We start from the raw sequence: 56,924 nt of genomic DNA, 5'->3' as shown, positions 1-56,924 counted from the left end.
TGCTTGCCAGTAACCGCACCGGTAAACTGAACAGTATGACCCTAGCTATCGTGATGACCCTTATCGCCGTCGTCCTCATTGCCATTGGCATCGTCGGTATCGTCTACCCCATCCTGCCCGGCTCCTTCGCCGTGATCGGCGGCGTGCTGCTCTGGGGGCTTACCCTGCGCGGGCCGGAAGGCTGGTGGCTCCTCGGCCTAGGCCTTCCCATCATGATTGCGGGCATGGCCGCCCAGGCCCTCCTCACCGGCAAGACCCTCAAACAGCGAGCCATTCCCAACCGCTCTATTCTCTGGGGCCTGCTCGGCGCGGTAATCGGCATGTTCGTAATTCCCGTCGTCGGCCTCTTCGTCGGCTTCGCGGTAGCCCTGCTGCTCAGCGAAACCGTGCGCAGCCAGGGCGATATCGCCACCTCCGCGGGAAGTACCCTGGCTGCCCTCAAATCGATGGGCATCGGCATTCTCATCGAACTAGCCGCCGCCCTGACCACCGGCACCATCTTCACGATCTGCGCCATCATCTACTTCATCACCGCCTAGGTACACCCCGGTGCCCGCATCTATTGAGTGAGAAGGTCGGTTATTTGCGCTAGGACCTCGGTTGGGGGAGCGCTCAGGTCGATACCGCGAACATGAATCCGTTTGCCCACCTCAGTCGTCAACACCTCGGGTTCTGCGTGTTCACCATAGATAAGGGTGACATCCTCCAGTTTCAGGGTGTCAGCGTAGGCGTTGAGCTGGTAGATATCGCTGAGTGTGGGATTAGCCCGCTTGTATTTCGTGTCCATCGCAAATCGGATCCTGTGGTGGTTCTTTACGATGATATCGGGGCGGATGTTTCGCCTTTCACCCGTGTCACTACTCACAAACGGAGTGGAAAGTTGACCTTGCACCATAAAATCTGAGGTCTGCTGTTGGAGAGCTTTGACCACGAAGCCTTCAAAGAGCTGAGGCATATTCAGAAGAAACCCTCGGGCAGGAATACTCCCTAGGGCGGTGTCGATACCTCGATGGCTAAGAAAGATACCGGCAAGATTAAGCGCTTTTTGATAAGACGCAGTGAGTCTTGCCCCCTGGTAAGCGGGCAGAGGCTGACCCGGGTGAAGAGGGGCTACCCCGATAAAGCGTGACAGGAGAGCACGAATTCGTGGCAGAAGCTGCACAGCCCCGTCATCATGAGGCACTAACATTTCTGCTTCAATGAGGGCAGAGAGCAGAATACGGTTCTCAGATATATTGTTGCTGTACTCGTCGAATGAGACCTCAAGAGGGTAAAGCATGCCATGATGGCGGCTGAACTGTTCTGCGGTTCTTATCCTGCCACGGAGATAGGGTAAGGACTCTTCGGCGTGCCAGTAGCCACTGATGAGCCCCTGACGAGTAGCGTCTTCAATGAGGGTGCATAAAAGGCTTATCATGGCTGAGGTCAATGTCTGCCCTTCAAGGGCTACCTCCTCGGGGCGCCAGTCAATACCGGTAGATGAGTAATCGAGCATCCAGAGCAGGGATCGTATGGGGAGCTTGGGCTCAATATGAATGACAAGGTTATCAACAGCCACGATTCCAGCTACATTCTCGACCTGTAAGTCGTAGGTTCCTGGAACATAGCTGGGCTGTACGGAGGCAATTTTCTGGTCGATGAGCCAGCGAGCCTGGGGCGTTGAGAGTTCAACAGCCCGGTGGGCTCCTGCTTCTTTGAGCTTGAGGGAACGCATAGGTTTTTTACTGAGCTAGTTCAGAGAGAATGGTGTTTAACGCAAAGCGTTCCCGGGTGCCGGTCTGCCCGTAGAAGTATTCGTCCAGAAGTGGCAGAATCTCTGAGTCCCAAATAAGTTTGAGTCCTTCTTCGGTAAAGGCCTCCTTACGCATGAAGTACGACGGACCAACTTTAAGATCTGGGTTGGGGATTCGCCGGTTGAGTTCTTTCCACGCATCAAGGACAGCACCTGAAAGGTTTTGCTTGCGAGCCCACAGCTCAAGGACGTTGGCTGTCGGCTCTTGTTCTGGGTGGAGATTGAAGAATGCAAATCGGCGGCGCATGGCTGAATCAACGAGAGCGATTGACCGGTCTGCGGTGTTCATCGTGCCAATGATGTAGAGATTAGCTGGTAGCGAGAACTGGTCTTGGGAGTACATGAGGTCTACGGCGTGGTCACGGTATTCCAAGAGAAAGTAGAGTTCACCGAAGATACGTGCTAAATTACCTCGATTGATTTCGTCGATAATAAGGAAGAAATTTTGGTCAGGTTGCTCAGCCGCGGCTTCGGCTAGTTGCCTTAAAGGTCCCTGCCGTAACTGTAGTGAAGTGGTGCCACTGACATGGTCGAGTACTGGGCGGAAGCCTTCAAAAAAGTCTTCATAGGTGTAGGCCGGGTGAAACTGAACGAGTTTGACTCGGTTTTCAGCCCCGGCGAGAATTCGTGCAAGACGACGCGCCAGATATGTTTTACCGGTACCCGGTGGGCCTTGCAAAATCACCTGATGGCGCTGGCCAAGTACACTGATAAAGCGATCAAGCCACTGCTGGGAGACGTTGAGGTTGTTCGCAGTTTTGTCGGGCAGCATGAGTTCTGGAGTTGGTTCTATGGCTTCACCACTCATATCGGTGGTGTCTGTAGCTGATACTTGCTGATCGCTGGTATCGCTGCTTGCCTCGCCAGCCCACTCTTCGCTATCGAGGTAGAAGTGCCAGTCCTCAGAGCGACGTTCTTCAGCGATTCGCTGACGAATAAGGGCAGCCTGTCGTTGCCATGAGAGGTCTTGCTCATCGTCTTCGAGCTGACCTACAAAGTGTGTAGTGATTTTTCTGAGATGGTCAGTTGAAATAATTGGCTCAAAAAATTGTGGTGCTAGAAGGTAGCAGAGGGCTTTTTGAAACCCCGCGTACCCCTTGCCTTCTACATCATCTACTAAGGAGTAGATAGTATTCTCAATTTCGTCTGGAGTTGAGAGCCGTCGTTGACGCTCCTCTAAGGAGAGGCGGCTAAAAGCTTGGCCGAACTGAATCGCAAAAACGAAGTGTCCCCACCGGTAGTTGTTGTATCCAAGACCTCCATTAAAAATGCCGGCTCGAAGTGTAGTTGTAATTTCTCGGGTTAAACCAACGGCAGGGTCGCAGCCGGCAAGTACAGAGTTAATATTCTCTAGCTTGCGCTCTTGACCAACGTTTCCAAGGGGGAGCATATCGAGAATATAAATTTCAGCAAATAGCTGCCGAGCTTGTGAAGTCACACCGCTGAGTTAAATGTTGATTTTACTTTCAAAAGATCCTCTGGTCTCATCCAAACTGAGAACATACGCATTGTAGAGCTCATCGAAATATTGAGGAATCCATATGCGCTCGCCGGTCAGAATCGACTGTTGACCGATGAGGGAAATATCTTTGAACTGTTGGGCAAGGGCTTCTACTGCCTCATAATTCCCGTATGCCATGGATATCCTTTCGTCAGTATTGATATAAAGCTACCCTTCTTGACGATGCAGAACTAGAACATCAAGTAATTTCTGGAAGAATTACTTCTCAAGATTCTGGAGAATATGTGAAAGCGCAGGTGGCGCTCAAACAGCCCACAGCCTCAGCGAAGCTACCCGGTAAACTATTGACCCGTGAAAACACTTCCTGCATCCCTACTCCTTGCCGCCACCGCCATCGTCCAGGCCCTCGGCATCTTCCGCTACACCGAAGACACCATGGCTCTTTCCGGCCAAATCTTCTTCCCCGTCCTCTTTGCGCTCATGGCCAGCTACATCACCTGGCGCAACACCGAGAACAACGGCGCCTTCCCCCTGGCCCACATCATCATTGCCGCCCTAGCCGTCGTTGCCCTGGGTGCCACCATCGCCGGATGGAGCGCCAGCCTCTACTACTTCTACCCCTCCTACTACGTCTTCTACGCAGCGCTGGCCCTGCTCGTGATTGAACTAGCCCTGCGCATCGCCGCCCTGCCCAAGAAGCCCGCCGCTGAATCCTCCCAGAAGGTCGACCGCCGCCTGCCCGGTCGCGCCAAGACTAAGCGCGGCACCAACCTGGTCGCCGTCCGCAAGACCGCAGATCGGGACGCCACCAGCCCCGCCCCTGCCCAGCAGACAGACACCGGCACGGCGGCGTCCGCCCCCACCGAAAAGTAGCCGCAGGTGCCCCTCTTTAGCCTCACCGATCGCCTACCCGCCCGGCACATCATCTGGCCGGCCCTCACCGGCATCTTTTTCATAGCGGTCATGCAGTGGCACATCCGCCACTCCATGATCCTCAACGGCCAAGACTTCGAGGTCTACCGCACCGGCGCAGGCGTAGTTTTCGGCGACCTCTACCCCGGTAAAACCCTCTACAACTACTACCTCGAAGACGGGCAGCCCATCACCCTGCCCTTCACCTACCCGCCCTTTGCGGTCATGGTATTCGCCCCCTTCGCCTTCCTACCCCTGTGGGCAGGCGCCGGGCTCATGACCCTGCTGGCCGTGCTTGCAGCCCTGTGGGTATCGGTGCTCATTCTCAACCACGCGCGCGCTCGCGGTATCACCGTTCCCGGGGAAGCCCTGCTGGGGAGCCGCTCACTGGTTGTGGTGCTGGCTACCTGCATCACCATGTTCAGCCCCTGGGACCGCGGCATTGGACTGGCTCAGATCAACGCCCTGATCCTGCTGCTGGTGCTCATTGACCTGCTGCGCCCGGCAACCCGTGTACCCCGCGGCGTGCTCATCGGCATTGCCGGTGGCATCAAGCTCACCCCGCTAGCCTTCGGCCTGATTCTGCTCATGCGCCGGGACATCAAGGGCGTGCTCACCCTGGGAGCCACCTTCGCAGCCACGGTTGCCGCCGGTTTCATCTTCATGCCAGCCACCGCCCGCGAGTTCTGGTTCTTCGCCATCTCAGACCCCTCCCGCGTAGGCAATATCGCTTATGTAGATAACATCTCCACCCTGGGCTGGCTCCTGCACCTTGGCCTGGTTGAGGGGCCGCTCCTATCGACCCTGCGCTACGGTCTTATCCTTGCCCTGCTGGTGGGTGTAGCCTACCTAATCCCGGTGCTGCACCGCCGCGGCATGGTGCTCTCCCAGATAGCCCTCAACGGGTTCTTGATGATGGCCATGTCGCCCATTTCCTGGTCCCACCACAACATCTGGCTACCCCTGCTCATTGCCGCCTTCTGGCTGGATGCCTTCCCCACCTTCTTCGCCGTAGCTCCTCGGGCTGTCCGCTGGGCGGCTGGTGTCCTAGTAGTTATTGGCTGCGTGGGTTTGATCTATGGGCCTATGCGCATCGGCATTCGCTTTGACCCTGCCACTCACAACCTGGACGAGCTCAGCAGAACTGCCCTGGCGGCGTCCTCTGCCCCCATCATCTGCCTCACCGCAGCGGTGCTGCTCTGGGTAGCGGTTGCGGTGCGCTACCGGCGGGCGCTGGCTGTCTAGCGCCTCGGACCGGTTTATGACGCGGACGCCCGCCCTCCCCTTGCACGGGGCAGGGCGGGTTTCGCTAGGGTAGAGACATGAGCACTCCCAACGACCCGTACATTCCCTGGCAAACACCTGCCCACCACCCAGCGCCGGGTGCGGCACCCGGTGCCGCACCGGCGTCCGCCCAGATACAGGGGCAGGTGCCCCACCCGCTTGCATCCCACCCCAACCCGGTACCCCTGCCACCGATCGGCTGGCGACCCGGCTATCGGCAGGAGAAGCAGAATCTGGGCTACCACCGGCTTTCCCACGCCGACCCTAAAGGTGCCTGGTGGAAGCCCCTGGTTGAAGCCGTCATCGGGGTGCCTCTCTACCTGGTGCTCTCCCTGCTGCTGGTTGTTGCCTTCTTCTTCGTGCTCCTGCTGGGCCTTGACCCCGCTCTGCCCGCTGACCCCAGCTACCTCATCCTCGCTGCGAGCCCGGGAATCCTTGAACAAGAGGCCCTGCGGAGCCCCGCCACGTTCGTCTTCCTCTTCGGGTCTGTAGCTCTCATGTTCCCTGCCCTCTGGCTTGCCCGCCTGATTCTGGGGCCTAAGCCCTGGGGCCTGATTCACTCGGTCACCGGGCGTATGCGCTGGGACTGGCTGGCTACCTGCTGCGGTCTAGCGGCTCTGCTCGTTGTGGTTCTGCCCCTGGCCTTCGATCTTGCTGTGGGAGCCCGCTATATTCCCAGCACCAGCCTACCTACCGGCGGTCTGATCGCCATGCTGGTGGCCATTATCCTGGTCGTTCCGGTGCAGGCCTACGCCGAAGAGCTGGTCTTCCGCGGCTATCTCATGCAGACCATCGGCCGCTGGCTGAAACACCCTGCCTGGGCCATTGTGATTCCGGCCCCGCTCTTTATGCTGGGGCACCTCTACGACCTGTGGGGCCAGCTTTCCGTGCTGGTCATGGGCCTGGCTGCCGGGTACATTACCTGGCGCACCGGTGGGCTCGAAGCGGCTATTGCTCTGCACGTGGTCAATAATCTGCTGGCTATGAGCTTTGGTGTGCTGGGCATGGCAGACCCCTTCCTGCAGCAGGGCTCTACCGTGGGCATGTTTATCTCGGCACTGGTATCGAACGGCCTGTTCGTGCTGGTAGTTATCTGGGTGGCCCGTAAGAAGGGCATAGAATGCACCCGTACCGCCCAGGTATGGGTCAAGGGTGGCCACCCTGAGGGCGCACAGCCTGTCCGGTAAAATGTGGTCTATGACTCTTTCACAGACTTTCGATGCCCGAGCCAATATTGATGATTTAGCTGCCTTTGTGACCGCCTCCCCCACCTCCTTCCACGCGGCGGCTGAGGCTGCCCGCCGCCTTACCGCCGCTGGCTTCACCGAGCTGAGCGAACAGGACGCCTGGGGCAGCTCAGCTGCGACCGGCAAGCACTTCGTGGTGCGTGATGGTGCCATCATCGCCTGGGCCGGTAGTGCTCAGCATGAGAGCTACCGGGTGCTGGGGGCCCACACTGATTCCCCCGGCTTCAAGGTCAAGCCTAAGTCCTCGGTGCGCACCCTGACCTGGAACCAGGTGGGGGTCGAAGTTTACGGTGGCCCTCTGCTCAACTCCTGGCTGGACCGCGAACTGCGCCTGGCCGGTCGCCTGACTGTGCTGGTGGACGGAGCGCTCGAAACCCGCTTGGTTGCCACCGGGCCGATTGCCCGCGTCCCCCAGCTCGCCATCCACCTGGATCGCGCCGCCAACGAGGGCCTCAAACTCGACAAGCAGGGCAACCTCTACCCCGTCTGGGGCTTCGGCGACTCCACCGGCGACGTGCTCGCCTACCTGGCCAAACATGCCGATGGCGGGCCCATCGATCCCGAAACCATCGTGGGCTACGACCTCATGTTCGCCGACTCCGCCGAACCCCGCGTCTTCGGTGAAAACGACGAGCTCTTTGCGTCGGGCCGCCTGGACAACCTCAGCTCCGTCCACGCCGGCCTCACCGCCCTCATCCGCTACGCCGAGGCCGGGGTAGAGTCGGCCCAGACCGCCGTGCTCGCCGCCTTTGATCACGAAGAAATCGGCTCAGAATCGCGTTCCGGGGCCGCTGGGCCCTTCCTTGAGGACGTCCTGGTTCGGCTCTCCGAAGCCCGCGGCGAGTCCGCTGAAGCCTACCGCCGCTCCATCTCTGAGTCGGTCTGCCTTTCCTCGGACGCTGGCCACCTGGTGCACCCCAACTACGCCGGGCACCACGACCCGACCGTCCGCCCCGTGCCCGGCGGCGGGCCCCTGCTCAAAATCAACGCCAACCAGCGCTATGCCACCGACGCCGTTGGTGCCGGAATCTTCGCCCAGGCCTGCGCCCTGGCCAAGGTGCCCTACCAGGAGTTTGTCTCCAACAACAACGTGCCTTGCGGCTCCACCATCGGCCCCATCACCGCCACCCGCTTAGGCATGCGCACCGTGGACGTCGGCGTCGGCCTGCTCTCCATGCACTCAGCCCGCGAACTTACCACCGTTGCTGACATGGCCTACCTGACCCGCGCTATTGAGGGGTTCTACCGGGTCTAACACGGAAAGAAGCGACGAAGGTTCACAGCGAAGCTGCTGGCTCGGGGCTGGCGTGAATCGCTTGTGAGCGAAGCGAACCAGCGAGAGGGTCGGCAGCGAGCGTGAACCTTCGTCGCTTCTACGTAAATGTTTAGGCTGAGTGAAGGCGTCTTAGCCACGCACTGCCTTCGCTAAAAAGCGCAGGTGGGCAGGTTCGGGCTTGCGGGTCTTGTCGGCGTAGTCGGGGTGCTTCTCCACCCAGCCCTTGATGTAGGGGCAGACAATGACCGGTTCGTACCCGGCCTCAATGGCCTGGTCGAGGGCGCTTTTGACGAGCTTGGATGCCAGCCCGTGCCCGCCGAATTCCTCCTTCACCACCGTGTGGGGGAAGATGCGCTGCTTGACCCCGCCTTCGGTGTAGGCGAAGAACTCGGTGAAGCCCGCCGGACTACCGGAACTGTCGGCAAAGATTTCGTAGGCGCCGCGTCCGCCTTCTTCGCGTTCGGTAATAACCGGGTTCTCAAGGGTGGCGTTCATGGGAAAGTCCTTTCATCGGGTCTACCTACCTCAACACTTTGCCTGGTCAGGTATTCCCGGGCGGGTGGTTAGGCCGGGTGCTGGGACATAATCGAAATACGGTTAGCTGCGTTCATTGAAATCGCCAGCCACTGCACGGCGCTGTACTGCTCATCGGTCAGCACGCCCCGGGCGTAGGTGCGGGCAAAATCGCGGTCCTCGGGGCAGGGAAGCTTGGTCACCGTCTCAGCCAAAAAGAGGGCAGCCTTTTCAGTCAGGCTATATTCACTGCTTTCCTCCCAGACGCCCACCAGGGCCCGGCGGTTCTCGCTCAGCCCGGCCTTAGTAGCGCGTTTGGTGTGCACCTTCAGGCAGTAGGCACAGCCATTGATCTGTGAAATGCGCAGGCAGACCAGCTCAATCAGCTGGTCATCAAGCCCCGCTGCGCGGGCTGAAGCACCAGCCTGCTTACTCAGGGCACCAAAAGCTGCCCAGGCTGCCGGATCGGACTTATCAAGATAAAACTCTTTGGGTATATCAGACATAGCACCAGCTTACTGGCCCGGCCCGGAACTGGGCAGAGAAGCCCAGCCTGGCCAACCGGTATCCTAGAGGGTGCTCCCGTCAAGAGAGGTACCCCGTGAACCACAGCCCCCAACAGCCCCGCCCAGGTGGGGTGCGCGTCCGTCCGCCCGCTGAACACAAGGACGCTCCCGCCCGCCTTCCTGCCCTCGGCGAGCTGGCGAGGCTCGGCCCCCACCTAGCCCGCACCGGCCTAGCGGGTCTACTGGTGTTTGTGGCCATGTGGCTGGTCAATGCCCAGGCCCTCACGAACCCTATCGACGATGCCATCTGGCAGGCATCGCTGACCTGGCGCACCGCTGCACTCGATACCTTCTTCTCGGCGCTCACCCAGGCTTTTAATACCCTGCCCATGACAATCTATGTGCTGGTAGCCTTGGGGATCTTCACCTGGCGCTACCGCTCTGCCTGGCCCCTGGCGACCCTGGGCGTAACCATGATCCTGGCCCCGCTCACCGTCACCGTCCTCAAAAATCTGATGGACCGCCCCCGCCCCTCCCTTACCCACCGCCTGGTGGAGGAACTAACTTTCTCTTTCCCCTCGGGGCATTCCACCAGCACCGCTGCCTTCTGCGCTGCCCTCTTCCTTACCGCCTACCCCGCCCTGACACAGAAAGGACGCCGAGCCCTGGGAGCAGGGCTCGGCGTCCTCGCGGTGACCATCGGGTTTTCCCGTATCTATGTGGGGGTGCACTGGGCTACCGACGTGGTCGGCGGCCTAGCCCTGGGCCTGGCAATCGCCTGCCTGGTGCACCTGGCCGTTTTTACTGCCTATACCAGGAATCAAAAATCGTGACCGGGGTGGTGCGTCTCAACGCGTGGATGCGCCCACAGCGCTGATATCGGAAGAACATGAAGCCAGGGCTCGGGGGAAAAAGCCAGTTCACCAGTATAAAGAACAGCTGCTGCTGCGACCCTGTCGCCTAACCGCTCCTTCATAGCCTGAAGATGCCCAGCTTGCCTTACACCAGCGACAGACCGGCTCTTCACCTCGAGGAGGATAAGACGACCATCGTTGAGTTCTAGGACCAGGTCAACCTCTTGGTTGCGTTCCCGGAAATGATGCACACGGAAGGCCGTATCGCTCCATTCTTGCTGCTTGAGCAGCTCATTGGTGACAAACTGTTCCAGTAAAGAGCCATAGTGTTCTCTTCCCCCAACGGTTGAAACTTTATCTAGGGTGAACCCGGTCAATGATGCTGCTAAACCGGTGTCTATTAACCCGACTTTAGGGCGTCGGATAACCCGAGAGCCATAGTTGAGACCCCAAGCGGGGGCCTCTTCTAGCAGATACATGCGTTGAAGCAACCCGATGTATTTGTTCACGGTAGTTTCACTGGTGCCTAGATGCTGAGCTATTCGGCGTTTGACGAGCTCATGGGCTCCGTGAGTTGCAAGATAGCTCATAAGGTTTCGGAGATGTGCTGAAAAATCTCCTTCTTCAATTTCTGCGGCATCATGAGTAGCTAATGCGTCAACATAGTTAGTGAACCACGACCGTTTAGTGCGTTCGCTGGTGCGGAGCAGAGGTACAGGATAACCGCCCCTCAGGACGAAGGGAGCGGGGTCCTGGGCGGTGAAGTCGCCTTGTGCTCCGGCAAGAACCCAGCTGACAAAATCTTCAGGGGGTAGTGAGAGCTGTTCACCGACACTCAGGGGGCGAAGCGTCACTGACTCTTGACGCCCTGCCAGTGAATCACCAGAACCCCGTGTTTTGAGAAGGTTAGCTGAGCCCGTAATGATAAAACGCCCCGGGCGCCGGTCCTGGTCAACGGCCGCTTTGAGTTGCAAGGTCAGTTCAGGAACACGCTGGAGCTCATCAATCACGAGGGTGTGCCCATTGGCCTGCTGTAGAAATCTAGCGGGATCAGCCTGGGCGAATTCTCGTTGACCGGCATCATCAAGTGTAACGACGGTTGATTTTTCTCCGGCGAGTTGTTGCGCCAAGGTAGATTTCCCCACCTGCCTGGCTCCTTGGATGACCATAATGGGGGCATCTGAAAGGAGCTCTTGGCAGATGGGGTAAAGATGGCGCGGGAAGGAGGCTGTCATACTCCTTATTTTAGAGAGTGCGTGGAGATTTGCCACTCTTAGCGTGGAGATTTACCACCCTCAGCGTGGAGATTTGCCAACTCTGAATGTTACTGCTTATACCAAGAATCAAAAATCGTGACAGGGGTAGTGCGCTTGTGGCGCGACCGCAGGAACCTGCCCTCGATGTTCTCAGCTGCTGCCGGATCGATATCCTTACCCTCGAGGTAGTCATCAATCTGGTCATAGGTAACGCCAAGCTCGTCCTCGTCGGTGCGGCCGGGCTTACCGTCGAGCAAATCGGCGGTGGGTACCTTCTCCCACAGGCGGGTATCAGCGCCCAGCACCTTGAGCAGGGCCCGGTTCTGGCGCTTATTCAGACCAAAGAGGGGCATGATATCCGCCCCGCCGTCACCGAACTTGGTGAAGAAACCGGTCACTGCCTCAGCGCCGTGGTCGGTGCCGACCACCAGCAGATTCTTCTCACCGGCCAGGGCATACTGAGCGATCATGCGGGCCCGGGCCTTGACGTTACCCTTATTGAAGTCAGCGATAGGGCGCCCGGTGGCGGTTGCAAAAGCTGATTCGAAGCCATCGACCGCCTCTGCGATATTGTAGGTGACGGTCTGCTGGGGCATGATGAAGCGCAGGGCTGCCTGGGCGTCGTCCTCATCGGCCTGCACCTTGTAAGGCAGGCGGACGGCAATGAACTCGGCCTCGACGCCCTCAAGCTCTAGCTGCTCCACGGCCAGCTGGCACAGACGTCCGGCCAGGGTGGAATCCAGCCCACCCGAAATGCCCAGCACAAAGCCGCGAGTGCCGGTGGCCTTGAGGTAATCCACCAGGAACTGGACGCGCTTGCGCACCTCCTCGGTGGGATTGATGGAGGGCTTCACGCCCAGTTCTTCAATGATGTGAGCCTGTAAATCGCGCATGACTCTATGCTACTGCCCGGTACCCATCAGGTTCACTGTCAGGGCGTAACGGATTGGTTAACTCTCCACCCAGAGAATGATTTCGCGGTGGAGAGTGAGCACGTTCCTCACCCTTACCTCTTCGGGCTGGCTATAGTGGAAAGCGAGAGAACCAGCCCCGAACGGAACACAGGTCGATATGAACGAGCAGAACCAGAACCCCTACAGTAACTACAATCAGCAGGGCCAGAATGGCCCTTCGCACCCGCAGCAAGGCCAGCCCTCCCAGCAGCAGCCCGGCATGCAGGGGCAGCCTCAGGGAGATCAGTACGGTTACTGGCAGCAGCCTGGCTTTGGCGCCCCTACCTACGATGCTTACGGCAACGTCATTCCTGCTGATGCTAAAAGCATGGCTATGTTTGCCCATCTCTCGGGACTGCTGGGCCTGGTGTTGACCGCATCTTTTGCCAGCTTTATCGGCCCCCTGATTTTCTGGGTTATCTATAAGGACAAGCCGGGCTACGGGTTTGTGCGCGTAGCTGCTGCAGGGGCTTTCAATTTCAACTTCACCCTCTGGCTGGTCAACATTGCCGCCTGGGTACTTACTATCGTTACCTTCGGGCTGGCAGGTCTCTTTACCTGGATTGTTTTCATAGCGGTGTGGGTGGCCCTCATCGTTGTGCATATTCTTGCTGCGGTCAAAGCCAATAACGGTGAAGTGTTCACTTATCCTATGGTTCTGAAGGTGCTCAAATAGCTAAGGCCAGTCAGAGAAGGGTTTGATTTTTGCTCAACAGCAAATGAATTCTTGCCCAACCTGTTTGGCAGATGAAGCGACTCTATAGCGGAAGTACGCAAAATAGTGTCCACCCAGCTGTCGGGTATGCCCAAAAACTCATTTATCAGCGGCGTTTAAAAGTGTTATGTTGATTCGTCTGAACTTTTAACACTCACAGTTGGAGATCCCCCGCTTGACTTCACACGACGCCTACCTCAACGCAGCCGTTGACCCCGAACTCAACCCCGTCTTCCCCCGCATCGACTTCCGCTACCTCTCAGAAGCCGACATGATTGCGGCGGGCGTAGAAGACGTCGCCGCCTGCACCGATGCCATGGAAGAAGCCCTGGCCCTGCACGCCCGCGGCGACTACCGCATGGCCGGCCACAACGGCGAATCCCACGGCGCTAAGGTACAGTTCCCCGTCAACCCCGCCCACGAAGGCATGCCCGCCGACGGCCCCGACCGCCGCTACGTCGCCATGCCCGCCTACCTGGGCGGCTCCTTCCGCACCATGGGCGTCAAAACCTACGCTTCTAACATCGACAACCGCGAGATTGGCCTACCCCGCTCCATTCTCATGCTCACCCTCAACGACGCGACCTCCGGCGCCCCCCTCGCCTACATGAGCGCCAACCTGCTCTCGGCCTACCGCACCGGCTGCGCCTCCGGCGTCGGCGCCCGCCGCTTCGCCCCCAAGAACGCCAAGGTGCTCGGCCTGCTGGGCCCCGGCGTCATCGCCAAAGCAACCGTCGCAGCCCTCATTGAAGCCCGCCCCACCGTCGACACCATCAAGGTGCTCGGTCGCTCCCAGAAGGGCATCGATACCTTCATCAGCTGGGCTGAAGAGACCTACCCCGGCATGAACGTCATTGCTGTTGAGGAACTCGAAGAGGTTGTGCGCGACTCTGACATCGTCACCTTCTGCACCTCGATTCACGTGGGCGACCCCGAAACCTACCCCACCGTCCGCCGCGAATGGGTCAAGCCCGGCGCCTTCTTCGCCATGCCCGCCGCCTGCAACCTCGACGAGGGTATGTTCGCCGATGACGTGCGTAAACTCGTCGACAACGCCGGTATGTACGACGCCTGGGCTGAAGAAACCGAACCCGGCAAGTCCCACAACTACGTATCCATCATCGGTTGCAAGTTCAACGACCGCATCCACAACGGCCTCATGGCCCCTGAAGAACTGCGCGACATGGGCGAAGCCCTCAACCACCCCTCCCCCGAGGACGACGAAGAAAAAATCACCGTCTACTCCGTCGGCGGCATGCCCATTGAGGACGTCGCCTGGGGCACCGTGGTCTACCGCAACGCCGTCCGCAAGGGCATCGGCACCGTGCTGAACCTCTGGGACGTCCCCGCAATGTCTTAGCGCTCGGGCACGCAAAAGGACGCCGGTGAGTAGTTCACCGGCGTCCTTTTAGTTAAGCGGGGGGGTGCAGGGGGGCTTTCCCCGGAAGGCGACTGGCATGGGTGCGGTGGCGGCCGTGCTGGAAGCCTGCTGGCGCGGGGCTGGCGTGAATCGCTGCGAGCCCTCCAGGGCGAGCTGCGAGAGGGTCAGCAGGCGGAAGCGCGGCCGTCACCGCACTTTGTGTAGCTTCTTCTACCAGATATGCACGCGCTCCTCCGGCGCCAGGTAGAGGGCGTTCTCGGGCTGCACATCGAAGGCGGTGTAGAACTCGTCGATGTTGCGGACTACGCCGTTGACGCGGAACTCCTCGGGGGAGTGCGGGTCGATCGCTAGGAACATTTCGGCGGTCTGCGGGCGGGTCTTCATGCGCCAGCCCTGGGCCCAGGAGATGAAGACGCGCTGAGTGGCGGTCAGGCCGTCGATGACGGGAGCGGTCTCGAGCGTGAGGCCCTGGCGTTCCAGGTAAATCTGGTAGGCCTTGAGCGCGATGGAAAGGCCGCCCAGGTCACCGATGTTTTCGCCCAGGGTCAGTTCGCCGTTGACGGTGAACTTTTCGGGGTCTAGGCCGGTGGGGGTGTAGCCGTTGTACTGTTCCACCAGGGCCTTGGTGCGGGCGGTGAATTCTTCGCGGTCGGCGTCCGTCCACCAGTTGTTGAGCGCGCCGGTGCCGTCGTACTTGGAGCCCTGGTCGTCGAAGCCGTGGCCGATCTCGTGGCCAATCACGCCGCCGATAGCGCCGTAGTTGACGGCGGCGTCCGCGTCCACGTCGAAGTAGGGGGCCTGCAGGATTGCGGCGGGGAAGACGATTTCGTTGGCCGGGGGCATGTAGTAGGCGTTGACGGTCTGCGGGGTCATGAGCCACTCGGTCTTGTCAACGGGCTCGTTGATGCGGGCAATCTGGAACTCGTGCTCAAAGACGCCCGAGCGGCGCAGGTTCTCGAAGAGGTCGTCAGTCAGTTCGAGGGCGGAGTAGTCGCGCCACTTGTCGGGGTAGCCGATCTTGGTGACGAACTTGCTGAGCTTCTCGAGGGCACGGGCGCGGGTCTCGTCGGTCATCCAGTCTAGGTCGGTGATGGAGCGGCGGTAGGCTTCGAGCAGGTCGTCTACCAGTTCCATCATTTTGGCCTTGTGGGTGGGCGGGAAGTGAATCGCCACGTATTCCTTGCCCAGTTCTTCACCCAGGGAGCCTTCGACCAGGCCGATGCCGCGCTTCCAGCGGTCACGCAGTTCTTCGGAGCCTGAGAGGGTGCGGCCGTAGAAATCAAAGTTTTCTTCAACGATGGCCTGGTTGAGGTAGGGGGCACGGGAGTGGGCCATGTGCCAGATGTACCAGAGCTTCCAGATAAAGAGGGGAGCGGTGGTCCACATCTGGGCGGCTGCCTCAAAGTAGGAGGGCTGGTTGACTACAACGGTGCCGGCCTTCTCTGTGGAAATACCCATGCCTGCCAGCCAGGTGGTGAAGGGGAAGCCGGGGAACTTCTCATCTAGCTCGGCGGCGTCGACCGGGTTGTAGCGGGCGTCGGCGTCGCGGGTGCGCACGTTATCCCAGTGATGAGAAGCGATTTCGGTTTCGTGGGCAAAGACGGCGCGGGCGGCGTCCGCCGGTTCAAGCCCGAAGTTTTCGGCCAGGCCGGTCAGCTCAAACATGCGCTCAATGTGGGCGACGTAGGCCTCACGCAGGTCGGCGTATTTTTCGTCGCGGTAGTAGGACTCATCGGGCAGACCCAGGCCGGTCTGCGCCAGGTAGAGCACGTACTTCTCGGGGTTCTTGGCGTCGATGCTGGTGTACCAGCCGAAGGGGCCGCCGTGGCCCTGACGGTCAAGTTCAGCCATCACACGCACGAAGTCGTCGGGGGTAGCTGCCTCCAGAACCGGCTGCACTTCGGCGTGCAGCGGGGCGGCGGCGTCCGCCTCAATTTTCTCGGTGTTCATGAAGGAGGAGTAGAGGGCACCGATGCGTGAGGACGGCTGCTCGGCGGCGAACTTCTCGACGATTTCGCGCACGTGTTCCTCGGCTGCATCGCGCAGGAAGTACATGCCGCCGTCGCGGGAGCGGTCGGCGGGGATTTCGTGGGAATCGTACCAGGTGCCGTTGACGTGGCGGAAGAAGTCGTCAGCGGGGTTGGTGGTAGGGTCAAGGAAGCTAGTGTCGATACCTGAGTTAGTCATATCACCTAGTTTAGGGGTGCGGACGCCACCCGTCAGGTGCCCTGCGCGGGTTCGGCTCAGAGCGTGAGGGAGAGGGGCTCTAGCTCACCCAGTTCACCACGCGTAGCGCCTCAACCCGTTCGAATTCCCGCTCGTTATTCGTGACCACCACCAGTCCACGGCTCCGTGCGTGGGCTGCGATGTGAAGATCGTTCTCGCCGATGATGCGACCTGTCTTTTGCAGCGTAGCCTTGATGTCACCAAACTGAGCTGCGGCGTCCATGTCGTAGGGCAGCACGGTGAGTCGTGATAAAAAATCCTCAACTACGCGCAAATTTTGCTCAGGCTTAGCGCTTTTTGCTGCGCCAAAAAACAGTTCGGCTGCTGTAATACTGCTGACGCACAAGCGGCTAGCGTTTTGGTTGAAAGTATCGAGAATTTCGGGTGGGCGCCGTTTCATCACATAGATCACGATATTGGTGTCGAGCATATAGGTCAGCATTAGAAGTCCTCGCGCTCAGGTTGGCTTCCGCCATCGCGGGAGCTCATAAAATCATCCGTTACGGCGGGGGCATCCGGGGCGAAGAAGCTGTCCCATACTGCTCCTTCCGGGGCTATGATGCGCTCCAGACCCACTTTGCGTACGTTGACTTTTTTGACGTTTTCGCTAAAACGCATATGTGCGGGCAGGCGAACTGCCTGGGTTCTATTGTTCATAAAAACTGTTGACTGAGTCATTAGAAACCTCCTGCTATATACATTAAATGTATACCTATATTGACGGGGTGAACAGGGCATGGGTGGGCGTAACCAAGCCGTGCCGCGCTTGGGGTGGCGCGTGACCGGGACTACGCTTAGACAGTAAGAACACTGATAAGTGGAAGGTGAACCATGGGCAAGAAACCAGAACTCAGCAAGGAACTTAAGCGCTCCAGCGACAAGGCACAGAAGCGCTACGTGAAGGCCTATGCCAAGGCCCTAGACAAGCACGGCGACGAGAAGAAAGCCCGCAAGAAGGCCCAGAAGAAGCTTGAGAAGAAGTACGAGCTGGTGGGTAAGAAATACGAAAAAATCGCCGCGAAGGTAAAGGCAGAGAAGAAGTCTGACAAGAAGGACTCGAAGAAGGTCGAGACTAAGAAGTCCCAGAAGGCTAAGAAAACTGAGCCCAAGAAGAGTGAGCCGAAGAAGGCAGAGAAGAAGGACTCAAAGAAGAAAACCAAGAAGGGTACTAAGAGCGCGGCCCAGCGGGAGGCTGAGCTGATTCTGGCTGAGACAGCTGAGAGCCCGGAGGAAGCTGCCGGCTACGAAGAGATCCTTGATGCTGAGAGCCTGGAGCCCGGCGACCTTGAAGCGTTTGAGGGCGGCCAGGAAGCCCCAGAACTGGATGTTCCCGATGCCGTAACCGAAGTTGGAGAAGACGAGGGGCTGGCCCCTGAAGAGGCTGATGAGCCCGAAGAGGCCGAGGAACTCTACGAGGAAACCTTCGCCAGCGCCGACCCTGCTGACTTCGACGAAGACCTGACCGCCGAACCTCTGGCCGAGGCGCCTGCCCAGGAGGATGCGGCGTCCGCCCCCGACCTGCAGGACGACGATAACCAGACCTTCCTGGTGGCAGAGGTGCGCCCCCTGGCGGAACTGACGCGTGCTGAGCTCTACGAGCTGGCGAAGCAGCTTGAGGTGCCGGGCCGCTCGTCCATGAACAAGGGTGATCTGCTGATTGCGGTGCGCGCCGCTCAGTAAAAAACCTCCAGAAACTACTAAAAGGGACCAGAATACTCTGGTCCCTTTTACTTAGGACCAGATTACTCTGCGAAGTCCGTGTACAGATTGAGGAATTTGGGAGGAATCTGGTCCCTACTCGCACCTGTATAACCACGCCCACCAATACCTGGTGTGACCCGGGTCTGTGAGCAAGACGCTATATACGCTCTCCACGGCGAAGAGTAGGCTTAAACGCCTATGTCTTCTACGCAAACACACTCTCACCCCGAAACCGGAGCGCACGCGGTCACCGAACCAGCTGCGCACACCGCATCAATGCCCGCTGCCCATAAACTAGAGCGCCAGGAGTTCTTGCTCCTGGCCATTATGGTCATCGCGGCCTTCGTGCTGATTCTGAATGAAACCCTGCTGGGCGTAGCCCTGCCCGACATCATGTCAGACCTGAACATCAGCGCCTCCACCGCCCAGTGGACCTCCACCGGCTTCATGCTGACCATGGCGGTCGTAACCCCGGCTTCTGGCTTCATCATCTCCCGCTATTCCATCCGCACGGTCTTCGTGGGCGCTATGGCCCTGTTCTCCCTGGGTACCCTGGTGGCTGCCATCGCCCCCGGCATTGCCCTGCTGCTGGTCGGACGCGTGCTCCAGGCAGGCGGTACCGGCGTGATGATTCCGCTGCTGATGACCACCATGATGCGCCTGGTTGCCCCCAGCAAAATCGGTCAGGCGATGGGCCTTATCGGTATGGTCATTTCGGCGGCGCCGGCTGCTGGCCCCACCGTCTCAGGTCTTATTCTGAACGCCGCTAGCTGGCGCTGGCTCTTCTGGCTGATCCTGCCTATCGGCATCATCGCCTTGGCGATTGGTCTGCGCCTGGCCCCGGCCGAGAAGCCCGAGGGTAGCTCGCAGAAGCTCGATGTCTTCTCTATCGTCCTTTCAACCCTGGGCTTTGGCGGCCTGGTGCTGGGCCTGTCGTCTATGGGCGGCGATTCCTCCCACGGCGGTGCCCACCTGCCGGTTAACCCCTGGGTTATCGTGGCTGTCTCGGTTGCCCTGCTGGCCGTATTCGTGCGTCGTCAGATTCAGCTGCAAGATCGCGGCCCCTTCATGGACCTGCGCATCTTCCGCGCCCGCCCCTTCACCCTCACCGTCATTATGACCTCTCTGGGTATGGGCGTCATGCTGGGAACTGCAATTCTGATTCCCCTCTACGCCGCAAACGTCCTGGGCATGAGCGCCCTTCAAACCGGCCTGATGCTGCTGCCCGGTGGCGTGCTCATGGCGGTGCTGAGCCCCGCCGTCGGCCGCCTGTCGGACCGCTTCGGTGCCCGCACCCTGGTCATCCCCGGTGCCCTGCTCTTTAGCGCCTCCATCTGGCTGATGAGTACCTTCAGTACCCAGACTCCCGTCTGGTACCTGGTGGCCACCTACATGCTCATGACTTTCGCCCTGCCGCTGGTTAACACCCCCATGATGTCCCTGGGGCTGGGCTCTCTTGATCACGAACTACACGCTTTCGGTTCCTCGGCTATGACCACCTTCCAGCAGGTATCCGGTGCCGCAGCAACCGCCCTTTTCGTGGCTCTGCTGGGTATCGGGTCGGCTGCCCACGGCGGCACCGGCGTAGAGGCCTACATGGCCGGTGTGCACCTGGCCTTCCTGGTAGCAGCCTTCATGTCGCTGGGCTCTATCGTGGTAGCCCTGCTTCTGCCCGCCGGCAAGCAGGCTGCCGGAAGCGCTCCCATGGCCCACTAGGGTCGCACCTGCGCTTCACGGATGCAAGGACGCCGCCACCCACTCTCCTGCCAGGCGGCAGGGAAGGCGGGGGCGGCGTCCTTTTGCTGACCCCTAGACCGCTACGGTGAGGCTGGCTCGTACAGCCTCGGTAGCGGCAACCAGAGACTCGATGGAAGCCTTGGTCTCCTTGTAGGCGCGGGTCTTCAGGCCGCAGTCGGGGTTGACCCAGAGCTGACGGGCGGGGATATGCTCCAGGGCAGTAGCCAGCAGCTTCTCGACCTCCTCGACCTGGGGCACACGCGGGGAGTGGATGTCCCACACGCCGGGGCCAATGCCGCGGTCGAAGCTCTCGGGCACGTCGGCCAGTAGCTCCAGGCGGGAGCGGGCTGCCTCAATCGAGGTGACATCGGCGTTCAGAGCATCGATTGCCCCAAAAATCTCGTTGAACTCCGAGTAGCACAGGTGGGTGTGGATCTGGGTGGAGTCGGCAACCTGCGAGGTCGCCAGGCGGAAGGCACCGACCGACCAGTCGAGGTAGGCAGCCTGATCCTCGGCGCGCAGGGGGAGCAGCTCGCGCAGGGCGGGCTCATCCACCTGAATGATGCGGGTGCCTGCGGCCTCAAGGTCAGCAATCTCATCGGCCAGGGCCAGCGCAACCTGGGTCGCGGTCGCCGCCAGAGGCTGGTCATCGCGCACAAACGACCAGGCCAGAATCGTCACCGGGCCGGTGAGCATACCCTTGACCGGCTTATCGGTCTGCTGCTGCGCGAAGCTAATCCACGGCACCGTAAAGGCATCACCGCGAGTACCCGCACCGCTACGCTTCACATCGCCCCACAGAATCGAGGGGCGGGTACAGCGCGACCCGTAGGACTGCACCCAGCCGTGCTCGGTCGGCGCAAACCCGTCGAAGTTCTCCGCAAAATACTGCACCATGTCGTTACGCTCAGCTTCACCGTGCACCAGCACATCCAGCCCCAGACGCTCCTGGAAGTCAATCACACAGCGAATCTCCTCCCGCAGATGGGCATCGAGCTCTTCCCTGGTCAGCGCACCCTTGCGGTAGTCCGCCCGCAGGGAGCGAATATGGCCGGTCTGCGGGAAAGACCCGATGGTGGTGGTCGGCAGCAGGGGCAGGTTCAGATCCTCCTGGGCCTGCTGACGCACCTGAGCGGACGCGCGCTCGTAGTTCTCGGGGGTAACGGAGAGGGTGCGCTCGCGGATGCAGGGGTCGTTGACTCCGCTGGACTGGGCGCGCGCTGCCAGCGCTGCCCTGGCCTGTTCAACCTCGGAGGCGATAGCCTCGGGTCCCTCAGTGAGACCCCGAGCGAGCAGGGCAACTTCGCTGACCTTCTGGTGGGCAAAGGCCAGCCAGCTGGTGAGCTTCTGGTCGAGCCCGGTTTCGAGGTCAAGATCGTAGGGCACGTGCTGCAGGGAGGTCGAGGTCGAGACGGATGCTGCTCCCACCGCCTGCAGGGTGTGGAGGGAGGCCGCCAGGTCGTTGCGCCAGATATTGCGGCCGTTTACCACACCTGCCACCAGCAGGGGAGCCGAATCGCCGCCGAAGAGGCGGGCGAGGGCGTCCTGATCATAGCCGGTAGATACCAGGTCAAGGTGCAGGGCCTCTACGCCCGAAGTGGCCAGGGGTTCTAGCAGGCCGGCCAGATTGCCGTAGGGGCTGGTGACCAGCAGGGAGGGGCGGTCAGAGAGCTGGGTGAGTTCCCCGTAGGTCTTCTCAATGAGCTGCGCCAGCTCGGCTTCACTCACAGCCTGGTCAGCACCCAAGGCGGGTTCGTTGAGCTGAACCCAGCGCACACCGCGGCCAGCCAGGTGGGCGAGCAGATCCCGGTAGAGGGGCAGCAGGTCTGCTAGACGGTCGAGGGGTGCGAAGTCGGCGGGGGCGCCGTCCTCGGCTTTTGCCAGGAGCAGGTAGGTGAGGGGCCCGGTGATGCTGGGGCGGGCGGACGTCCCCGCCGCCTTAGCGGCTGCCAGCAGGTCGTCGAGGGCTTCAGTGTTGAGGGTAAAGCCGGTGGTCGGGCCGATTTCTGGCACCAGGTAGTGGTAGTTAGTGTCGAACCACTTGGTCAGCTCCAGCGGGGGTAGCTGCTCGGTGCCGCGGGCCAGGGCGAAGTAGCCGTCCAGGTCAATCAGGCCACGGTCGTCGCGTACCGATTCGAAGCGGGCGGGCAGTGCGGTGAAGAGGCGGGTGGTATCGAGGACCTGGTCGTAGAAGGAAAAGTCAGCCGGAATGGCGTAGTCTTCGGTCAGGCCGCGCTCGGTCAGGGTGCGGTAGGCATGTTGCTGGATCTGATGGGCAACCTGCTTCAGCTCAGTCTGGTCAGTTTTACCCGCCCAGTAGGCTTCAACAGCGCGCTTGAGCTCGCGGCGGGCGCCGATGCGGGGGTAGCCGGTGATGGTTGCGGTGGGGAAAACGGTGGTCATGGTGGTGTCTTTCTATAAGGTCTTTGGGCCGATATTTTTAGGCGTAGGTCAGTTCGGCCAGGGGGTTTTCAAAGCGGGTGCTGTAGCGGGGTAGATCGACCCGCTCGAGAACATCCAGCACCGCTGCGTGTTCATTGAAGGTGTAGAAGTGGATGCCGGGGGCGCCGGCGTCCAGGGATTCTTGAAGCAGGCGGACGCCGAACTCCACTCCGATACGGTGCCGCTGGGTGTCCCCGCTCGCGGTTTCAAGGTCGTAGGCCAGCTTCTGGGGTACGGGTAGGCCAGCTAGTGAACAGAGCGTGGTGAGCCTGCGCAGGTTGGTCACCGGCATGATGCCCGGAATCAGGGGCAGGGTTACCCCCGCGGTTCGGGCCCGCTGTACCAGGGATTCGTAGCGGGGCGCCTCAAAGAAAACCTGGGTGATAGCGAAGTCAGCCCCCGCCCGCTCCTTGGAGAGCAGAATTTCAATATCCTGCAGCTCCGAGCTGGATTCCGGGTGCCGGGAGGGGTAGGCAGCCACCCCCACCGCCACGCGTCCTGCCGCTAGGTGGGCAAAATCCTGGGTCTCCACCCGGCGGATGAGATCCACCAGGGACCGGGCAAAGGGGATGTCGGGAGCCTGCGTGCTGCCCGGCGGCAGGTCGCCGCGCAGGGCTAAAAACCCGCGGACGCCGATTGCCAGTATGCGACGCACAGCGGCTTCCAGCTCCTCAGCGCTGTGCCCCACACAGGTGAGGTGGGCCAGGGGAGTAAGCCGGGTTTCGTGTACCAGGTGGTCGAGCAGGGCCAGGGTTTTCTGCTTACGAGCCCGATCACCGGAGTAGGTCACCGAGACGTAGTCGGGGTTAGTGGGAGCCAGCTGGTCGATAGTCGTCAGTAGACTCTCACAGCTGGCGGAACTTCGCGGTGGGAAGAGTTCATAAGAGAGCGCCGGTATATGGGTACTCATGGTTTCCTTACAGGTCGTTGGGTAGACCCGAAAGAATGCGGTGGCCGCTCCCAAAGGTGGCGGGAGGGCGCCACACAGGGCGGTGGGTGGACCGCTGGTGATGCACTCTATCGGTCCTAGCAGGAGCACCTTTCCCGTTAGGGTGGTTGCTGCGACGTCGTTGAGCTAGGTCTCTCAGTCGCTCTGGATAGATTTGATGGTTCTACACTAAAAGCGCAGGTAGGGCGCTGGCAAGAAACCGCCGCTCTATGTACCTTTTTGACTCTGTGTCGGGTGTGTTGAGACACATGACAGTAATATGACGGGTATGAGTATTGAGTATCGCCAACTAGGAAAAAGCGGGTTGACCGTCTCGAACGTGGGTCTGGGCTGCAACAACCTGGGCCGCGCCACAACCGCCACCGAAACGCAAAGCGGAACCAACGCCGTCCTCACCGCCGCCGTTGAAGCCGGAATCACCCTCTTTGATGTGGCCGATATTTACGGGTCTGCACCGGGGGTTTCTGAAACCATGTTTGGGAAGGCCCTGCGGGAGACCGGGATTGACCGCGACGAGATTGTGATTGTCTCTAAATTCGGCATGGACATGGGAGGGGCCAACGGCACCGACCACGGGGTGCGCGGCTCCCGCCGGTATATTATGCGGGCGGTTGAGGCCTCCCTGAGTCGCCTGGGCACGGACTACATCGACCTCTACTTCCACCACACCCCCGACCCGGCAACCCCCATCGAAGAAACTCTCTCAGCTCTGGGTACCCTGATTGAGCAGGGCAAGGTGCGCTACATCGGGTCGTCCAACCACACCGGCTGGCAAATCGCCCACGCCGAGCACCTGGGCCGGGCCCTGGGGCACCGCTACGTTGCGGCTGAAAACCACTACAACCTGCTTGACCGCCGCGCTGAACTCGAGGTTCTACCCGCCTCCCGCGAGTTCGGGTTGGGCGTGCTGCCCTACTTCCCCCTGGCTAACGGCTTGCTGACGGGTAAGTATTCCCGCTCTTTCGCTCCTGCTGACGGGCGCCTGACCCGCATCAAACCCGACATCTTGGACGGCGCTAACTGGGACCAACTCGAAGCCTTCTCAGCCTTTGCCGCCGAGCGCGGCCTGACCGAGGTTCAGGTTGCCTTCTCGTGGCTGGCTCAGCAGGAGCCGGTTGCCTCTGTGATCGCCGGGGCCACCACCGAAGACCAGGTACGTGCCAACGCGGCGGCTATCGTCCGCCGGTTCGACGCGGACGAGCTCGCCCTGCTCGACGAGATTTTCCCGGCACCGCCGAAGGTGGCGCTTTTCTAACCCCCATACAGCAAACGACGCCCCTTCCCTCTTTCCCGCAGCACTCCGGTGCGTGGAAAGAAAGATGGGGCGCCGTTGTATGCCGAACTAGGCAGTAAGCTCAGCCAGCAGGGAGCGGACGCGGGCGTCGATGTCGTCCCGGATCAGGTTCATGCGCTCAGCCCCCTCAATTCCCTCGTGGGAGGGCTCAACGGTGTTCCAGCGTTCGGTCTTAGCCAGGACCTCCTCGTCCGTCGTTTCAAGCTGGGCAGCCCCACCCAGAATGACGATCCGGTCAGCAGCAGCCAGGTCGTCGGCGCTCGCAAACTTGGGCCTACCCTTGCTCATATCCGCACCAATCTCAGCGAGCGAAGCGGCAGATTCAGCGTTGACCGCGCTGCCCACCGCAGCCTTGGTACCCGCGGATGTCGCCCGCACGCGTCCTTGCGCATGAAGATTCATCAGGGCCTCAGCCATCTGAGACTTGCCCTTATTGGACTGGCAGATAAAAAGAACGTGGGGGATAGAAGTCATAGCTCCATCATAGGGTTCATCAAGAACTTCTACCTACACAAAAGCCCCACTCACCCTACCGCAGGGCGGTAGAACGAGTGGGGCTTGCATCAGCGTAGAAACAACTAGACGAAGAACCTACTTATTGCTGTACAGGACGGCATCGTGATCGAAATCAGCAGAAACATCAAGGGTAACGCTCGCCGGATCAGCTACACCAAAGGCAACATCAAAGGTGACAGATTCACCGGGCAGAATACGGCCGCTAGGAGCTGAACCGATGTTCTGCTCAGAGTCAAAAATCTGATCAACAGCCTTACCCCCTGAATTACCTTCAGCATAGAAGAGGGGCTCAAAGGGCTCGCTGGTACCGTTCTCAATCGTCACGGTGAAAGCCACGTAATCCGTCAAAGACTCATCTAAACGTGAGGCGTACTCGCTGGGAACATAATCGGTGCGAGGCTCGGAGACAGTAAGGCGCAGACCGTCCTCAAACTCTGCCGTGTCGCCGAACTGCAAGACACCATCAATGGCAGTGGCTGAGCCAGGAGCTGCAGCAGAGTCTTCAGCGGCAGGTTCGGAAGAAGATACTCCGGGGCTAACAGATGCGACGGCAGAGGGAGTTGCTACAGCTGACTCAAGATCTTTTATTGCCTGCTCAAATTCAGGGTCGGTTGCCACAGCATTAGCCACAACAAAAATCAGGACGATAGTTGAAACAATCGACCCAACGATCGATAGGACTAGGGCAACAATAGATGAAACCTTCTCTTTACCCTTCTGGAATAGACCGACGATAGAGGTCACAAAAGCTGCAAACAGAAACAGCCAGCCAAGGAACATGATGCCGGGAATGCAAGCCAAAATAAAGCCAAGAACGCCCAGGCCCAGAGCCACCAGACCAACCACGTTCTTAGGCTTTTTGCCGTTAGGTTGCTGGGGCGCGGCGTAGGGGTCCTGATAGGGGTACTGGCCCGGTGCGGCATACGCCCCGGCAGACGATGCTGGCGCTTCGGGCTGATCGGGCTGAGAAGACGGAGTGTTGGGTGTGTATGGGTTTTCGCTCATACCTACCAGTTTAAAGACATTCTGAGTAAGCTCTGACTACAAGTCATATTATTTCTTAGTGCTTCATTGGTGACCTCTACCTAAGTCCTTTCAGCACACCTGCACATCTTCTAAAGTACCGCCCGGCGTCCGCCCACCCTCTACCGCTAGTAGCGCAAAACCTGGAACACCTGCCCAAACACAAACCACCCTTGCTATCCTTAAGAATGGTGTGCCCTGCGTCCGCGCCGTCTGCACAGGCCGCGCAGCCCCACCCCACCGCCGTGAAACCCGGCAGGTGACCACCCTATTCAGGAGTAAGACTTATGCCAGCAATTGTGATTGTAGGCGCCCAGTGGGGCGACGAAGGTAAGGGCAAAGCAACCGACCTGCTCGGCGGCCGCGTCGACTACGTCGTCAAGCCCAACGGCGGCAACAACGCAGGCCACACCGTCGTCGTCAACGGCCAGAAGTTCGAGCTCAAGCTCCTTCCCGCCGGTATCCTCTCAGAAAACGCTGTACCCGTCATTGGCAACGGCGTGGTCGTCAACCCCGAGGCCCTCTTCGAAGAAATCGACGGCCTTGAAGCCCGCGGGGCAGACACCTCCAAGCTCAAAATTTCAGCTAACGCCCACCTGGTAGCCCCCTACCACCAGACCATGGACAAGGTCACTGAACGCTTCCTGGGTAAGCGCGCCATCGGCACCACCGGCCGCGGCATCGGCCCCACCTACATGGACAAGGTAGGCCGCCTGGGCATTCGCGTGCAGGACATCCTCGACGAGTCCATCCTGCGCCAGAAGGTCGAAGGTGCCCTGCGCCAGAAGAATGAACTGCTGGTCAAGGTCTACAACCGCCGCCACGTCGAGGTCGAAGAAATCGTTGAGTACTTCATGAGCTTCGCCGACCGCCTGGCCCCCATGATCGTTGAGTCAACCCAGCTGCTGAACAAGGCCCTGGATGAAGGCAAGACCCTGCTGATGGAAGGCGGCCAGGCCACCTTCCTCGACGTAGACCACGGCACCTACCCCTTCGTCACTTCATCTAACCCCACCGCAGGTGGCGCCTCCGTTGGCTCCGGTGTCGGCCCCACCCGTATCTCCCGCGTCATCGGTATTCAGAAGGCCTACACCACCCGCGTAGGCGCTGGTCCCTTCCCCACCGAACTCTTCGACGACATGGGCGAATTCCTGCGCACCACCGGTGGCGAGTTCGGCGTGAACACCGGCCGCCCCCGCCGCTGCGGCTGGTACGACGCGGTTCTGGCCCGCCAGGCTGTGCGCATCAACGGCTTCACCGACCTCTTCATCACCAAGCTGGACGTGCTCACCGGGCTAGAGAAGATTCCTGTCTGCGTCGCCTACGACGTAGACGGTGTTCGCCACGACGAGATGCCCATGACCCAGTCAGACTTCCACCACGCCAAGCCCATCTACGAGTACTTCGACGGCTGGACCGAAGACATCACCGAGGCTAAAACCCTCGACGAGCTGCCCGAGAATGCCCGTAAGTACCTTGAGAAGCTGGAAGAAATCTCCGGCTGCCGTATCTCGGCGATTGGTGTTGGCCCCGGCCGCGAGCAGACCATCGTCGTGCGCGACCTGATCGAGGACGAGAAGTAGGGCGGACGTCCGCGCCCCTTCCCCTGCACCGGGTAGGTACCATCTAAATCAGAAAAACCCACCAACTAGGTGGGTTTTTCTGATTTAAATGGTCTTTTCTGTAGAAGGACTACGATAGACACCATGCCCTTACTCAACACACTCAACCACACCACCGGGGCCGTCACCGGCTACGACTCCCTCACCGACCTCGCCCAGGCCTTCACGCCCGGCACCGACTGCGCCTACATCGGCCTGATTGACCCCTCCCGCGACGACCTCACCACCCTCACCGGCCTCTTCGACCTGCACCCCCTCGCCGTTGAAGACTCCGAGCAGGGCCACCAGCGCTCCAAGCTCGATCGCTACGGCAGCACCTACTACCTGGTGCTCCGCCCGGCAATCTACCTCGATGACACCGAAGAGATCCGTTTCGGTGAAACCCACATGTTCGTGGGCGAGAACTTTGCGATTTGGCTTGTCAAAGACGCTCTGCGCTCTGTCGATACCACCCAGCGCAGCATGGACGCGGTCTTCTCGAGCGCGCTGGAGAGCCCCGCCATGCAGACCTACCCACTGGCCTTCCTGCACCGGGTGCTCGACATGCTCGTGGACGGCTACTTCCCCGTCATCGAGGGCCTAGAAAATGACGGCGATGAAATCGAGGACGCCCTCTTCGCCGACAACTCTGAAGCTAGCGAGATATCGCAGCGCATCTACAGCCTGCTGAACGAGGTCAGTGACTTCAAACGCGCGGTCAAGCCGGTGGGGCAGATGCTGGACCTACTCATGGGGCGTATTCGTATTCAGGCTGAGGCTGGCGATGAGCACCAGCTTGAGCTGCTCCGCCACTTCCGCGACGTGAAAGACCACGTCATCAGCGTGGTAGACCGGGTGGACGACCTGCGGTCTTCGCTAGAGAACGCCCTGGCGGTGAACTCAACGATTGTGGCGGAACGCCAGAATGACGACATGAAGCGTATCTCGGCCTGGGCTGCGATTCTGGTGGCCCCTACCGTCATTGGCTCGATTTACGGCATGAACTTCGACGTCATGCCCGAGCTACACTGGACCTTCGGCTACCCGGCCTCCCTGCTGCTCATGGTTGCGGTGTCCTTCGGGCTGTGGCTGGTGTTCAAGAAGAAGGAGTGGCTGTAGGTGCGAGATGAGCCCCAGGCCTGCCTGCGCCTGCCCCCGCTTCCCCTGGCCGGAAAAGACCATTTAACTCAGAAGAACCCACCTAGTTCGTGGGTTTTTCTGATTTAAATGGTACCTACTCGCAGGGGCCGGGCGGGCAGCTCTACATCTTTACCCCGCGCAGGGTGCGCACCACCATCACAGCGCAGAGAAGCATGAGCACCACACCGATAGCCGAGGTGTAGACCACGCCCGAGTCGAAGGCGTGCTGGGCTGAGGCCAGTAGGGCCGCGCCGGTCTCTCCGCCGATGTTCTCAGCCACCTCAGCTGCCCCACCCAGGGTCTCGCGGGCGGCGTCCGCGTCCGCAGCACTAACCCCCTCGGGTACCACCAGGTGGGCAACGTAGGCTGCATTCAGGATTGACCCCAGAATCGCGGTACCCATGACCGAGCCGGTCTCGTAGGCGGTCTCCGAGATAGCGGACGCCGCACCCGCCTTATGCGGGGGAACAGCGGCCAAGATGATGTCGTTGGTCAGGGTCTCAGCAAAACCAATGCCCACACCCAGCAGGGCAAAGGCCACCAGAATACCGGTATCAGAGCCTGAATCGGCGGTGAAGAAGACCAGGCCGAAGGCTGCCGCGTTCATCAGCAGGGCACCTGAAATGACGATCCAGGGTTTGAGGACCTTGACGATATAGACAACCACCAGGCCCGCAATAACGGTCAGTACCAGACCGGGCAGCAGCAGGAGGGCGGCGCTGAAGGGGGAATGGCCGCTGACCAACTGCAGGTGCTGGGAGACGAAGTAGAGGAAGCCAACCAGCGAGAAAATCGCCATGAGGTTGGTCAGTACCGCGCCGGTGAACTGCTTGTTGGTGAAGAGGCGGACGTCCAGCATGGGGTTGGTGCGGGCCAGCTGGCGGCGGGTGAAGACAATACCGCAGATGGTTGCAACCAGCAGCAGGGCGACGGTGAGCAGGTCGAAGCCGTCGTGGGCAAAGTGCTTGATGGCGTAGACGAAGGGGGTCATGGTCGCCATAATTAGGGCGATGCTGACGAAGTCGATGGCGCCGGGAGCCGGGTCCTTGGAGTTAGGAATCAGCCAGAAGCCCAGCAGGAGCATGGGCAGCAGGACGGGCACTGCCATGAGGAAGACCGAGCCCCAGTAGAAGTGCTCCAGCAGGAACCCACCGACGACAGGTCCCAGGGCTGCGCCACCTGCGAAACCTGAGGCCCAGATGGCAATAGCGGTGCGGCGTTCGGTGGCGTCGGCGAACATGTTGCGGATAATCGAGAGCGTTGCGGGCATGAGCATAGCCCCGAAGATACCCATGCCGGCGCGGGCGGCAATGAGCCAGGCGGCGGTGGGCGCGAAGGCAGCGGCTGCCGAGATGACGGTAAAGCCGAAGCCGCCCAACAGGAGCATGGTGCGGCGGCCAAAGCGGTCACCCATGCTACCTGCGGGGATGAGCAGGCCCGAAAGAATCAGCGGGTACACATCGTTAATCCAGAGTAGCTGGGTGCCGCTGGGCGAAAGCTGGGCTGAGATTTCGGGCAGGGCAAAGGCGAGCACGGTGTTGTCGACAGAGACCAGCAGTACCGGCAGCATGAGCACAGCCAGGGCTGCCCAGCGACGGGAATAGGGGGCGATTGAGGATTCTTCAGTGGTGACGGCTCTCATCTGGCCGGTTGCGGGGTGCATGTCTGCTCCTTCGTGAGGACGGCTACCTGGGGTTGGGTGCCCGCTGGGTGCGGGTGTTGCGTCGGTAGCTTTAGTTCAACACAGATTACTGTACCGTCTGGACGGTTTTGTTTTCAAGTGCCAGCCCGGTAGGGTGGAACACATGAGTTCTCGCGAAAAAATCCTCGACGCCTACGAAGCCCTGCTCATTGAAGAGGGGGAGCGGGCGGCGTCCATGAACGCTATTGCCGCCCGTGCTGGGGTGTCCAAGGGAGGGCTGCTCTATCACTTCCCCGATAAGAGTGCCCTGATCGACGGGCTGTTGGAACGGGCCTGGGCGCTTGCTGAGCGGGATTTCAAGGCCATGGCAGATGACCCTGCCGGGGCCTGCGCCTACTATGTGCGCACCTCCATGTACCAGGACACCCCGTTTGACCGGGTGTTTGTAGCCACGTCGCGTCTGTGTCAGGACGCCGCCGAGAAGGTCTCTGCGGTCTATGACAGGATCCAGGGGCGCTGGTTTGAGATGATTCGGGCCGAGACCCCCTCGGATGCTGCGGCCCGCGCTATCTTGCTGATGGGGGACGGGCTCTACTACAACGCGGCGGTCGCCAGCAGCGAGTCCCGCCCCAACCTAGCCCTCAGTGGCGATATGGACGCCCTGCTCGAGGTGGTAGAGCAGCTCAAGGGGCGCTAGCTAGCCAGTACAGCTACCGTCTCGTAGGGCCGCAAGACCAGCTCGCTGGTTCCCAGTCCAGGCTCATTCTTGTAATTACACAGAAGCACAGACCCCGCCGCGAACTCGGCAGGCAGCTGCACGGGGGCGTCCTTACCGTAGAAGTTGCAGAGCACCAGCAGGCGCTGACCCTCATACTCTCGTACAAACCCGTAGACGCTCTCGTGCTCGCGGGCAAAGGACTCGTAGGACCCCTCAGCAATCAGCGGCAACTCGTGGCGCAGGCGCACCAGCTCCCGGTAGAAGGGCAGAATGGTGCCCTCAGACTCTTCGCGCTCCACGTTAATGTCGGCCTGTGAGGTAGGCATGAGCCAGGGCTTTACCCGCGAGAAACCGGCGAATTTGGAAGAATCCCATTGCATGGGGGTGCGGGAGTTATCGCGGGACTTCTTGGTGACAATGCGGAAGGCCTCGGCTTCGCTCACGCCCCGCTCCTGCAGAATGGCAAAGGCATTGTGGGATTCAACGTCCACGTAGTCATCCATGGACGAATAGACCGGATCAACCATGCCGATCTCTTCGCCCTGGTAGATGTAGGGGGTGCCGCGGGTTAGGTGCACGGCGGCAGCCAGCATGGTGGCGGACTCTGCCCGGTAACGCTCCACATCACCAAAGCGGTTGATGGCGCGCGGCTGGTCGTGATTGTTCCAGAAGGACGCCTGCCAGCCGCCTCCCGCCTGGATACCTACCGCCCAGTCGGTCAGCAGACCCTTAAGAGCCATGAAATCAAAGGGAACATCAGACCATTTTTCGGCACCGTCATAGTCCACCTTGAGGTGGTGGAAGGAGAAGACCATGTCCAGCTCCTGGTTGGCCGGATTGGTGTAGCGCACGCTGCTATCAATGGTGGTTGATGACATCTCACCCACGGTCACGGTGCCCTCGGTGTCGCCAAAGGTGGCCCGGTGCAGTTCCTGCACCCAGGGGTGTACGCGGTCGGTATCGGTGTAGATGAGCTTGTCGTTCTCGCCGGGTGCGGCATCCCGCAGATCCTCAGCCTTGCCAATTACGTTGAGCACGTCAAAGCGGAAGCCGCGAACACCCTTGTCCTTCCAGAAATTGACCACCTTGAAGAGCTCTTCGCGCACCCTGGGGTTGTGCCAGTTCAGGTCTGCCTGGGTCACATCGTAGAGGTGCATGTAGTAGAGGTCGGTGTCGCCAAACTGTGACCAGGCTGGGCCACCGAACTTGGACTCCCAGTTGGTCGGCAGGGAGCCGTCCTCCTGTAGGGGGCGCAGGTAGAAGAAGTCCTGGTACTCCTTCTCGCCGGCCAGAGCCCGCTGGAACCACTCGTGCTCGGTGGAGACATGGTTGAGCACCATATCGAACATAACCCCGATTCCCTCTCGCCCCAGGGCTGCAATCAGCTCTTCGGCGTCCGCCATGGTGCCCATTTCGGGGTCTACCTCGTAGTAGTTGGCGATGTCGTAGCCGTTATCGTTCTGGGGGGAGACAAAGAAGGGGTTGAACCAGACCATGTCCACCCCCAGGGAGGCAATGTAGGGGACCTTCTCGATAATGCCCCGCAGGTCGCCTATGCCGTTGCCGCTCGAATCGTAGAAGGACTTGGGGTAGACCTGGTAGATGACCTTATCGTGAAAGCTCATGGTGTGCTCCAAAGGGTAGGACGCCGGTGCTGGGGCGGGTGCGCCCGGTGGGTGGGGGCTGGGGTAAAAGAAAAGAAGCGTACCCCGTCAAAGCGAGTACGCTCCTTAACCTTACCTGTCTAACAGGTGCTTCGGCCTTTGTTACAGCCGATGTGGAACTTTATTCAGAAACCGGAATTTCCTGGCGGCGGTGCGCGAAGTCCAGGTAGCGGAACTTATCGGCGCGGTGGCGGGAAATGGTGTACTGGAAGGCGGTGCCGTCCTCTAGCACGGTGATAGAGGTGGTCACAGCAACGTACTCGCCAGCGTGCAGGTTCAGGTACTTGGCGTCGTTGGGGGTGGCCTGCTCGATGGTGATCTGCTTGGCAGATGACACGATGTTCAGACCCAGTTCGCCCTCAAAATAGTTGTAGAGGGAGTCCTCAGCGACCTCGCGGGGAATTTCGGCTACTACGCTCTTGATGATGTAGTCGTGGTCGATGATGGCGGGGGCGCCGTCCATGTGGCGAACTCGCATGATGTGGGTGACGGGCACCTGCTCTACGGAGCCGTCCGTCAGGGCCTGGAAGGGTACATGCGGCAGCAGGGCGTCCTCAAGCTCAACCAGTTCAGTCTGGGTGTCGCGACTGGCTGACTCAGCAAATTCCTTGTAGCTGACCAGTGATGACACGGGAATGGAGTAGCGCTTGTGGTCAATGACCAGGGAGCCCTTGCCCATGATGCGCTGGATGTAGCCGCGGTCGGTCAGGATAGCCAGAGCCTTGCGGGCGGTCTCACGGGAGACATTGTACTTTTCGGTCAGCTTCTTTTCGCTGGGCAGCAAATCGCCCACGACGTACTTGCCTTCATCAATGTCACGAGCCAGGTCGTGGTAGATGCGTTCAAACTTTCCCATTTGGTTCCCCTATGTAACAGGTGCGAGAGCACATTGTGCGAGATGGAGTGAGAGTTTCACACGGTGATTGTGTTTCCCTATAGTCTAGGACTCGCATGGGGTGTTTGCGAGAGACACACATGTAAATGTGTGTCACACGTTAGTCAGCCTGTCTACGTGCAGGTTTTAACCGGTGTAGCCCCTGCGTGACCTGCGGAAATCCTTGGTGTTGAAAACACTTCTGTCAAAAGTGTGGTGTGAAACTCGCCCGACGGGCGCAGCGAGCGGCCCACAAGCGTCCTTGCGCCTCCCTCAATCCCTAACAAGGGGACCGCATAACTTAAAAGGGACCGCGTAATACGAGGTCCCTTTTAAGTTATGCGGTCCCCTTTGGGTAGGGCGGCTAGCCAGATAACTAGCTGAACAGGCGCTCGCTGGCGATGCGGGCGCCTGCGGCCAGCGACTCTAGCTTGGCCCAAGCCAGGTCGGGGTGCAGGCGTCCGCCCAGACCACAGTCGGTCGACGCCACCACGTTCTCCTTGCCCACCACCTGAGCAAACTGCTCAATGCGCTGGGCCACCAGCTCGGGGTGCTCAATCAGGTTGGTCGAGTGTGACACGACGCCGGGAATTACGTACTTGCCCTCGGGCAGCTCCAGGTTCTCCCAGACCTTCCACTCGTGGGCGTGGCGAGCGTTGGCAGCCTCAAAGGTGTAGCCGGCGGCGTCAATCGACAGCAGGGTATCGGCCAGGTGCTTGAACTCCAGATCGGTGCTGTGCGGCCCGTGCCAGGAACCCCAGCACAGGTGGAAGCGGGTCTGCTCGGTCGGAATATCCTCCAGTGCGTAGTTGAGGGCATCCACCGCCACCTGAATAAAATCAAGGTAGTCGCGGACGCTGGGCTCAGGGTTAATCTGATCCCAGCCCTCAGCCACCGACGGGTCATCAATCTGCAGGGTGAAACCGGCATCGGTGATGGCCTTGTACTCTTCCTTCAGCACCTCCGCCCAGGCGTAGATGTGCTCCTTATCGGTGGGGTAGTAGAGGTTACCCACGCGAGCAGCAGAGCCCGGCGACAGTGCCGCCACAAAAGCGCTGTGCGCCCTCTTGCCCTCGGTTGCGGAAGCGAGATTGCGGACGTCCCTCCCCACCTCGTCCTGCCCCTGGTAGGTCAGCGGGGCAACGGTAACAGGGAAACTGCGGTCAGGGTCGTTGCCCAGGTCGAGCTCCGCGGTGTAAAAGTCTTGGAAACGGGTCCAGTCACGGCGGTCGGCAAAGCTGGTGTACTTGAGCTTGCCCGGCTCAGAACGGTGCACCTCGTTGGCGGGGTTGCCCTCGGTCAGCAGCTTCAGGCCACCGGTGCGGGCAAAGGAGTAGTGCCACCAGGCGCCGTAATCCACGGCCTGACTCATGGCATGCCCGTATTCGCCGTCGTTCACAATGTCGATACCGATGTCTACCTGGCGGTCAATCACTGCCTGGGTTTCCTCGGTCAGAATCTGCTGGAAATCTGCCTCGTCTATGCTGTCATCGCGGCGGGCGGCGTTAGCTTCAATCAGGCGCTGGCTGCGCGGCAGGGAACCAACGTGAGTGGTCAGAATACGGTCGGTATTGATGGGCATGATCTGCTCCTGGGGTAGTCCTACGGCTGTAGAGGCTGCTTGCGGCAGCGGCCTTGACTCCAGCTAACACCCGCACCCGGTAAGCCCCCAAACTCTTTTCGGTCTAAGACGGCACATTTCAAAAATGAACTACAGTGACGGCTGCGCGTCATACGCGCGTCATGAGCGCCTGTCTCACCGCAAGGGGACCGCAAAACCTAAAAAGGACCTCATATTACGCGGTCCCTTTTAGGTTTTAAGGTCCCCTTTGAGGGGGGCGCGGTGCGGAACCGTCCGCCCCTAGTCATCCCCAAGAGCTACTTGTTAGACTCGAAACAACAAGACCAAGGAAAGGAGCAGAACTATGACCGTAAACGCTAAAGATGCAACTCGCTGGCAGCCCACTCATCGAGCGGCCCGTCAAACCCTGCAAAAAGTTCTGCGCCATCACACCACGGCTATCGGGAACGATGGTCTAACGGATGCAGAGCGAAAAACCCTCGCATCGGAATACGAAACCCAGCAGAACCGGGCTTTTTCGGCTCAGCATCGTAGAGCCCTTGAGCAGCTCGAGCCTACCCCAGTAGGATTAGCCCTCAAAAACTAGGGGCCTACGTGTATTTTCGAGAGCTCAGCACAAGCGATATACCGGCCCTTCAACAATGGGTCTGCACCTACCCTGCCAAGCGGCACTACCACACCGCTTCACACCCCGCGGAATGGGAGCTAAAGGTTCAAAGCTTCGTCCGGGAAACTCAGCCCCAGAAAATTGCCCGAGATCCCTACAAGGTCTCTATCGGAGCTTTCTTGGAGGGGCAGATAGCAGCTGCCGCTCTCATTACATATCGCCCCTATGATGATGTCTTCGACATTACCTATATCTCTACGGCCGCCCACGCCCAAAACCAGGGAATTGCACAACAGCTTATTCAGCAATGCGTTATCACAGCCCAAGAGCACCCCAAATTTAAAGACCTCACCAGTGACATCATGACCTGCGCCATCGACCGCAGAAATACAAAGTCTCAACGGGCCTTTGAGCGCTTTGGATTTACCCTAGTTGACGATAGCCACCCCCAGCTTCTGGAATATGGGCTGAGATTTATGCGAGGCTTACTGGAGTAGCGTCCCGCGGACGCCCGTCCTGCGGTCCCTGCCCCTTGGCAGGGGAGTGGGGGAGAGACCGTCCGCCCCTATCTTCACTATATGAGAACGCCGCTTCCCACCCTGTGGACTACCGCACCGACAGGCGTAGACTAATACCCAAAACCTCCAACCACAAACTTTCTTGGGAGCTATCGATGCCAGAACTGCGCTCGCGTACATCAACCCACGGTAGAAACATGGCAGGTGCCCGCGCACTGTGGCGCGCCACCGGCATGGGCGACGACGACTTCGGCAAGCCCATCATCGCTATCGCCAACTCCTTCACCCAGTTCGTGCCTGGCCACGTGCACCTGAAGAACATGGGCGAGCTGGTCGCCGGTGCCATCCGCGAAGCGGGCGGCGTAGCCAAAGAATTCAACACCATCGCCGTGGACGACGGCATCGCCATGGGCCACGACGGTATGCTCTACTCCCTGCCCTCCCGCGACCTGATCGCCGACTCGGTCGAATACATGGTCAACGCTCACCGCGCCGACGCCCTGGTCTGCATCTCTAACTGCGACAAGATCACCCCCGGTATGCTCCTGGCAGCTATGCGCCTGAACATCCCCGTCATCTTCGTCTCCGGCGGGCCCATGGAATCCGGCGAAGGCATCGAGGGGGTCGTTGAGCACCGCCTTGACCTGGTGGACGCCATGGTCATGGCCGTGGACGACAGCGTCAGCGACGACGCCCTAGCCCAGGTTGAAAAGAATGCCTGCCCCACCTGTGGCTCCTGCGCCGGTATGTTCACAGCTAACTCCATGAACTGCCTGAATGAGGCCATCGGCCTGGCCCTGCCCGGTAACGGCACCACCCTGGCCACCCAGGTTGCCCGCAAGCAGCTCTTCCTCGAAGCTGGCGCCAAGATTGTAGAACTGGCCAAGCGCTACTACGAGCAGGACGACGATTCCGTCCTGCCCCGCTCCATCGCCACCAAGGCCGCCTTCGAGAACGCTATGGCCCTGGACGTAGCTATGGGTGGCTCCACCAACACCGTGCTGCACATCCTGGCTATTGCCCACGAGGCAGGCGTCGACTTCACCCTGCGGGACATCGACGCCATCTCCCGCAAGGTGCCCTGCCTGGCTAAGGTAGCCCCCAACTCCACCAAGTACCACATCGAGCACGTGCACCGCGCCGGCGGTATTCCCGCCCTGCTCGGCGAGCTGGACCGCGCCGGTCTGCTGAACCGCGACGTCCACTCCGTGCACGCCGACTCCCTTCAGCAGTGGCTCTCTGACTGGGACATTCGCTCCGGTGCCGCCACCGACACTGCCAAAGAGCTCTTCCTGGCTGCCCCGGGTGGCGTCCGCACCACTCAGGCTTTCTCCACCGCCAACAAGTACGAGTCCCACGAGACGGACGCCGAAAACGGCTGCATTCGTGCCGTTGAGCACGCCTACACCAAGGACGGCGGCCTGGCGGTTCTCTACGGTAACATCGCCGAAGACGGCGCCATCATCAAGAGCGCCGGTATCGACGAAGAACTCTTCCACTTTGTCGGCAAGGCCTTCGTGGTGGAGTCCCAGGACGAGGCCGTCTTCGAGATCCTGTCGAAGAACGTGAAGGAGGGCGACATTGTCGTCATCCAGTACGAGGGCCCCAAGGGCGGCCCCGGCATGCAGGAAATGCTCTACCCCACCTCCTACCTCAAGGGCCTGGGCCTGGGTAAGAAGTGCGCCCTGATTACCGACGGACGCTTCTCGGGCGGCACCTCCGGTATCTCCATCGGCCACATTTCTCCCGAGGCTGCTGCCGGCGGCGCCGTGGGTCTGATTGAGCACGGGGATGAGATTGAGATTGATGTTCACAACCGCATCCTGCGCGTGAACGTCTCCGACGAGGTACTGGCCGAGCGCCGCGCCAAGAAGGGCCCTGCCCCCTGGAAGCCCACCAAGCCCCGTGAGCGCCAGGTTTCTAGCGCCCTGCGCGCCTACGCCTCCATGGTCACCAGCGCCGATAAGGGCGCGGTGCGCATCGTCCCCGAGTAAACCTCGGCCTTTTCTCAAATCACAAGGACGCCCGCCCCGGCTTACGCAAGCCGAGGCGGGGCGTCCTTGTGTTTACACCTGGGCCTTTTCCAAAGCAGCGTTAACTTTGCGGGTTTTGCTTACCGCTATGCAGAGAGATACGACCCACACCAGGGCATATATCAGCACGGCAACAATCGTAAACCCTATAAAAGCAGAGAGGGTCAGCGGAAACCAATGCAAATAAGCACCAGCCAGTAAGACACTGGTAAGCACGATAATGGCATGTGTCAAAGTAGCGAAAGGTATCGACCAGCTCTCTTTCTTATAAAGGTCAGCCGCACAATACTGAATAGCGCCAAGTCCGGAATAGATAAGGCGTTGTATGAGCACAGCGATATTCTGGTTATCGAATTGATTGAGGTAACTAGTAACTCCCGGGATATAGGAGTTGCCGACGAAAGCTGAAAATAAAAGCTCCATAGTGCAACCAATTGAAAACCCGATGAGAGCGCCAATAGCGATTTTGCGAATCATTATTTTTCTCCTATGGATTAAAGGCCGAGAACCTGTTTGACTCTGGCTAGCGAACGTCTAGAAACAAAACATCGGGTACCGTCTTTGAGTACTACGCCGATAGTGGTGGAGAGCGAAACATCGAAACGCTCTACCCAGTGAATATTGATGAGTTCGCCCTGGTTGATCCTGATAAAACTAGTAGGCAACCTGGTTTCGAGCTCTTTCATACGGAGCTTGACGTTCAATACACCCTGAATCGTGTGCGCATAGACATTTTTATCTGAGGTATAGAACCGGAGAGTTTGCTTTAACTCCAACGGCACAGCGCCGCCCTTTGTATAGCCCAGAAGGGGAGCTAGGGATTTACTCGTTAGATAGTTCTGTAATTCTTCTACCTCCGCAGTGAGTTCCGGGGCCGTGACATCAACACGGGTTTCTTGAAATTTTCGATCAAGAGTAAGCGTGAATTTCATGGTTTCCCTTTCCATCGGGGGTAACTAGAGCTGACATCCCTAGTAAAACGGATTCTCAGGAACCCCAACAAGACTTTTGCGACATGCGGTAGTACCTAGCTGATAAGCGGTGTGGGTGGGGTTCTGTAGTCCCGCCCGGTTTGTCTCCTGCCGGGCTGCTTCGGCGTCCGTCCGTCCGCTCCGCGAGTGCTTACCAGACTCGCGCTGTGCCTACGCGCGGGGTGGACGCTCCGCGAAGCTGGTGGGCGTTCACCGAGAGAGTGAAGAAGGCTCCGATGCCCCTCACCTGTTGGCAAAACGACGCTGAGTTGGTATAGCTTTAAAGAGTAAGTAAAACAACTATAGACACCCCTTAGGAGATGAATAATGTGGAAATTACGCCTGCACATATCAAGAAATGTGAGCTGACCTGGGAGCCGCCGGATTACACCAGCTCCTACCCAGCAGGCTTCACCGAGCAGGGTGTGGCTGTCATCGTGGTGGTCATGGACCAGGTGCGAGCTGCCGGTGACTGCCATGTGGGGCTGACGTCCTTCGCTTTTATCTCGCGCGAAAACGGCGAGCGAGAGGTCATTGAGAGCGAACCTGTGGCTGAGTCTCTGACACACAGCCTCATGGACCCCTGCGACACCGTACATACCGACATGCTGGGCCGTGCGATTCTGGCGACCATGGACGCTATCCCCGAGGAGTATAAGACCAACCTCATCACCGTGGCAGCCGATAAGCACTACCTCAAGCTGCTCTTCCGCAAGTTCACGGCCTTCCGCGATTTCTTGGAATACCGGTCCATTGATAAGGTCATGAACCCCTACGAGTCGCACTCCCTGGGCGAGATTCACGTGAAGCTTATTGGCACTCCGGCAGGTGAGCTCATGCCGCACTTTATGGACGAGGCCTCGCGTCTGGCTCACGCTGAGTTTGAGAAGAACACCGCCCAGCTGCCGGTAGAGAAACTGGTGGAGTACAGCGTCTTTACCGACTGTTCGTTCCGGTCAACCAATAATAAGAAGTATTTAAAGGGCGGACGCATGGGTATCGGCGGGGTGAGTGAAGACGGCTTCTTCTTCCACTCCCACTACGATGCAACCAACATTATGACCGGGGAGCTCTCGGCTATGTTGGCAGCCTTTAATATCTTCTATCACGGTGGCCGCCAGCTGATTATTCACACCGATTCGCTGGGGGCTCTGACCTTTGTGCTGCGCCTGGCGCACAACCGCTGGGTCTATAACACCTGGGTTGAAGAGGGCGTGCAGAACCAGCAGGTTCTGGACGAGATGGAGCGGCTGACCGAGGCCATTCGGGAGCGCCGGGTGCTGGTCAAGCATATCCCGGGGCATACCGGGCACGGGCTGCAGGAGTCGTCGGATTCTGTGTCGAAGATGCACCGGCACTTCCCCGGGCAGATTGTGGATAAGGGGCATGTCTCCGAGTTCAACCAGCGGTGCGAGTCGATTATTACCGCCCTGTCTGGGTGTGAGAAGGCTCTGCGCCTGCCCTGTGCGGATTGGATTCAGATTCGCCCGTCGGTGGTGCACGCCCGCAACCGCCTCTGGAAGTAGCGGGGCCTCTGCCCTAGGGTGCCCTACTTCCTCAAAGGGGACCTTAAAACCTAAAAGGGACCGCATAATACGCGGTCCCTTTTAAGTTTTAAGGTCCCCATGGGCGAGGGGGCAGGTGCGGGCGCGGGGCTCAGCTTAAGCCGTGCGGACGCCCGCCGTTAGGCTACGTCGCGCTTTTCCTGGCGGGCGCGGCGCAGCAGCCAGATGAAGACGGCCACCAGGGCCAGGGCTACCAGAGCGTAGACCACCTTGGAGTACTGGTCGATGACACCTTCAACAGCGTGCCAGTTCTCGCCCAGGACCCAGCCGCAGTAGATGAGCAGGGCATTCCAGATGGAGGAACCGAGTAGGGTGTAGAGGCCGAAGGTCAGCGGGTTCATGCGGTCGATGCCGGCGGGAATCGAGATGAGTGAACGAATGCCGGGGATGACGCGGCCGATGAGGATGGAGGCCTTGCCGTACTTGTCGAACCAAGCCAGGGCGTTATCGACGTCCTCAACCTTGACCAGCCACATCCAGGCCGCGATCTTGCGCAGGCGGTGAGCGCCGATGGCTGCACCTAGGTAGTAGAGGAAGTAGGCGCCGGTGAGCGAGCCGACGGTCGCCCAGATGAAGGCGGCCACTACGTTGATGGATCCCTGGGAGGCGGTGAAGCCGGCCAGCGGCAGGATAACCTCGGAGGGGATGGGCGGGAAGACGTTCTCAAGGAAGACGGCCAGGCCAACGCCGGGGGAACCGATGGCCTCCATGACGGAGATAACCCAGTCGATAATGTTCTGGAGCACGAGTGCCCTTTCTCTGCGAGTGCGGGCAGCCGCCCGGTGACAAAACTTTCTCTATTCTCTCGTAGAACCCTGTGTTTTCCTATGAGCTAGCTTGTAGAGAGGCTGGGGGTTTTGGTCACGTTAGATTGGTGGGGCTCAGCGTCTACTAGAATCGCGCGGTGCTTACGCGCGGGATGGACGTTACGCGAGTTTGGTGGACACTGGCCGAGGTGGGGAATGGGGCGCCCTGCCTTTCCGGTAATGCTGCGTAACCTGTTCACACGGTGAAATAAGTTACCGCAGGTAGAGGGGCATGGGTGACTATGGAGGGTAGATAACTAGGCCTACTATCAGGAGAGTCCATGGCTGAGCATACTTTTGGCTTCCGCACCCGCGCCCTGCACGCGGGCGGCACCCCCGACGCTGAGCACGGCGCTCGCGCGGTTCCGATTTACCAGTCCACCTCCTTTGTTTTTAAGGACGCGGACGACGCCGCCAACCTTTTTGCCCTGCAGAAGTACGGCAACATTTACTCTCGTCTGGGCAACCCGACTGTGGCGGCGCTGGAAGAGCGTATCGCTTCGTTGGAGGGCGGTATCGGTGCGGTAGCGACTGCTTCGGGTATGGCTGCTGAGTTTATTACCTTTGCGGCGCTGTGCCAGACCGGTGACCATATTGTTGCTTCGTCTAACCTTTACGGCGGCACCATCACTCAGCTGGATGTTTCCCTGCGTCGTTTCGGTATTGACACTACCTTTGTGGACGGCACTGACCCGGCCGACTTTGCCGCCGCGATTCGTCCTGAAACCAAGGCTATTTACACCGAGATCGTGGCTAACCCCTCGGGCCAGGTTGCTGACCTTGAGGGTCTGGCCCGTGTGGCCCACGAGAACGACATCCCTCTGGTCGTTGATGCTACCCTCTCTACCCCCTACCTGATTCGCCCCATCGAACATGGCGCTGACATCGTGATTCACTCGGTCACTAAGTTCCTGGGCGGCCACGGTACCACCCTGGGCGGCGTGGTCGTTGAGTCGGGTCGTTTCAACTGGGGCAACGGCAAGTTCCCCACCATGACCGAGCCGATTCCCTCCTACAACAACATTTCCTGGTGGGGTAACTTCGGTGAATACGGCTTCCTCACCAAGCTGCGTTCGGAGCAGCTGCGTGACTTCGGCCCCTCCCTCTCAGCCCAGGCTGCCTTCAACCTGTTGCAGGGTGTTGAAACCCTGCCCCAGCGCATGGACGCCCACCTGGCCAATGCCAAGGACGTCGTCGCCTGGCTAAACGAGGACGCCCGCATCTCCTACGTTAACTACGCCGGCCTGCCGGAGCACCCCCACTATGAGCGGGCACAGAAGCTGCTGCCGCTGGGTGTTGGGTCGGTCTTCTCCTTCGGCGTTGCCGGCACCGAGAAGGCGGGCGGACGCGACGTGGGCGCCGAGTTCATCAAGAACCTGCAGCTGGCATCGCACCTGGCTAACATTGGCGATGCCCGCACCCTGATTCTGCACCCCGCCTCAACTACCCACCAGCAGCTGACGGCTGAGCAGCTGGCAGCCGGTGGCGTGGGTGAAGACCTGATTCGTATTTCGGTGGGTCTGGAAGACGCCGTCGACATTATCTGGGACCTCGACCAGGCCCTGACCATTGCTTCTGGCCGCAACCATGCCGGTGAGGTCGTGGGCACCGCCAGCGCGGACGAGCTGGTGGCCCGCCGCGAAGCTGCCGAAGCTGAGGCAGCTGCCCAAAAGGAGGCGCTGGAGGCGGACGCCGCCGCCCACGCTGCCGAGCGCGCAGCGCGTGAGGGGGCTGGGGCGTCCGCACCGGCGTCCGCGCCCGCCTGCGAAATTCCCGCACCCAAGAAGGAGGCCTAAGCCGTGACTGAGATTCGTACCTGGGAAGGCCCCAGCGCGCCGGAGCGACTGAAGATTTTGCACGAGACGAAGTCCATTGCGATTGTGGGTATGTCTGACAAGATTTCGCGGTCTTCGTATTTTGTGGCGACGTATTTGCAGTCGTCGAGCCCTTACACCCTGTATTTTGTGAACCCGATTTTGGCGGCTAAGGGCAAGGAGGTGCTGGGGCAGAAGGTGTACGCGTCACTGGCTGACCTGCCTGAGACCCCTGACCTGGTGGAGATTTTCCGCCGCAACGAGGACCTGCCGGGTGTGGTGCAGGAGGCCATTGAGGTGGGCGCGAAGACGGTGTGGATGCAGCTGGGCTCCTGGAATGAGGAGGCTGCGCGACTGGGTGAGGACGCCGGGCTGAACGTGGTGATGGACCGGTGCGTGAAGATTGAGCACGCCCGCTTCCACGGAGGCCTGCACCTGGCAGGGTTTGTGACCGGCGTGATTTCGTCCAAGCGGCAGGTCCTGGCTTAACCCCTGGGGTAGGTACCATCTACATCAGAAATGACCACCTGGCTGGTGGTCTTTTCTGGAGGGGGATAGAGGCAAGGAACAGGGCTATCTGCAGTTGCTCCAGTAGGTAGCACCTTCACGAAAAAGCTGGTGAAATAGGATGAGGGCTTCACGAGACTGATCTTCAAAGAAGTTTGGAGATGAGCCCTAGTAGATGTGCATCAAGTACCTATTCCTCGTGTCGATGAGGCTGCCCCCTGGCTTTGACTGCCGGGGGGCTTTTCACATGGTTCTAGATACTAAAAATTTTCTCACATATACTAGTTGACATAAAAATCTTGAAGGTGTTTACTAAGCACTAGGAGATACTACTAAACTGATGTACCCACGCGAAGAAGGTTGACGATGAAGTAGCTTTTTACCGATGATTTCCCTAGCTGGAGTCCGCAAGCCGCTAGTCTATGGGCCAAGACTGACCGGTCTGACGACCAGAGTACTGATTGGCTTAACCTTCCCCAGCACATGATGGATTCTGCCCAGGTTGGGGCTTACCTATGGAGTCACTACCTCTCAGAAAATCACCGTAGGTTCATTCAAGAACAGCTTGCTTTATCGAGTGAAGACTGCCAGCGATTCGTGGCTTTCCTGTGCGGATCTCACGACGTAGGCAAAGCTAGTCAATCTTTCGCGAGTCAGCTCAACGAGTCATCGCGCTATAGTTTCCTGGCTGACCAGATACGTGCAACGGGTTTGAACGTGCCTTCTGCAGTACCTTCAGACCAGTGGTCCCCACACTCTGCAGCGAGCTACATTATTTTGACTCGGTTCTTCGATGAAAAATTTGGTCAGAGCAGTTACCGCACCTTATTTAGGAGGGGTTAGTTTTTTGTACCCAGTGATAAGAGTATCTGTCACTGGGATTTTTTATGCCTTTTTGGCTTTTGAATGGAGGAAAATCACATGAAAATTATTAATATAGGTGTTTTAGCTCATGTTGATGCAGGAAAAACTACCTTAACAGAAAGCTTATTATATAACAGTGGAGCGATTACAGAATTAGGAAGCGTGGACAAAGGTACAACGAGGACGGATAATACGCTTTTAGAACGTCAGAGAGGAATTACAATTCAGACAGGAATAACCTCTTTTCAGTGGGAAAATACGAAGGTGAACATCATAGACACGCCAGGACATATGGATTTCTTAGCAGAAGTATATCGTTCATTATCAGTTTTAGATGGGGCAATTCTACTGATTTCTGCAAAAGATGGCGTACAAGCACAAACTCGTATATTATTTCATGCACTTAGGAAAATGGGGATTCCCACAATCTTTTTTATCAATAAGATTGACCAAAATGGAATTGATTTATCAACGGTTTATCAGGATATTAAAGAGAAACTTTCTGCCGAAATTGTAATCAAACAGAAGGTAGAACTGTATCCTAATATGTGTGTGACGAACTTTACCGAATCTGAACAATGGGATACGGTAATAGAGGGAAACGATGACCTTTTAGAGAAATATATGTCCGGTAAATCATTAGAAGCATTGGAACTCGAACAAGAGGAAAGCATAAGATTTCAGAATTGCTCCTTGTACCCTGTTTATCATGGAAGCGCAAAAAGCAACATAGGGATTGAGCAGCTTATAGAAGTGATAACGAATAAATTTTATTCATCAACATACAGAAAGAAGTCTGAACTTTGCGGAAATGTCTTCAAAATTGAATATTCGGAAGAAAGACAACGTCTTGCATATGTACGCCTTTATGGCGGAATCCTGCATTTGCGGGATTCGGTTAGAATATCGGAAAAGGAAAAAATAAAAATTACAGAAATGTATACTTCAATAAATGGTGAATTATGTAAAATTGATAAGGCTTATTCCGGGGAAATTGTTATTTTGCAAAATGAGTTTTTGAAGCTAAATAGTGTTCTTGGAGATACAAAGCTATTGCCACAGAGAGAGAGAATTGAAAATCCGCTCCCTCTGCTGCAAACAACTGTTGAACCGAGCAAACCTCAACAAAGGGAAATGTTACTTGATGCACTTTTAGAAATCTCCGACAGTGACCCGCTTCTACAATATTATGTGGATTCTACGACACATGAAATCATACTTTCTTTCTTAGGGAAAGTACAAATGGAAGTGACTTGTGCTCTATTGCAAGAAAAGTATCATGTGGAGGTAAAAATAAAAAAGCCTACAGTCATTTATATGGAAAGACCGTTAAAAAAAGCAGAGTATACCATTCACATCGAAGTGCCACCGAATCCCTTCTGGGCTTCCATTGGTCTTTCTGTAGCACCGCTTCCATTAGGGAGCGGAGTACAGTATGAGAGCTCGGTTTCTCTTGGATACTTAAATCAATCGTTTCAAAATGCAGTTATGGAAGGGATACGATATGGCTGTGAACAAGGATTGTATGGTTGGAATGTGACGGACTGTAAAATCTGTTTTAAGTATGGCTTATACTATAGCCCTGTTAGTACCCCAGCAGATTTTCGGATGCTTGCTCCTATTGTATTGGAACAAGTTTTAAAAAAAGCTGGAACAGAATTGTTAGAGCCATATCTTAGTTTTAAAATTTATGCACCACAAGAATATCTTTCACGAGCATATAACGATGCTCCCAAATATTGTGCAAATATCGTAAATACTCAACTGAAAAATAATGAGGTCATTCTTAGTGGAGAAATTCCTGCTCGGTGTATTCAAGAATATCGTAATGATTTAACTTTCTTTACAAATGGACGTAGCGTTTGTTTAACAGAGTTAAAAGGGTACTATGTTACTACTGGTGAATCTGTTTGTCAGCCCCGTCGTCCAAATAGTCGGATAGATAAAGTACGATATATGTTCAATAAAATAACTTAGCACATTTTATATTGTTATATAAATGTGGCTTCTTGTTAAACGAAACGAGATGAAATATTCTTTAATACAGATTTGAATTAAATGTAAAGGAGAAGATAATTATTATAAACTGTGAGTGGGTACTGTGTCCCATCTGTGGAAATAAAACACGTTTGAAAATAAGGGAAGATACTGAATTGAAGAATTTTCCTCTCTATTGTCCTAAATGTAGACAGGAAAATTTAGTTGATATAAAGCAGTTCAAGTTAACTGTGATTACAGAGCCAGACGCAAAGACGCAGAGCCGATAATCTGAGATTAGCATTCTCATTTTATCGGCTCTTTCTGTTTTATGTATTGTTATTATGATTAGTTTTTGATGTTTCTTGATTCATTGATACCACTAGCTAAGGCTTCAATCAACGATAGTTCTTTATCTGTGAAGTTATCCAGTAGTTTTTCTACCTGCGTGTGCGGGGATGAGCCCACGATTTTTCACCCCACCCAACGAAAGAAAAAGTGTTCCCCGCGTGTGCGGGGATGAGCCCTAGATTTCCGGGCGGAAAAATGAACCCTACATGTGTTCCCCGTGTGTGCGGGGATGAGCCCTCAGGTCGTTACCCCGCGCGAGTTTACCCAGAGTGTTCCCCGCGTGTGCGGGGATGAGCCCAATGGAATCCCACAGCAAGCCCAAGCCGGTAAGTGTTCCCCGCGTGTGCGGGGATGAGCCTGGGACGCCCTCACCGACGACGACAAAGACTGGGTGTTCCCCGCGTGTGCGGGGATGAGCCTCGGGGGTGATGCGCCGGCCTGTCGTGTCTATCGTGTTCCCCGCGTGTGCGGGGATGAGCCCTCCACAGAGACGTTGGATGCTACGCCCTTAGCGTGTTCCCCGCGTGTGCGGGGATGAGCCCCGATGAGGGTGGCGAATTCGTTGTAAGAGTTGGTGTTCCCCGCTGATGTGTACTACTACAGAAAACAGCTCGCATGGGAGAGGCAAGCTCTGCTCTGCATAGGTCTTACCGGCAGCTCATCGAATGCGACTTTGTTTCCCGATAGGACGTTAAAACAACGCCCGCTCGGGAAAAGGAGTCGCATTCGGCGTAACTGCCCTCCGCCGTCCGCTTGCCCCGGCCGTCCGGCCATACCCACCCCCGTCCGCCCCGGCGTACACTAAAGCCATGAAACTTATTGAGCCTCGCCCCGTGCCCCTGGGTGGGCTGCGCGCCATGACCGTGCGTCGCCTGCTGCCCTCCCGCGACCGCCGCATGGTGGGCGCCTGGTGCTTCATTGACCACTACGGCCCCGACGACGTCGCCGTCACCGGCGGCATGCGCGTCGCCCCGCACCCCCACACCGGCCTGCAAACCGCCAGCTGGATCTTCACCGGCACCATCGAACACCGCGACTCCCTCGGCACCGTCGCCGATGTGCGCCCCGGCGAGCTCAACCTCATGACCGCCGGCTACGGCATCAACCACTCCGAATACTCCACGCCAGATACCACCGTGCTGCACGGCATCCAACTCTGGATTGCCCTGCCCCACCAAGACATGAACACCGCCCCCGCCTTCGAAAACTTCGTGCCCGAGGCCCTCACTTTCGGCGGGCAGGGGAGTGGGCAGGACGCGTCCGCCCCGGCTCCGGTGCAAGCCCGCGTCTTCCTGGGGGAATTGGGTGTGACCGTCGATGGGCAGACCTTCACCGGCTCATCGCCCGTCACCACCTTCTCGCCCCTGCTCGGTGCTGAAATCCTGGTGGGTGCCCCCGGCTCTGACCCAGAGGCAGACAAGAACCCGGCAGACGACGCCCCGCGCCGCACCATCACCCTGACTCTCAACCCCGAGTACGAGCACGGCTTCGTGGTCGACACCGGCGCCCTTCTTATTAAGGGCCAGCGGGTAGCCGCCGACGAAATGCTCTTTATCGAACCCGGCACCACCGAACTCACCATCGAGGCCGTCGGCGACACCCGCCTGATCCTGCTCGGCGGAGCTCCCTTCGGCGAAAAAATCGCTATCTGGTGGAACTTCATCGGCCGCTCCCACGAAGACATCGTCGAAGCCCGCGCAGCCTGGAACGCCCAGGCTGAGAGCTTCGAGGCCATCACCGCCCCGGCAGGTGCGTCGGGCACCGAGATAGTCACCGGTGGGTCGCTTGCAGCCGGTCAGGACGCCGGCCCCGACTACCCCCGCTTTGGTGGGGTGGTGCTGCTGCCCGGGGAATATGAAGAGAAGCCCCGCACATCGGTGATTCCTGCCCCCGATCTGCCCAACGCGCGCTTGAAGCTGCGCGGCGACTAAGAGCCCTGGTGCAGGGGAGCGGGCATCCGCCCGCCCCTTAAACTAGCGGGCCGGGTCACAGTTTCTTCATGAAACCGTGACCCGGCCCGCGAACGTGTCGCATATTATTTCGACGGATTGCACCCGCGAACCCTACCGGCCAGTAACCCGCGATGACCAGTATTAACAGGCGATTCGTAGGATTTTTCATGCCCCCATGAAGACGTGACATAGGGCAGAAAAATCAACTTTTTATAACGATTCGGTATACATCGTTACCAAATCGTTATAGGCTGTTCAAAGTCCAATCAGCTTCCGAGGGAAGCATGGGAGCCCAAAACCCCACGTACGGGCCACCCAGCAGTAGCAGCAACCCGGCTGCGAAATCTCAAGAAGAGACGAAAGGTACAACATTGCGTCGTTCACTCTCAGTAGGTGCGGTAGGCGTCATCCTGTCCGGTACTGTTCTCGCAGCAGCAAACGCAGCCGTCAATGAAGCCCCGCAGACCACCGTAGACAACGGTGCAGCTGTTTCAGCCCCCCTGCTCAAGGCATTTGCCGTTGCAGGTGAAGGCAAGATCGTAAGCTGGGGCGTTCCCGCTTACATCGTGGCTCCCGAAAAGCCCGTCGAGGCAACCCCTGTTATTGAAGAGGCTCCCGTTGAGGAAGCCCCCGTCGTTGAAGAAGCTCCTGTAGAAGCTCCGGTTGTTGAAGAGGCACCCGTCGAAGCTCCTGCAGAGGAAGCTACCGTTGCTGTTCAGGCTGAAACCGTTCAGGTTGTAGAGGCCGCACCCGCTCCTGTTGAAACTGTAGCTCCCGCAGCAGCTGCCCCTGCTCCTGCAGCAGCCCCCACTCTTTCCACCGCCACCAACCAGGCTAAGCGCGATGCCGTTGTAGCTGCAGCTAAGGCTGCCGCCGCTGTCAACGCTCAGACTGACTGCACCATGCTGGCAACCAACTCCCTGCGTGCCGCTGGCATCAACTTCCACGGCTGGCCCATGGACTACATGTCACTGGGTACCGTCACCAGCAACCCCCAGCCCGGTGACCTGGTTCTTTACCAGTCCAACGGTTGGGGCCAGCAGCACATCGCTGTTTACATTGGTAACGGCCAGGCTGTACACGGTGGCTGGATGGGTATGGGTACCTCCGTATTCTCCGTCAACATCCCCGGTGCATCTGCACCCATCTACGTATCACCCGCTGGCTACAACAGCTAAAGCACCGCTATACAGCGTCTTTTCTTGAGAAAAGTCCCGCTCCCTCACCAGGGAGCGGGACTTTTTCAGTTCTTCGGGCTCTAACGCTAGGGGTTCTAGAGCTGCATAGCTGCCCGGTAGAAGGAGGCCTTGAGCTCACGCACGGCAGTCACCGACCAGATGGCGCTGGTAGAGCCTGCCCGGGCCTGCTGCAGGTAGGGCAGGTCGGCGGCTAGTGCCCGGTCGAACTGGGCCCGCAGGTCGTCGAGGGAGGCGATGGTCTGGCCGCGGTGGGTGAAGGGGAAGACCCCGGACGCCCCCGCCCGCTCAAGCCCCTGGCGGTAGCGGGCCGCGCGGTCGGCGGCGTAGTCGGCAATGCCAATCTGCCCCATGATGAAGCTATCCGACAGGGCCCCGCCCGCAGCGGCCTTGTACTGGTTAGAGATATAGGGGACCATGCCCTCGTCGTAGCCCTTGTAGGCCAGCAGGTCGAAGGCCTGACGGCGGACGGTAATATCGCCGGGCGCCCCGGTAGCGGGGGTGTAGGCGCCGTAGGCGGGGTCGAAGAGGGGGATGGTGTAGTAGCTGTTGGCCGGTGCGGTGCCGATGGTGCTGATGCCGCGCCACTGGTAGCGGGATACCACCAGGCCCTGGGCGGTGAAGTCTTCCACCGTTGAGAGAGCGGCGGCCTCGTCCACGGTGATGGTGCTGAAGGTGTCGTCGGTGTGGCCGGTGGTGCCGCGCGGGGTCTGGCTCAGGCGGTTGAGCAGGACGGCGCGCTCTTCGGCCGGGCGGCGCAGGATAGCTTCTGCTTCGAGGGCATCCAGCAGGTAGAGTGTGTCGAGCTGCTGGCGCATGTAGGCAGAGAGGTCTTGCTTGGTGGCGAACTGCTCGGGGCTGCCGTTGTGCAGGCGGTCGGTGACCGAGGTCCAGTCGAAGTACTGGTTGAAGCCAACGATAGCTGAGGTGGGGCTGTCGGGGCCCTCGAAGATACCGCGGGCGATTGTTTCGGGGCCGAAGCCGTCGCGCAGGCCACCGCCGTTGGTGAGTAGGGTGTCGTCGATGAGGTGGGTCATCTCGTGGCCGTAGGTGGTCACACCGTTGGCAGAGATGGCCTTGCCCATGAAGTAGCGCATGCCGGTGCCCTCGGCCTGGGCGGTTGCCTGAGTGTAGGGTGCCCAGAGGTTAAGGGGCGCAAAGAAGTCGCTGATAGCCCCGGGGTTGGTCTTGGGCAGCCAGGAGGCGGAGATGTTCTGGGCCTTGTAGCCCTGGAAGGTGTCAATTGCCAGGCGGTTGCCGGTGAGCTCGCCAGCGTAGGCGGGAGCCAGGCGGGTCCAGAGTTCCACAAAGGCGTTCTGCTCGGCTGCCCGGCGGTTGAGTTCGTCGATGAAGGCGGTCTTTTCAGCGGTGCTGCTACCTGCGGTGGCGGGGTCTACATAGGTGTAGGTGTGGCCGAAGGTGATAGAGGCCGGGGTTGTCGCAACATAGACCCCGTCATTCTCCTGTGAAAGCAGGGGCAGGATAAAGCGCTGGGAGGCAGGGTCTGCCGCCAGCTTGCTGTAGAGCGGGGCGGCGGCGTCCGCAATGATGGCCCCGCTCTGCTCGCGCATCCAGGCGTCCAGGTCGCTGGTGCCTGCCCGGTCGGCAATGAAGCTGGTGAGCTCCGGTAGGCGCACCACGGTGCGGTGGGCGGTGGGGGAGTTGCTGAAAGCCAGCACGCTAGCTCGCTGGGAGCCGATATTGAGAATGTAGTCAATCGGGTCAACCCCGGTGATGCCGAACTGCTCAGGGTTAGCAATGAGGGCCTCGGCCACGTTCACGCCGCCCAGCTCGAAAGAATAGAGTGACCGCAGGTAGGCCAGGCCCAGTAGGAACTGCTCCTTGCGCCCGCTCACTTTGTTGGTGATGAGGGTTTCGCGCTCTGCCTCTGAGAGGTGGGCGTAGAGGGGGTTGGCAGCAATGGCGGTGAGGGTATTCTGGGCCAGCAGCTTTGAGACGTTGAACTGCTTTTCAAGGCCGGTAGCCTTGAGCACCTCGGGCTGGAGCTCAGCGCGGGCCTCTGCCTCGGTCACGGAGTTGAAAGGACGCCTGGTGCGGCGAGAAATCTCTAGCCGCTTGTTGGTGATGTCGGTAATGCGAATGGTGGGTGAGAGCGAGTCGTAGACGGTCTGTGACTCGGTGAAGGAGATACCGCCCAGTTCTGCTGCCAGGGTGGCAAAAAGGTCAGCGGACGGCGTTGATGCGGCGTAGGCGGGCACCGCCGAGCTGGCAATGATGGTGGGGGCAGACCAGGCTGCGCCCTGAATGAGGGTGCGGCGATGAATGGGGGAGGTAGGCATAGAGAACTCTTTGTGTGGTGTCTGAGGGGATGTGTGAGGTGGCGGTATCGTCCTCAAGTGATAGCAGACGAAGGGGGCGCAGAGCCCGCACCTCTTCTTTAAGAATACCGGCTGTGGGCGGTTTTGGGGCGGGGCAGTGGGCTTGTGGGGTCTGGGTCACCAAGCCGATGTGCCCTTGGCTATACCTCTTGTGTTTACCCAAGAGCGACGTCATAAACGCGTAACATTAATTCTCTGCCTTGCAGATAGCAGGTATAGGCTCTATAAATACGCTTTTTCTTGATACCGAAAGGAACCACCGTGGCAGGCTTTACCACTCGCGCCATTCACGCCGTCCACTCCAACGAAGAGCAGGCCGTCGTACCCCCGATCTACACCGCCTCCACCTTCGGCCAGCCCACCGACGGCACCGAAGGCCCCTTCGAATACCAGCGCGGCGGCAACCCCACCCGCTCCAAGGCAGAAACCACCCTCGCCGCCATCGAGGGCGCCGAGCACGCCTTCCTCTACGCCTCCGGCATGGGTGCTACCGCCGCCGCCATGGGAATCCTGGAACACGGCCAGACCCTGCTCATGGGCATGCCCGTCTACGGCGGCAACTACCGCTTCGCCACCATCGAACTGCCCAAGCGCGGAGTCGCGCACGAACTGGTCTACGACCTCACCACCCTCTCCGACGCCCACTTTGAAGGCAAGAACGTGGGCATGGTCTTCATTGAGACCCCCTCCAACCCCACCCTGCGCGTCACCGACATCAAGAAGGTCGCCGAGCTGGCCCACCGCCACGGGGCCCTGCTGGTCGTCGATAACACCGTCATGACCCCCTACCTGCAAAAGCCCCTGGAACTGGGTGCCGACATCGTCGTGCAGTCAGCCACCAAGTACCTGGCCGGCCACGGCGACCTGCTCGCGGGCGTCGCCACCACCAACAACGCAGAGTTGGCCGATAAGCTCTTCAAGGCCCAGCTGATTTCTGGCGGTGTGCTCTCACCCATCGACTCCTACCGTCTGCTGCAGAACGTCAAGACCCTGGCCCTGCGCATGGAGCGCCAGCAGGCCAACGCCGACGTCCTCATCGAGGCTGTCGCCGCCCACCCCGCCGTTGACACCGTCTACTTCCCCGGCTCCTACAGCGCCGAAGAAGCTAAGATCCAGGCCGAACAGGCCACCGGCAAGGGCGCCCTCTTCTCCTTCACCGTCAAAGAAGGCTACGACATCAAGGCCTTCCTCGATGCCCTACAGGTCTTCACCTTCGCCGTCTCCCTCGGCGGCATCGAATCCCTGGTCTGCCTGCCCACCACCATGACCCAGGGCGCCTACTCCCAAGAAGACCGCGACGACGCAGGCCTCACCACCCGCCTGGTGCGCGTAGCCGTCGGCATCGAGGACGTCGATGATCTGCGCGCCGACATCATCGGCGCCCTCGACGCCGCCTAAGCCTTCCCCACAACAAACACAATCACCGAAAGGTACACCCATGCAGAACATCACCCGCCGTACCGCGCTCTCCGCCGCTGGCGCGTCCGCCCTCGCCCTGGCCCTGGCTGCCTGCGGCTCCTCCTCATCTACCACCTCTGACTCCTCTGCCGCAGCCGATAAGCTGCAGGCCATCAAGGACGCCGGTAAGATCCGCATCGGCTTCGAAGGCACCTTCGCCCCCTGGAACTACCACAATGAAGCCGGCGAACTCGTTGGCATGGAAAAGGAAATCGGCGACCTGATCGCCGCTGACCTGGGCGTCACCGCCGAATACACCGAAACCCCCTGGGACTCCCTGATCGCCGGTGTCGACGCCGACCGCTACGACATCGTCATCAACAACGTCTCACCCACCGAAGAGCGCAAGCAGAAGTACGACTTCTCCAACCCCTACGTTGCCTCAGAAGGCAAGGTAGCCGTCCTGCAGGACTCCAGCCTGCAGACCATTGCCGACCTCAACGGCGCCACCGCAGCTTCATCAGAGACCTCCAACTTCCGCACCCTGCTCGAAGAGGCAGGCGCCCAGATGACCATCGTTACCGGCTTCGACGAAGCCATCGAACAGGTACTCACCGGCCGCGTGGACGCCTGCGGTAACGATGCCGTCACCTTCGCCTACTACCAGGAGCAGCACCCCGACGCCCCCATCCGCCTGCTCGACGGCGTGCTCGGCGACGCCTCCGAATCAGCAATCCTGATGCCCAAGGGCGCAACCACCCTGCAGACCGCCATCAACGACTCCATCGCCAAGCACCTGGAGAACGGCGACTTCAAGGCCATCTACGAAAAGTACGTTGGCATCGACCTCAGCCCTAAGGCCTAACCCGGCCCCGGCAAGCCGCACCCCGGCGTCCGAACCGAAAGTAACCCGTAGAACACTATGGACCGCTACCTAGAACTCTGGGCACAATCCCTGCCCTCCCTGCTGCTGGCCACCGTGCAGGTGACCATCCCGCTGACCCTCATCTCCTTCGTGCTCGCACTGGTGCTGGGTCTGCTGGCCACCGCCGCCCGCAACCTCAGCCGCTACAACCCGCTCAACTGGCTGGCAACAGCCTTTGTATGGTTCTTCCGCGGCACCCCGCTTCTGGTGCAGCTCTTTCTGGTGTTCTACGGGCTACCCCGCATCGGCATCACCCTCGACACCTGGCCCGCCGCCATCATCGCGCTCAGCCTCAACACCGGAGCCTATGTGGCAGAGACCTTCCGCTCAGCCTACGCCTCCATTCCGCGCGGCCAGTTTGAAGCTGCCCGAACCCTCAACTTCACCAAGATGCAGACCCTGCGCCACGTCGTCGTCCCGCAGGCTACCCGCATCGCCCTGCCCCCGCTGGGTAACGACCTGATCGACCTGGTCAAGGGTACCTCCCTGGTCTCGGTGATCTCCATGGTCGACCTCTTCCAGTCCGGTAAGCAGGTTGCCGCCCGCACCTTCGAGCCCCTGGCCATGTATCTGGAAGTTGCAGCCATCTACCTGGTCATCTTCACCCTGCTCTCCCTCGCCCAGCGTGCCCTCGAAAAGCGCACCAGCCGTTACATAAGGACAGCCAATGCTTAGCCTGAAGAACCTCACCAAAAGCTTCGGCGAGAACACCATCCTGCGTGACATCTCCCTGAACCTCGACAACGGCGAAACCACGGTCATTCTCGGCCCCTCCGGCTCGGGCAAATCCACCCTGCTGCGCTGCCTGAACCTGCTCGAAACCCCCGAGTCCGGCGTCCTGACCATCGAGGGTGACTCGGTGGACTTCGCCGCCGGCCTGACCGACGAGCAGGTACGCACCATCCGCAAGCACTCGGCCATGGTCTTCCAGAACTTCAACCTCTTCCCCCACTACACCGCTGAGCAGAACGTGGCGCTGGCCCCGGTGCTCAACGGCAAGATGGGTAAGGACGCCGCCGCCCAGCTCGCGCGCGACCTGCTGGAAAAGGTGGGGTTGGGGCATAAGGCAGACTCCTACCCCGATAACCTTTCGGGTGGCCAGCAGCAGCGCGTCGCCATCGCCCGCGCCCTGGCCGTTGCCCCCGATTATCTGCTCTTTGACGAGCCCACCTCTGCTCTTGACCCTGAGCTTGAAGCCGAGGTTATTCGTGTGCTCATCGACCTGGCCCGCGAAAAGCGCTCCCTGGTGGTGGTTACCCACAATATGGCCTTTGCCCGCCGGGTCGCCGACCGTATCGTCTTCCTCGACGGCGGCAGCGTGCTCTACAACGGCGCCCCCGAAGCTTTCTTCGCCTCCGACAACGAACGCATCCAACGCTTCCTGCAGATCTTCGAGATGACGGACTACCGTATCTAGGTTGCCGGGCAGCTAGGGGCGGTCTGCGTTCCGGGAGCCGACTTCACCCCACCCTTTCTCTCTTCACCCCGAGATAATCACTAGGGTAAAGAGAGAAAGGATGGGGTGATTTTTTAATACCAGAGGAGCTTAGAAGACTATCGGTAAATTGTTGAACGGTGACCAACATCGAGAGCAATAACTTGCATCTGCTGATCTTCAAATTTTACGAGTACTCGAAAATTTCCTACACGATAACGCCACAGGCCAACCTTGTCAGCTGTCAGCGCTTTTCCCCCGTGCTGTCAAGGGGTGAATGCGCCACTTCGACCGGGAGGTAGTTGTGACGCGTTGGACTCCGAAGGATGTTAAGGATGCTGCTGTTGAGCGCGTGGTGGCAGGCGAGGCAGTTAGCCTGGTCGCGCGTGATGTGGGTGTAGGCCCC

Annotated in this window: 52 protein-coding genes, 2 pseudogenes, 1 CRISPR repeat array and 1 riboswitch; of the genes and pseudogenes, 30 read left to right on the top strand and 24 right to left on the bottom strand. The window is 59.1% G+C overall.

Features of this window, described 5'->3' with window-relative positions:
• Positions 1-35 precede the first annotated feature (35 nt).
• Positions 36-539 carry a DUF456 domain-containing protein gene (locus L6758_RS07805; RefSeq protein ID WP_237205430.1) on the top strand — a complete coding sequence of 168 codons (504 nt, stop codon included), beginning with the start codon at positions 36-38 and terminating at the stop codon, positions 537-539.
• Positions 540-559: 20 nt separating this feature from the next.
• Here the strand turns inward: L6758_RS07805 and L6758_RS07800 are convergent, their stop codons facing one another.
• The 3 genes from L6758_RS07800 to L6758_RS07790 are packed head-to-tail and all read right to left on the bottom strand — an operon-like array spanning position 560 to position 3,431.
• Positions 560-1,714 carry an McrC family protein gene (locus L6758_RS07800; RefSeq protein ID WP_237205431.1) on the bottom strand — a complete coding sequence of 385 codons (1,155 nt, stop codon included), beginning with the start codon at positions 1,712-1,714 and terminating at the stop codon, positions 560-562.
• A 7-nt stretch (positions 1,715-1,721) separates the two neighbouring features.
• Positions 1,722-3,230, bottom strand: coding sequence for an McrB family protein (locus L6758_RS07795; RefSeq protein WP_237205432.1), 1,509 nt, complete (start codon positions 3,228-3,230; stop codon positions 1,722-1,724).
• Positions 3,231-3,239: 9 nt separating this feature from the next.
• A complete protein-coding gene (locus tag L6758_RS07790) occupies positions 3,240-3,431 on the bottom strand; it encodes a hypothetical protein (protein ID WP_237205433.1) in 192 nt (63 codons plus the stop codon).
• Positions 3,432-3,605: 174 nt separating this feature from the next.
• Between L6758_RS07790 and L6758_RS07785 the strand changes: the two genes are divergently transcribed.
• The 4 genes from L6758_RS07785 (at position 3,606) to L6758_RS07770 (ending at position 7,952) form a co-directional block, all read left to right on the top strand.
• The gene (locus L6758_RS07785) at positions 3,606-4,127 is read left to right on the top strand and encodes a hypothetical protein (RefSeq protein ID WP_237205434.1); all 522 of its coding nucleotides are present in this window, start codon (positions 3,606-3,608) and stop codon (positions 4,125-4,127) included.
• A gap of 6 nt (positions 4,128-4,133) precedes the next feature.
• Positions 4,134-5,411: a glycosyltransferase 87 family protein gene (locus L6758_RS07780; protein WP_237205435.1), complete on the top strand. Its 1,278-nt coding sequence runs from the start codon at positions 4,134-4,136 to the stop codon at positions 5,409-5,411.
• A gap of 77 nt (positions 5,412-5,488) precedes the next feature.
• Entirely contained in the window at positions 5,489-6,637 is a 1,149-nt protein-coding gene (locus L6758_RS07775) for a CPBP family intramembrane glutamic endopeptidase (RefSeq protein ID WP_237205436.1), read from the top strand.
• A 10-nt stretch (positions 6,638-6,647) separates the two neighbouring features.
• Positions 6,648-7,952 carry a M18 family aminopeptidase gene (locus tag L6758_RS07770; protein ID WP_237205437.1) on the top strand — a complete coding sequence of 435 codons (1,305 nt, stop codon included), beginning with the start codon at positions 6,648-6,650 and terminating at the stop codon, positions 7,950-7,952.
• A 150-nt stretch (positions 7,953-8,102) separates the two neighbouring features.
• Here the strand turns inward: L6758_RS07770 and L6758_RS07765 are convergent, their stop codons facing one another.
• Positions 8,103-8,468 (bottom strand): GNAT family N-acetyltransferase, encoded by a 366-nt coding sequence (locus tag L6758_RS07765; protein WP_237205438.1) that lies wholly within the window; start codon positions 8,466-8,468, stop codon positions 8,103-8,105.
• Between the two features lie 68 nt (positions 8,469-8,536).
• Entirely contained in the window at positions 8,537-8,992 is a 456-nt protein-coding gene (locus L6758_RS07760) for a carboxymuconolactone decarboxylase family protein (protein WP_237199255.1), read from the bottom strand.
• 95 nt (positions 8,993-9,087) lie between these two features.
• Between L6758_RS07760 and L6758_RS07755 the strand changes: the two genes are divergently transcribed.
• Entirely contained in the window at positions 9,088-9,825 is a 738-nt protein-coding gene (locus L6758_RS07755) for a phosphatase PAP2 family protein (RefSeq protein ID WP_237205439.1), read from the top strand.
• Here L6758_RS07755 and L6758_RS07750 read toward each other — a convergent pair.
• Complete coding sequence (locus L6758_RS07750; RefSeq protein WP_237205440.1) at positions 9,813-11,081, bottom strand: ATP-binding protein; 1,269 nt, start codon at positions 11,079-11,081, stop codon at positions 9,813-9,815. The genes L6758_RS07755 and L6758_RS07750 overlap by 13 nt on opposite strands.
• An 89-nt stretch (positions 11,082-11,170) precedes the next feature.
• Complete coding sequence (gene nadE / locus L6758_RS07745) at positions 11,171-11,995, bottom strand: ammonia-dependent NAD(+) synthetase (protein ID WP_237205441.1); 825 nt, start codon at positions 11,993-11,995, stop codon at positions 11,171-11,173.
• A gap of 178 nt (positions 11,996-12,173) precedes the next feature.
• On the opposite strand from nadE, the gene L6758_RS07740 reads away from it, so the two are divergent.
• Together L6758_RS07740 and L6758_RS07735 are read left to right on the top strand one after the other, a co-directional pair.
• Positions 12,174-12,731 carry a DUF4870 domain-containing protein gene (locus tag L6758_RS07740; RefSeq protein ID WP_237205442.1) on the top strand — a complete coding sequence of 186 codons (558 nt, stop codon included), beginning with the start codon at positions 12,174-12,176 and terminating at the stop codon, positions 12,729-12,731.
• A 214-nt stretch (positions 12,732-12,945) separates the two neighbouring features.
• The gene (locus L6758_RS07735) at positions 12,946-14,130 is read left to right on the top strand and encodes a tyramine oxidase subunit B (RefSeq protein WP_237205443.1); all 1,185 of its coding nucleotides are present in this window, start codon (positions 12,946-12,948) and stop codon (positions 14,128-14,130) included.
• A 231-nt stretch (positions 14,131-14,361) separates the two neighbouring features.
• Here L6758_RS07735 and L6758_RS07730 read toward each other — a convergent pair whose 3' ends face one another.
• From L6758_RS07730 to vapB, 3 genes are all read right to left on the bottom strand, one after another.
• The gene (locus L6758_RS07730; protein WP_237205444.1) at positions 14,362-16,338 is read right to left on the bottom strand and encodes a M13 family metallopeptidase; all 1,977 of its coding nucleotides are present in this window, start codon (positions 16,336-16,338) and stop codon (positions 14,362-14,364) included.
• Positions 16,339-16,417: 79 nt separating this feature from the next.
• Positions 16,418-16,819: a type II toxin-antitoxin system tRNA(fMet)-specific endonuclease VapC gene (gene vapC, locus L6758_RS07725; protein ID WP_237205445.1), complete on the bottom strand. Its 402-nt coding sequence runs from the start codon at positions 16,817-16,819 to the stop codon at positions 16,418-16,420.
• Complete coding sequence (gene vapB / locus L6758_RS07720; RefSeq protein ID WP_237196682.1) at positions 16,819-17,055, bottom strand: type II toxin-antitoxin system VapB family antitoxin; 237 nt, start codon at positions 17,053-17,055, stop codon at positions 16,819-16,821. The genes vapC and vapB overlap by 1 nt, the downstream gene beginning before the upstream one ends.
• Positions 17,056-17,208: 153 nt before the next feature.
• Between vapB and L6758_RS07715 the strand changes: the two genes are divergently transcribed.
• Both L6758_RS07715 and L6758_RS07710 read left to right on the top strand, forming a co-directional pair.
• Entirely contained in the window at positions 17,209-18,057 is an 849-nt protein-coding gene (locus L6758_RS07715; RefSeq protein ID WP_237205446.1) for a ChaB family protein, read from the top strand.
• Between the two features lie 297 nt (positions 18,058-18,354).
• Complete coding sequence (locus L6758_RS07710; RefSeq protein WP_237205447.1) at positions 18,355-19,794, top strand: MDR family MFS transporter; 1,440 nt, start codon at positions 18,355-18,357, stop codon at positions 19,792-19,794.
• Between the two features lie 93 nt (positions 19,795-19,887).
• Here the strand turns inward: L6758_RS07710 and metE are convergent, their stop codons facing one another.
• Together metE and L6758_RS07700 are read right to left on the bottom strand one after the other, a co-directional pair.
• A complete protein-coding gene (gene metE, locus L6758_RS07705; RefSeq protein WP_237205448.1) occupies positions 19,888-22,218 on the bottom strand; it encodes a 5-methyltetrahydropteroyltriglutamate--homocysteine S-methyltransferase in 2,331 nt (776 codons plus the stop codon).
• Positions 22,219-22,255: 37 nt separating this feature from the next.
• Entirely contained in the window at positions 22,256-23,167 is a 912-nt protein-coding gene (locus L6758_RS07700; RefSeq protein WP_237205449.1) for a methylenetetrahydrofolate reductase, read from the bottom strand.
• A gap of 104 nt (positions 23,168-23,271) precedes the next feature.
• Positions 23,272-23,361: riboswitch (SAM riboswitch) on the bottom strand.
• Between the two features lie 113 nt (positions 23,362-23,474).
• Between L6758_RS07700 and L6758_RS07695 the strand changes: the two genes are divergently transcribed.
• The gene (locus L6758_RS07695; protein ID WP_423817194.1) at positions 23,475-24,461 is read left to right on the top strand and encodes an aldo/keto reductase; all 987 of its coding nucleotides are present in this window, start codon (positions 23,475-23,477) and stop codon (positions 24,459-24,461) included.
• Between the two features lie 87 nt (positions 24,462-24,548).
• Here the strand turns inward: L6758_RS07695 and L6758_RS07690 are convergent, their stop codons facing one another.
• Both L6758_RS07690 and L6758_RS07685 read right to left on the bottom strand, forming a co-directional pair.
• Positions 24,549-24,974 carry an arsenate-mycothiol transferase ArsC gene (locus L6758_RS07690; protein WP_237205451.1) on the bottom strand — a complete coding sequence of 142 codons (426 nt, stop codon included), beginning with the start codon at positions 24,972-24,974 and terminating at the stop codon, positions 24,549-24,551.
• Positions 24,975-25,091: 117 nt separating this feature from the next.
• Positions 25,092-26,021 carry a DUF308 domain-containing protein gene (locus L6758_RS07685; RefSeq protein ID WP_237205452.1) on the bottom strand — a complete coding sequence of 310 codons (930 nt, stop codon included), beginning with the start codon at positions 26,019-26,021 and terminating at the stop codon, positions 25,092-25,094.
• A gap of 305 nt (positions 26,022-26,326) precedes the next feature.
• On the opposite strand from L6758_RS07685, the gene L6758_RS07680 reads away from it, so the two are divergent.
• Entirely contained in the window at positions 26,327-27,622 is a 1,296-nt protein-coding gene (locus L6758_RS07680; protein WP_135012930.1) for an adenylosuccinate synthase, read from the top strand.
• 123 nt (positions 27,623-27,745) lie between these two features.
• Positions 27,746-28,759, top strand: a complete 1,014-nt coding sequence (locus tag L6758_RS07675; protein ID WP_237205453.1) for a magnesium and cobalt transport protein CorA — start codon at positions 27,746-27,748, stop codon at positions 28,757-28,759.
• A gap of 142 nt (positions 28,760-28,901) precedes the next feature.
• Here the strand turns inward: L6758_RS07675 and L6758_RS07670 are convergent, their stop codons facing one another.
• Positions 28,902-30,443 (bottom strand): MFS transporter, encoded by a 1,542-nt coding sequence (locus L6758_RS07670; RefSeq protein WP_423817195.1) that lies wholly within the window; start codon positions 30,441-30,443, stop codon positions 28,902-28,904.
• A 142-nt stretch (positions 30,444-30,585) separates the two neighbouring features.
• On the opposite strand from L6758_RS07670, the gene L6758_RS07665 reads away from it, so the two are divergent.
• Positions 30,586-31,119, top strand: coding sequence for a TetR/AcrR family transcriptional regulator (locus tag L6758_RS07665; RefSeq protein ID WP_237205454.1), 534 nt, complete (start codon positions 30,586-30,588; stop codon positions 31,117-31,119).
• Here L6758_RS07665 and treC read toward each other — a convergent pair.
• The 3 genes from treC to L6758_RS07650 form a co-directional block, all read right to left on the bottom strand.
• Entirely contained in the window at positions 31,116-32,765 is a 1,650-nt protein-coding gene (gene treC / locus L6758_RS07660) for an alpha,alpha-phosphotrehalase (RefSeq protein WP_237205455.1), read from the bottom strand. The genes L6758_RS07665 and treC overlap by 4 nt on opposite strands.
• Positions 32,766-32,925: 160 nt before the next feature.
• Positions 32,926-33,660 carry a trehalose operon repressor gene (gene treR, locus L6758_RS07655; protein WP_237205456.1) on the bottom strand — a complete coding sequence of 245 codons (735 nt, stop codon included), beginning with the start codon at positions 33,658-33,660 and terminating at the stop codon, positions 32,926-32,928.
• A 394-nt stretch (positions 33,661-34,054) separates the two neighbouring features.
• Positions 34,055-35,260, bottom strand: a complete 1,206-nt coding sequence (locus tag L6758_RS07650; protein WP_237205457.1) for a cobalamin-independent methionine synthase II family protein — start codon at positions 35,258-35,260, stop codon at positions 34,055-34,057.
• Positions 35,261-35,603: 343 nt separating this feature from the next.
• Here L6758_RS07650 and L6758_RS07645 point away from each other — a divergent pair, with 343 nt between their 5' ends.
• From L6758_RS07645 to ilvD, 3 genes are all read left to right on the top strand, one after another.
• Complete coding sequence (locus L6758_RS07645; RefSeq protein ID WP_237186223.1) at positions 35,604-35,846, top strand: hypothetical protein; 243 nt, start codon at positions 35,604-35,606, stop codon at positions 35,844-35,846.
• A gap of 8 nt (positions 35,847-35,854) precedes the next feature.
• Entirely contained in the window at positions 35,855-36,364 is a 510-nt protein-coding gene (locus L6758_RS07640; protein WP_237205458.1) for a GNAT family N-acetyltransferase, read from the top strand.
• A gap of 176 nt (positions 36,365-36,540) precedes the next feature.
• Positions 36,541-38,379 carry a dihydroxy-acid dehydratase gene (gene ilvD / locus L6758_RS07635; protein WP_237205459.1) on the top strand — a complete coding sequence of 613 codons (1,839 nt, stop codon included), beginning with the start codon at positions 36,541-36,543 and terminating at the stop codon, positions 38,377-38,379.
• A 72-nt stretch (positions 38,380-38,451) separates the two neighbouring features.
• On the opposite strand, the gene L6758_RS07630 is transcribed toward ilvD, so the two are convergent.
• A complete protein-coding gene (locus tag L6758_RS07630; protein WP_237205460.1) occupies positions 38,452-38,895 on the bottom strand; it encodes a DUF3021 domain-containing protein in 444 nt (147 codons plus the stop codon).
• A gap of 17 nt (positions 38,896-38,912) precedes the next feature.
• A complete protein-coding gene (locus tag L6758_RS07625; RefSeq protein ID WP_237205461.1) occupies positions 38,913-39,350 on the bottom strand; it encodes a LytTR family DNA-binding domain-containing protein in 438 nt (145 codons plus the stop codon).
• A gap of 368 nt (positions 39,351-39,718) precedes the next feature.
• Between L6758_RS07625 and L6758_RS07620 the strand changes: the two genes are divergently transcribed.
• Positions 39,719-40,915: an RNase H family protein gene (locus L6758_RS07620; protein WP_237218641.1), complete on the top strand. Its 1,197-nt coding sequence runs from the start codon at positions 39,719-39,721 to the stop codon at positions 40,913-40,915.
• Between the two features lie 158 nt (positions 40,916-41,073).
• Here L6758_RS07620 and L6758_RS07615 read toward each other — a convergent pair whose 3' ends face one another.
• Positions 41,074-41,700, bottom strand: coding sequence for a DedA family protein (locus L6758_RS07615; RefSeq protein WP_237186216.1), 627 nt, complete (start codon positions 41,698-41,700; stop codon positions 41,074-41,076).
• Between the two features lie 341 nt (positions 41,701-42,041).
• Here L6758_RS07615 and L6758_RS07610 point away from each other — a divergent pair, with 341 nt between their 5' ends.
• From L6758_RS07610 to L6758_RS07595, 6 genes and pseudogenes are all read left to right on the top strand, one after another.
• Positions 42,042-43,556, top strand: coding sequence for an O-acetylhomoserine aminocarboxypropyltransferase/cysteine synthase family protein (locus tag L6758_RS07610; protein WP_237205463.1), 1,515 nt, complete (start codon positions 42,042-42,044; stop codon positions 43,554-43,556).
• A gap of 3 nt (positions 43,557-43,559) precedes the next feature.
• On the top strand, positions 43,560-44,063 hold the full coding sequence (locus L6758_RS07605) for a CoA-binding protein (RefSeq protein WP_237205464.1): 504 nt from the start codon (positions 43,560-43,562) through the stop codon (positions 44,061-44,063).
• Between the two features lie 453 nt (positions 44,064-44,516).
• Positions 44,517-44,924 (top strand): annotated as a pseudogene (locus L6758_RS11120) (HD domain-containing protein); the annotation flags it as partial.
• A gap of 9 nt (positions 44,925-44,933) precedes the next feature.
• Positions 44,934-44,987, top strand: a pseudogene (locus L6758_RS11115) (hypothetical protein); the annotation flags it as partial.
• A gap of 15 nt (positions 44,988-45,002) precedes the next feature.
• Positions 45,003-46,922 (top strand): tetracycline resistance ribosomal protection protein Tet(M), encoded by a 1,920-nt coding sequence (tet(M), locus tag L6758_RS07600; protein WP_002364936.1) that lies wholly within the window; start codon positions 45,003-45,005, stop codon positions 46,920-46,922.
• Positions 46,923-47,017: 95 nt separating this feature from the next.
• Positions 47,018-47,212 carry a cysteine-rich KTR domain-containing protein gene (locus L6758_RS07595; protein WP_011860842.1) on the top strand — a complete coding sequence of 65 codons (195 nt, stop codon included), beginning with the start codon at positions 47,018-47,020 and terminating at the stop codon, positions 47,210-47,212.
• Positions 47,213-47,270: 58 nt separating this feature from the next.
• On the opposite strand, the gene L6758_RS11110 is transcribed toward L6758_RS07595, so the two are convergent.
• Positions 47,271-47,354, bottom strand: coding sequence for a hypothetical protein (locus tag L6758_RS11110; RefSeq protein WP_369126953.1), 84 nt, complete (start codon positions 47,352-47,354; stop codon positions 47,271-47,273).
• Between the two features lie 5 nt (positions 47,355-47,359).
• A CRISPR array of direct repeats spans positions 47,360-47,814; the repeat unit is 28 nt; unit sequence GTGTTCCCCGCGTGTGCGGGGATGAGCC.
• A 268-nt stretch (positions 47,815-48,082) separates the two neighbouring features.
• Here L6758_RS11110 and L6758_RS07590 point away from each other — a divergent pair.
• Both L6758_RS07590 and L6758_RS07585 read left to right on the top strand, forming a co-directional pair.
• On the top strand, positions 48,083-49,204 hold the full coding sequence (locus L6758_RS07590; RefSeq protein WP_237205465.1) for a pirin family protein: 1,122 nt from the start codon (positions 48,083-48,085) through the stop codon (positions 49,202-49,204).
• Positions 49,205-49,596: 392 nt separating this feature from the next.
• Positions 49,597-50,403 carry an NlpC/P60 family protein gene (locus L6758_RS07585; protein WP_237205466.1) on the top strand — a complete coding sequence of 269 codons (807 nt, stop codon included), beginning with the start codon at positions 49,597-49,599 and terminating at the stop codon, positions 50,401-50,403.
• 95 nt (positions 50,404-50,498) lie between these two features.
• Here L6758_RS07585 and L6758_RS07580 read toward each other — a convergent pair whose 3' ends face one another.
• The gene (locus tag L6758_RS07580; protein ID WP_237205467.1) at positions 50,499-52,721 is read right to left on the bottom strand and encodes a ZmpA/ZmpB/ZmpC family metallo-endopeptidase; all 2,223 of its coding nucleotides are present in this window, start codon (positions 52,719-52,721) and stop codon (positions 50,499-50,501) included.
• Positions 52,722-53,021: 300 nt separating this feature from the next.
• On the opposite strand from L6758_RS07580, the gene L6758_RS07575 reads away from it, so the two are divergent.
• From L6758_RS07575 to L6758_RS07560, 4 genes are read left to right on the top strand one after another with little or no spacing between them, the layout of a single operon-like run.
• The gene (locus L6758_RS07575; protein ID WP_237205468.1) at positions 53,022-54,158 is read left to right on the top strand and encodes a trans-sulfuration enzyme family protein; all 1,137 of its coding nucleotides are present in this window, start codon (positions 53,022-53,024) and stop codon (positions 54,156-54,158) included.
• 40 nt (positions 54,159-54,198) lie between these two features.
• Positions 54,199-55,023 carry a transporter substrate-binding domain-containing protein gene (locus L6758_RS07570; RefSeq protein WP_237205469.1) on the top strand — a complete coding sequence of 275 codons (825 nt, stop codon included), beginning with the start codon at positions 54,199-54,201 and terminating at the stop codon, positions 55,021-55,023.
• A gap of 57 nt (positions 55,024-55,080) precedes the next feature.
• On the top strand, positions 55,081-55,758 hold the full coding sequence (locus tag L6758_RS07565) for an amino acid ABC transporter permease (protein ID WP_237205470.1): 678 nt from the start codon (positions 55,081-55,083) through the stop codon (positions 55,756-55,758).
• The gene (locus L6758_RS07560) at positions 55,751-56,500 is read left to right on the top strand and encodes an amino acid ABC transporter ATP-binding protein (RefSeq protein WP_237205471.1); all 750 of its coding nucleotides are present in this window, start codon (positions 55,751-55,753) and stop codon (positions 56,498-56,500) included. Before L6758_RS07565 ends, L6758_RS07560 begins: the two co-directional genes overlap by 8 nt.
• A gap of 137 nt (positions 56,501-56,637) precedes the next feature.
• Here L6758_RS07560 and L6758_RS11105 read toward each other — a convergent pair whose 3' ends face one another.
• Positions 56,638-56,745 (bottom strand): type II toxin-antitoxin system RelE family toxin, encoded by a 108-nt coding sequence (locus tag L6758_RS11105; RefSeq protein WP_369126952.1) that lies wholly within the window; start codon positions 56,743-56,745, stop codon positions 56,638-56,640.
• Positions 56,746-56,924: the final 179 nt, after the last annotated feature.

This window comes from Rothia nasimurium (genome assembly GCF_928382285.1).
GTDB classification, from domain to species: Bacteria; Actinomycetota; Actinomycetes; order Actinomycetales; family Micrococcaceae; genus Rothia; species Rothia nasimurium_E.
Note: the sequence above shows the minus strand (reverse complement) of the source record. Positions and strands in the feature narration are given on the sequence as shown.

What these genes read in the sequence shown, in the direction of transcription:
- L6758_RS07805 (WP_237205430.1), top strand. Translation starts at nt 36, where the DNA reads ATGACCCTAGCTATCGTGATGACCCTTATCGCCGTCGTCCTCATTGCC.
- L6758_RS07800 (WP_237205431.1), bottom strand. Translation starts at nt 1,714, where the DNA reads ATGCGTTCCCTCAAGCTCAAAGAAGCAGGAGCCCACCGGGCTGTTGAA.
- L6758_RS07790 (WP_237205433.1), bottom strand. Translation starts at nt 3,431, where the DNA reads ATGGCATACGGGAATTATGAGGCAGTAGAAGCCCTTGCCCAACAGTTC.
- L6758_RS07775 (WP_237205436.1), top strand. Translation starts at nt 5,489, where the DNA reads ATGAGCACTCCCAACGACCCGTACATTCCCTGGCAAACACCTGCCCAC.
- L6758_RS07770 (WP_237205437.1), top strand. Translation starts at nt 6,648, where the DNA reads ATGACTCTTTCACAGACTTTCGATGCCCGAGCCAATATTGATGATTTA.
- L6758_RS07765 (WP_237205438.1), bottom strand. Translation starts at nt 8,468, where the DNA reads ATGAACGCCACCCTTGAGAACCCGGTTATTACCGAACGCGAAGAAGGC.
- L6758_RS07760 (WP_237199255.1), bottom strand. Translation starts at nt 8,992, where the DNA reads ATGTCTGATATACCCAAAGAGTTTTATCTTGATAAGTCCGATCCGGCA.
- L6758_RS07750 (WP_237205440.1), bottom strand. Translation starts at nt 11,081, where the DNA reads ATGACAGCCTCCTTCCCGCGCCATCTTTACCCCATCTGCCAAGAGCTC.
- nadE (WP_237205441.1), bottom strand. Translation starts at nt 11,995, where the DNA reads ATGCGCGATTTACAGGCTCACATCATTGAAGAACTGGGCGTGAAGCCC.
- L6758_RS07740 (WP_237205442.1), top strand. Translation starts at nt 12,174, where the DNA reads ATGAACGAGCAGAACCAGAACCCCTACAGTAACTACAATCAGCAGGGC.
- L6758_RS07730 (WP_237205444.1), bottom strand. Translation starts at nt 16,338, where the DNA reads ATGACTAACTCAGGTATCGACACTAGCTTCCTTGACCCTACCACCAAC.
- vapC (WP_237205445.1), bottom strand. Translation starts at nt 16,819, where the DNA reads ATGCTGACCTATATGCTCGACACCAATATCGTGATCTATGTGATGAAA.
- vapB (WP_237196682.1), bottom strand. Translation starts at nt 17,055, where the DNA reads ATGACTCAGTCAACAGTTTTTATGAACAATAGAACCCAGGCAGTTCGC.
- L6758_RS07715 (WP_237205446.1), top strand. Translation starts at nt 17,209, where the DNA reads ATGGGCAAGAAACCAGAACTCAGCAAGGAACTTAAGCGCTCCAGCGAC.
- L6758_RS07710 (WP_237205447.1), top strand. Translation starts at nt 18,355, where the DNA reads ATGCCCGCTGCCCATAAACTAGAGCGCCAGGAGTTCTTGCTCCTGGCC.
- metE (WP_237205448.1), bottom strand. Translation starts at nt 22,218, where the DNA reads ATGACCACCGTTTTCCCCACCGCAACCATCACCGGCTACCCCCGCATC.
- L6758_RS07700 (WP_237205449.1), bottom strand. Translation starts at nt 23,167, where the DNA reads ATGAGTACCCATATACCGGCGCTCTCTTATGAACTCTTCCCACCGCGA.
- L6758_RS07695 (WP_423817194.1), top strand. Translation starts at nt 23,475, where the DNA reads ATGAGTATTGAGTATCGCCAACTAGGAAAAAGCGGGTTGACCGTCTCG.
- L6758_RS07690 (WP_237205451.1), bottom strand. Translation starts at nt 24,974, where the DNA reads ATGACTTCTATCCCCCACGTTCTTTTTATCTGCCAGTCCAATAAGGGC.
- L6758_RS07685 (WP_237205452.1), bottom strand. Translation starts at nt 26,021, where the DNA reads ATGAGCGAAAACCCATACACACCCAACACTCCGTCTTCTCAGCCCGAT.
- L6758_RS07680 (WP_135012930.1), top strand. Translation starts at nt 26,327, where the DNA reads ATGCCAGCAATTGTGATTGTAGGCGCCCAGTGGGGCGACGAAGGTAAG.
- L6758_RS07675 (WP_237205453.1), top strand. Translation starts at nt 27,746, where the DNA reads ATGCCCTTACTCAACACACTCAACCACACCACCGGGGCCGTCACCGGC.
- L6758_RS07670 (WP_423817195.1), bottom strand. Translation starts at nt 30,443, where the DNA reads ATGCACCCCGCAACCGGCCAGATGAGAGCCGTCACCACTGAAGAATCC.
- L6758_RS07665 (WP_237205454.1), top strand. Translation starts at nt 30,586, where the DNA reads ATGAGTTCTCGCGAAAAAATCCTCGACGCCTACGAAGCCCTGCTCATT.
- treC (WP_237205455.1), bottom strand. Translation starts at nt 32,765, where the DNA reads ATGAGCTTTCACGATAAGGTCATCTACCAGGTCTACCCCAAGTCCTTC.
- treR (WP_237205456.1), bottom strand. Translation starts at nt 33,660, where the DNA reads ATGGGAAAGTTTGAACGCATCTACCACGACCTGGCTCGTGACATTGAT.
- L6758_RS07650 (WP_237205457.1), bottom strand. Translation starts at nt 35,260, where the DNA reads ATGCCCATCAATACCGACCGTATTCTGACCACTCACGTTGGTTCCCTG.
- L6758_RS07645 (WP_237186223.1), top strand. Translation starts at nt 35,604, where the DNA reads ATGACCGTAAACGCTAAAGATGCAACTCGCTGGCAGCCCACTCATCGA.
- ilvD (WP_237205459.1), top strand. Translation starts at nt 36,541, where the DNA reads ATGCCAGAACTGCGCTCGCGTACATCAACCCACGGTAGAAACATGGCA.
- L6758_RS07630 (WP_237205460.1), bottom strand. Translation starts at nt 38,895, where the DNA reads ATGATTCGCAAAATCGCTATTGGCGCTCTCATCGGGTTTTCAATTGGT.
- L6758_RS07625 (WP_237205461.1), bottom strand. Translation starts at nt 39,350, where the DNA reads ATGAAATTCACGCTTACTCTTGATCGAAAATTTCAAGAAACCCGTGTT.
- L6758_RS07610 (WP_237205463.1), top strand. Translation starts at nt 42,042, where the DNA reads ATGGCTGAGCATACTTTTGGCTTCCGCACCCGCGCCCTGCACGCGGGC.
- L6758_RS07590 (WP_237205465.1), top strand. Translation starts at nt 48,083, where the DNA reads ATGAAACTTATTGAGCCTCGCCCCGTGCCCCTGGGTGGGCTGCGCGCC.
- L6758_RS07580 (WP_237205467.1), bottom strand. Translation starts at nt 52,721, where the DNA reads ATGCCTACCTCCCCCATTCATCGCCGCACCCTCATTCAGGGCGCAGCC.
- L6758_RS07570 (WP_237205469.1), top strand. Translation starts at nt 54,199, where the DNA reads ATGCAGAACATCACCCGCCGTACCGCGCTCTCCGCCGCTGGCGCGTCC.
- L6758_RS07565 (WP_237205470.1), top strand. Translation starts at nt 55,081, where the DNA reads ATGGACCGCTACCTAGAACTCTGGGCACAATCCCTGCCCTCCCTGCTG.
- L6758_RS07560 (WP_237205471.1), top strand. Translation starts at nt 55,751, where the DNA reads ATGCTTAGCCTGAAGAACCTCACCAAAAGCTTCGGCGAGAACACCATC.